The 49,165-nt window shown below is 54.8% G+C and carries 46 protein-coding genes and 1 other RNA gene (1 of these 47 running past the window's edge); 20 read left to right on the plus strand and 27 right to left on the minus strand.

The features are described 5' to 3' along the window. Positions 1–718 carry the 3' portion of a 23S rRNA (guanine(745)-N(1))-methyltransferase gene (gene rlmA / locus LU196_RS15450; RefSeq protein ID WP_232759864.1) on the plus strand. It extends 89 nt beyond the left edge of the window, so only the last 718 of its 807 coding nucleotides appear in the window; its start codon lies beyond the left edge, outside the window; it ends in the stop codon at positions 716–718. On the opposite strand, the gene LU196_RS15455 is transcribed toward rlmA, so the two are convergent. The 4 genes from LU196_RS15455 to manX form a co-directional block, all read right to left on the minus strand. Beyond that, a complete protein-coding gene (locus LU196_RS15455; protein WP_232759865.1) occupies positions 715–1,173 on the minus strand; it encodes a DUF986 family protein in 459 nt (152 codons plus the stop codon). The two genes, rlmA and LU196_RS15455, sit on opposite strands and share 4 nt — an antisense overlap. Before the next feature lie 64 nt (positions 1,174–1,237). After that, positions 1,238–2,083 carry a PTS mannose transporter subunit IID gene (locus tag LU196_RS15460; protein WP_232759866.1) on the minus strand — a complete coding sequence of 282 codons (846 nt, stop codon included), beginning with the start codon at positions 2,081–2,083 and terminating at the stop codon, positions 1,238–1,240. A 14-nt stretch (positions 2,084–2,097) separates the two neighbouring features. Then, complete coding sequence (locus LU196_RS15465) at positions 2,098–2,895, minus strand: PTS mannose/fructose/sorbose transporter subunit IIC (RefSeq protein ID WP_232759867.1); 798 nt, start codon at positions 2,893–2,895, stop codon at positions 2,098–2,100. Positions 2,896–2,950: 55 nt separating this feature from the next. Then, the gene (gene manX / locus LU196_RS15470) at positions 2,951–3,907 is read right to left on the minus strand and encodes a PTS mannose transporter subunit IIAB (RefSeq protein WP_232759868.1); all 957 of its coding nucleotides are present in this window, start codon (positions 3,905–3,907) and stop codon (positions 2,951–2,953) included. 506 nt (positions 3,908–4,413) lie between these two features. Here manX and LU196_RS15475 point away from each other — a divergent pair. After that, positions 4,414–5,979: a TerC family protein gene (locus LU196_RS15475; RefSeq protein ID WP_232759869.1), complete on the plus strand. Its 1,566-nt coding sequence runs from the start codon at positions 4,414–4,416 to the stop codon at positions 5,977–5,979. A gap of 62 nt (positions 5,980–6,041) precedes the next feature. Here LU196_RS15475 and LU196_RS15480 read toward each other — a convergent pair whose 3' ends face one another. From LU196_RS15480 to pabB, 4 genes are all read right to left on the minus strand, one after another. Continuing rightward, complete coding sequence (locus LU196_RS15480) at positions 6,042–7,604, minus strand: EAL domain-containing protein (RefSeq protein ID WP_232759870.1); 1,563 nt, start codon at positions 7,602–7,604, stop codon at positions 6,042–6,044. A 221-nt stretch (positions 7,605–7,825) separates the two neighbouring features. Beyond that, on the minus strand, positions 7,826–9,190 hold the full coding sequence (gene sdaA / locus LU196_RS15485; protein WP_232759871.1) for an L-serine ammonia-lyase: 1,365 nt from the start codon (positions 9,188–9,190) through the stop codon (positions 7,826–7,828). Between the two features lie 136 nt (positions 9,191–9,326). Further along, complete coding sequence (locus LU196_RS15490) at positions 9,327–9,947, minus strand: CoA pyrophosphatase (protein ID WP_232759872.1); 621 nt, start codon at positions 9,945–9,947, stop codon at positions 9,327–9,329. 1 nt (position 9,948) lies between these two features. Beyond that, positions 9,949–11,307, minus strand: a complete 1,359-nt coding sequence (gene pabB / locus LU196_RS15495; protein ID WP_232759873.1) for an aminodeoxychorismate synthase component 1 — start codon at positions 11,305–11,307, stop codon at positions 9,949–9,951. A gap of 110 nt (positions 11,308–11,417) precedes the next feature. On the opposite strand from pabB, the gene LU196_RS15500 reads away from it, so the two are divergent. Further along, a complete protein-coding gene (locus LU196_RS15500) occupies positions 11,418–11,609 on the plus strand; it encodes a YoaH family protein (RefSeq protein WP_232759874.1) in 192 nt (63 codons plus the stop codon). A 12-nt stretch (positions 11,610–11,621) separates the two neighbouring features. Here LU196_RS15500 and LU196_RS15505 read toward each other — a convergent pair whose 3' ends face one another. Beyond that, on the minus strand, positions 11,622–11,966 hold the full coding sequence (locus tag LU196_RS15505; RefSeq protein ID WP_232759875.1) for a RidA family protein: 345 nt from the start codon (positions 11,964–11,966) through the stop codon (positions 11,622–11,624). Positions 11,967–12,088: 122 nt separating this feature from the next. Between LU196_RS15505 and LU196_RS15510 the strand changes: the two genes are divergently transcribed. The 5 genes from LU196_RS15510 to rnd all read left to right on the plus strand — a co-directional run bounded on the left by LU196_RS15510 (position 12,089) and on the right by rnd (position 18,502). Then, a complete protein-coding gene (locus LU196_RS15510; RefSeq protein ID WP_232759876.1) occupies positions 12,089–13,999 on the plus strand; it encodes an ATP-dependent DNA helicase in 1,911 nt (636 codons plus the stop codon). Positions 14,000–14,052: 53 nt separating this feature from the next. Next, positions 14,053–14,751, plus strand: coding sequence for a tRNA (adenosine(37)-N6)-threonylcarbamoyltransferase complex dimerization subunit type 1 TsaB (gene tsaB / locus LU196_RS15515; protein ID WP_232759877.1), 699 nt, complete (start codon positions 14,053–14,055; stop codon positions 14,749–14,751). A gap of 59 nt (positions 14,752–14,810) precedes the next feature. Next, positions 14,811–15,401 (plus strand): Slp family lipoprotein, encoded by a 591-nt coding sequence (locus LU196_RS15520; RefSeq protein ID WP_232759878.1) that lies wholly within the window; start codon positions 14,811–14,813, stop codon positions 15,399–15,401. A 205-nt stretch (positions 15,402–15,606) separates the two neighbouring features. Next, positions 15,607–17,283 (plus strand): long-chain-fatty-acid--CoA ligase FadD, encoded by a 1,677-nt coding sequence (gene fadD / locus LU196_RS15525; protein WP_232760090.1) that lies wholly within the window; start codon positions 15,607–15,609, stop codon positions 17,281–17,283. 97 nt (positions 17,284–17,380) lie between these two features. Next, on the plus strand, positions 17,381–18,502 hold the full coding sequence (gene rnd / locus LU196_RS15530) for a ribonuclease D (RefSeq protein WP_232759879.1): 1,122 nt from the start codon (positions 17,381–17,383) through the stop codon (positions 18,500–18,502). Between the two features lie 53 nt (positions 18,503–18,555). Here rnd and minE read toward each other — a convergent pair whose 3' ends face one another. Genes minE through minC form a run of 3 tightly spaced genes read right to left on the minus strand, consistent with a single transcriptional unit; the run spans position 18,556 to position 20,373 of the window. Continuing rightward, positions 18,556–18,825, minus strand: coding sequence for a cell division topological specificity factor MinE (gene minE / locus LU196_RS15535; RefSeq protein ID WP_145888653.1), 270 nt, complete (start codon positions 18,823–18,825; stop codon positions 18,556–18,558). Positions 18,826–18,828: 3 nt separating this feature from the next. After that, positions 18,829–19,641, minus strand: a complete 813-nt coding sequence (gene minD / locus LU196_RS15540; RefSeq protein ID WP_232759880.1) for a septum site-determining protein MinD — start codon at positions 19,639–19,641, stop codon at positions 18,829–18,831. Between the two features lie 33 nt (positions 19,642–19,674). Beyond that, on the minus strand, positions 19,675–20,373 hold the full coding sequence (minC, locus tag LU196_RS15545; protein ID WP_232759881.1) for a septum site-determining protein MinC: 699 nt from the start codon (positions 20,371–20,373) through the stop codon (positions 19,675–19,677). Between the two features lie 152 nt (positions 20,374–20,525). On the opposite strand from minC, the gene LU196_RS15550 reads away from it, so the two are divergent. The 3 genes from LU196_RS15550 (at position 20,526) to LU196_RS15560 (ending at position 22,233) form a co-directional block, all read left to right on the plus strand. Continuing rightward, positions 20,526–20,801 carry a YcgL domain-containing protein gene (locus tag LU196_RS15550; protein WP_232759882.1) on the plus strand — a complete coding sequence of 92 codons (276 nt, stop codon included), beginning with the start codon at positions 20,526–20,528 and terminating at the stop codon, positions 20,799–20,801. A 263-nt stretch (positions 20,802–21,064) separates the two neighbouring features. Further along, complete coding sequence (locus tag LU196_RS15555) at positions 21,065–21,724, plus strand: fumarylacetoacetate hydrolase family protein (protein WP_232759883.1); 660 nt, start codon at positions 21,065–21,067, stop codon at positions 21,722–21,724. A 65-nt stretch (positions 21,725–21,789) separates the two neighbouring features. Then, on the plus strand, positions 21,790–22,233 hold the full coding sequence (locus LU196_RS15560) for a YcgN family cysteine cluster protein (RefSeq protein ID WP_232759884.1): 444 nt from the start codon (positions 21,790–21,792) through the stop codon (positions 22,231–22,233). Between the two features lie 42 nt (positions 22,234–22,275). Here LU196_RS15560 and dsbB read toward each other — a convergent pair whose 3' ends face one another. Beyond that, entirely contained in the window at positions 22,276–22,806 is a 531-nt protein-coding gene (gene dsbB / locus LU196_RS15565) for a disulfide bond formation protein DsbB (RefSeq protein ID WP_232759885.1), read from the minus strand. Between the two features lie 298 nt (positions 22,807–23,104). Between dsbB and fadR the strand changes: the two genes are divergently transcribed. Continuing rightward, positions 23,105–23,824: a fatty acid metabolism transcriptional regulator FadR gene (fadR, locus tag LU196_RS15570; protein WP_232759886.1), complete on the plus strand. Its 720-nt coding sequence runs from the start codon at positions 23,105–23,107 to the stop codon at positions 23,822–23,824. Positions 23,825–23,862: 38 nt separating this feature from the next. Here fadR and LU196_RS15575 read toward each other — a convergent pair whose 3' ends face one another. Beyond that, a complete protein-coding gene (locus LU196_RS15575; protein WP_232759887.1) occupies positions 23,863–25,398 on the minus strand; it encodes a SpoVR family protein in 1,536 nt (511 codons plus the stop codon). A 493-nt stretch (positions 25,399–25,891) separates the two neighbouring features. Between LU196_RS15575 and LU196_RS15580 the strand changes: the two genes are divergently transcribed. Together LU196_RS15580 and dadX are read left to right on the plus strand one after the other, a co-directional pair. Then, positions 25,892–27,193 (plus strand): D-amino acid dehydrogenase, encoded by a 1,302-nt coding sequence (locus tag LU196_RS15580; RefSeq protein WP_232759888.1) that lies wholly within the window; start codon positions 25,892–25,894, stop codon positions 27,191–27,193. A gap of 21 nt (positions 27,194–27,214) precedes the next feature. After that, complete coding sequence (gene dadX, locus LU196_RS15585; protein ID WP_232759889.1) at positions 27,215–28,285, plus strand: catabolic alanine racemase DadX; 1,071 nt, start codon at positions 27,215–27,217, stop codon at positions 28,283–28,285. Here the strand turns inward: dadX and LU196_RS15590 are convergent. From LU196_RS15590 to yeaG, 6 genes are all read right to left on the minus strand, one after another. Then, positions 28,278–29,471 (minus strand): multidrug effflux MFS transporter, encoded by a 1,194-nt coding sequence (locus LU196_RS15590; RefSeq protein ID WP_232759890.1) that lies wholly within the window; start codon positions 29,469–29,471, stop codon positions 28,278–28,280. The two genes, dadX and LU196_RS15590, sit on opposite strands and share 8 nt — an antisense overlap. 112 nt (positions 29,472–29,583) lie before the next feature. Continuing rightward, complete coding sequence (gene wbaP / locus LU196_RS15595; protein ID WP_232759891.1) at positions 29,584–31,050, minus strand: undecaprenyl-phosphate galactose phosphotransferase WbaP; 1,467 nt, start codon at positions 31,048–31,050, stop codon at positions 29,584–29,586. Between the two features lie 370 nt (positions 31,051–31,420). After that, positions 31,421–31,654: a DUF1480 family protein gene (locus tag LU196_RS15600; RefSeq protein ID WP_232759892.1), complete on the minus strand. Its 234-nt coding sequence runs from the start codon at positions 31,652–31,654 to the stop codon at positions 31,421–31,423. Positions 31,655–31,730: 76 nt separating this feature from the next. After that, positions 31,731–33,458 carry a potassium/proton antiporter gene (locus LU196_RS15605; protein WP_232759893.1) on the minus strand — a complete coding sequence of 576 codons (1,728 nt, stop codon included), beginning with the start codon at positions 33,456–33,458 and terminating at the stop codon, positions 31,731–31,733. 227 nt (positions 33,459–33,685) lie between these two features. Continuing rightward, positions 33,686–34,963 carry a YeaH/YhbH family protein gene (locus LU196_RS15610; protein ID WP_232759894.1) on the minus strand — a complete coding sequence of 426 codons (1,278 nt, stop codon included), beginning with the start codon at positions 34,961–34,963 and terminating at the stop codon, positions 33,686–33,688. 88 nt (positions 34,964–35,051) lie between these two features. Further along, complete coding sequence (gene yeaG, locus LU196_RS15615) at positions 35,052–36,986, minus strand: protein kinase YeaG (protein WP_232759895.1); 1,935 nt, start codon at positions 36,984–36,986, stop codon at positions 35,052–35,054. A gap of 405 nt (positions 36,987–37,391) precedes the next feature. Between yeaG and LU196_RS15620 the strand changes: the two genes are divergently transcribed. Continuing rightward, a complete protein-coding gene (locus LU196_RS15620; protein WP_370641012.1) occupies positions 37,392–38,141 on the plus strand; it encodes a MipA/OmpV family protein in 750 nt (249 codons plus the stop codon). A gap of 126 nt (positions 38,142–38,267) precedes the next feature. Here LU196_RS15620 and LU196_RS15625 read toward each other — a convergent pair whose 3' ends face one another. After that, positions 38,268–39,149 carry a D-hexose-6-phosphate mutarotase gene (locus LU196_RS15625; RefSeq protein ID WP_232759896.1) on the minus strand — a complete coding sequence of 294 codons (882 nt, stop codon included), beginning with the start codon at positions 39,147–39,149 and terminating at the stop codon, positions 38,268–38,270. Between the two features lie 73 nt (positions 39,150–39,222). After that, positions 39,223–40,221, minus strand: a complete 999-nt coding sequence (gene gapA, locus LU196_RS15630; RefSeq protein WP_232759897.1) for a glyceraldehyde-3-phosphate dehydrogenase — start codon at positions 40,219–40,221, stop codon at positions 39,223–39,225. Positions 40,222–40,559: 338 nt separating this feature from the next. Here gapA and msrB point away from each other — a divergent pair, with 338 nt between their 5' ends. Beyond that, positions 40,560–40,970, plus strand: a complete 411-nt coding sequence (gene msrB / locus LU196_RS15635; protein ID WP_232759898.1) for a peptide-methionine (R)-S-oxide reductase MsrB — start codon at positions 40,560–40,562, stop codon at positions 40,968–40,970. Between the two features lie 2 nt (positions 40,971–40,972). Next, the gene (locus tag LU196_RS15640; protein ID WP_232759899.1) at positions 40,973–41,254 is read left to right on the plus strand and encodes a YeaC family protein; all 282 of its coding nucleotides are present in this window, start codon (positions 40,973–40,975) and stop codon (positions 41,252–41,254) included. 41 nt (positions 41,255–41,295) lie between these two features. Here the strand turns inward: LU196_RS15640 and pncA are convergent, their stop codons facing one another. From pncA to sppA, 3 genes are all read right to left on the minus strand, one after another. Then, a complete protein-coding gene (pncA, locus tag LU196_RS15645; RefSeq protein WP_232759900.1) occupies positions 41,296–41,904 on the minus strand; it encodes a bifunctional nicotinamidase/pyrazinamidase in 609 nt (202 codons plus the stop codon). A 15-nt stretch (positions 41,905–41,919) separates the two neighbouring features. Then, positions 41,920–42,933, minus strand: coding sequence for an asparaginase (ansA, locus tag LU196_RS15650; protein ID WP_232759901.1), 1,014 nt, complete (start codon positions 42,931–42,933; stop codon positions 41,920–41,922). 86 nt (positions 42,934–43,019) lie between these two features. Beyond that, positions 43,020–44,876: a signal peptide peptidase SppA gene (gene sppA / locus LU196_RS15655; protein WP_232759902.1), complete on the minus strand. Its 1,857-nt coding sequence runs from the start codon at positions 44,874–44,876 to the stop codon at positions 43,020–43,022. Positions 44,877–45,046: 170 nt separating this feature from the next. Here sppA and LU196_RS15660 point away from each other — a divergent pair, with 170 nt between their 5' ends. From LU196_RS15660 to LU196_RS15670, 3 genes are all read left to right on the plus strand, one after another. Then, entirely contained in the window at positions 45,047–45,598 is a 552-nt protein-coding gene (locus LU196_RS15660) for an NAD(P)H nitroreductase (RefSeq protein WP_232759903.1), read from the plus strand. A gap of 168 nt (positions 45,599–45,766) precedes the next feature. Beyond that, positions 45,767–47,683 carry a DNA topoisomerase III gene (locus LU196_RS15665; RefSeq protein WP_232759904.1) on the plus strand — a complete coding sequence of 639 codons (1,917 nt, stop codon included), beginning with the start codon at positions 45,767–45,769 and terminating at the stop codon, positions 47,681–47,683. After that, complete coding sequence (locus tag LU196_RS15670) at positions 47,683–47,979, plus strand: YnjH family protein (RefSeq protein WP_232759905.1); 297 nt, start codon at positions 47,683–47,685, stop codon at positions 47,977–47,979. The genes LU196_RS15665 and LU196_RS15670 overlap by 1 nt, the downstream gene beginning before the upstream one ends. 34 nt (positions 47,980–48,013) lie before the next feature. On the opposite strand, the gene xthA is transcribed toward LU196_RS15670, so the two are convergent. Both xthA and LU196_RS15680 read right to left on the minus strand, forming a co-directional pair. Then, a complete protein-coding gene (gene xthA / locus LU196_RS15675) occupies positions 48,014–48,826 on the minus strand; it encodes an exodeoxyribonuclease III (RefSeq protein WP_232759906.1) in 813 nt (270 codons plus the stop codon). Between the two features lie 135 nt (positions 48,827–48,961). After that, positions 48,962–49,091: non-coding RNA, RtT sRNA (locus tag LU196_RS15680), on the minus strand. Between the last annotated feature and the right edge of the window lie 74 nt (positions 49,092–49,165).

Below are 49,165 nucleotides of genomic sequence, written 5' to 3' on the forward strand. Positions count from 1 at the left end.
TAAAGAGGGGTATGTCAATTTGCTGCCCGTTCAGCATAAAGGCTCACGCGAGCCTGGCGACAGCCCTGAGATGCTTCAGGCGCGCCGCGCCTTTCTTGACGCCGGTCATTATCAACCGCTGCGGGAAAAGGTGGCTGACACCCTGGCGCAGCATCTGGGCGCACCTTCAGGCACAATCCTGGATATTGGCTGCGGTGAAGGGTATTACACCGGCGCCATGGCGGCACGGCTCTCGCAAGCGAAGGTCTATGGTCTGGATGTGGCAAAGGCGGCCGTGCGGATGGCCGCGAAACGCTATCGCGCGGTGCAGTTTTGCGTGGCGTCGAGCCAGCGCTTGCCGTTTGCTGACGGCGCCATGGACGCCATCGTGCGCATTTATGCGCCCTGTCTTGAACAGGAGTTGGCGCGGGTGATTAAACCCGGCGGCTATTTGTTCACGGTGACGCCAGGCGCGCATCATTTACAGCAATTCAAAGCGCTGATTTACCGTGAGGTGCAATTGCACCTACCGGAAGAGAAACCGTACCGCGATTTTGTGCAGATCGATCGGCAAACCCTGGCGTACCCCCTCTCGCTCAGCGGCGCCGAGGCGGTGCAGCTGTTGCAGATGACGCCTTTTGCATGGCGGGCCCGAGAGGCGGTATGGCAGCAGCTTGCCGCCTCCGAGACGTTTGCCTGCGATGCTGATTTTACGCTGACGTTGTGGCAACGCCGCTAGCGCGCCTCAATAAGCGTATCGTAAATACGCGCCAAATCATCAAGATCCTTTGCGGCAACGTATAAGCGGCGTTGCTCCAGTTGAATCGCTAAAATACCGTCTTGCGACAATTGCATGCCCTGAATACGGCGGTAATCAATCCACGCGCCCGCATAGAACAGACCTTCCGCTTTCATCAGCAGCGCTGGGCTGCGGATCCAACCTAGCCACAGTGCCAAAAAGCACAGCATCATCAGTAGGGTTGTGGTGCGCGGTGGGCCCTGTTGCGCCACGTTCTGCCATAGCAGAATCAGCAGCAATCCAATAAAAATGGCGCTATCGATTTTATGGCGGCGGCACAGTGCCACGCGCAGTAGGGTGGCGCCGTTTCGGCGCGGTACAATCGCGTCCTCATACACGGCAAACAGCACCATAGCGGCGATGAGAACCATCAAGACAACATCGGTCAGTGTCATGAAAAGACGCCCTCCGGCAGTGCGCGTTGTGCGTATGCCGGGCACCGCAGCGCCCGGCAGTTCCTTACAGGCCCAGCAGGCCAATCCAGTAGCCCAAAATGCCGATGGCAAAAAAGCCCACGATAATCCATAGCGCATTCACTTTGCGGCGCAGCAGCCACATACAGCCGAAGGTCAACAGCAGCGGAATCAGGCCGGGCATCAGCTGATCGAGTATGGACTGTACCGTGGTCACGGTGGTTTTGCCGGTTTGATCCGTAATGCGCGACACCACCAGCGGCACGTTCACATGCGTCCATTTGTTCACCAGTGCGCCCATGACAAACAGCCCGAGTATCGATGCGCCTTCGGTGAGCTTTTGTAAAAAGCCGCCGCCCATGTCTCCAACAATATCGATACCTTTGCGGTAACCATAGGCCACGCCATAGTAACGCGTAAGCAGGCGGGCAACATTGAACAACACAAAGAACAGCAGGGGACCGAGCAGGCTGCCGCTCATGGCGATGCCGGCACCCAGAGCGGCAAACACGGGGCGCACGGTGCCCCAAAAGATCGGGTCGCCCACGCCCGCCAGCGGGCCCATCAGCCCCACTTTGATGCCGTTGATCGCGCCGTCGTCAATGGCTGCGCCGTTAGCACGTTGCTCCTCCATCGCCATGGTCACACCGAGCACGGGCGCAGCCACGTAAGGGTGCGTGTTGAAAAATTCGAGGTGGCGCTTGATCGCTTGTTTGCGTGCATCATTGTTTTCCGGATAGAGGCGGCGAATCACCGGCACCATCGAAAAGCAAAAGCCCAGCGCCTGCATGCGTTCAAAGTTCCACGATCCCTGGAATAGATTCGAGCGCAGAAAGACGCCGCGGACGTCACCGGGCGTGAGTTTTTTCGGAGACTGCGTTGTATCAACCATGATGTCACCTGTTCTTAGTCGAGTTCATTATCAAGATCGTTAGGCGTCGCTGCGGCGGTTGCGCCCGCTACCCGGTTATATTTTGGTGCCAGCTGAATGTAGAGCACCGCCATCACCACGCCGATGACGCCCAGCGCAACGAGGTTGAAGTTGGTGAAGGCTGCGGTGACAAAACCGAGGTAAAAGAACGGCATCAGGTAGCCTGCACGCATCATGTTAATGACCATCGCGTAGCCCACCACCACGATCATGCCGCCCGCAATATTCAAGCCGTTGGTGACCACTTCTGGAATAGCGCTGAGCAGCGTATGAACGGCGCTGGTGCCGACCGAAATGGCAACGATCAAGGCGGGAATGGCAATACGCATCGCTTGCAGCAGCAGCGCGGAAACGTGGATCCAGCTGATGGCGGTAAGATTGCCTTTTTCTGCGGCTTTATCGGCCGCATGCTGAAAGGCCACCGTGAGGGTACGCACGATAATGGTCAGGACCTGTCCAGCCGCGGCCAGCGGAATGGCCAGCGCGATACCCGCTCCGACGCTTTGGCCACCTGCAATTACCAGGATGGTGGAGATGATCGAGGCCAGTGCCGCATCTGGCGCCACTGCCGCACCGATATTCATCCAGCCCAGCGCAATCATCTCCAGCGTACCGCCGATGATGATGCCGGTTTTCATGTCGCCCAGAACGGCACCAATTAAGGTACATGCCACCAGCGGCCGGTGAAACTGAAACTCATCCAGAATCGAACCCATCCCAGCGATACATGCCACCACGAAAATCAACACAATTTGTAGCGAGGTTATGTCCATCTCTTTCTCCTCAGCGAGGTCATAGTCAGGCACCCGCGGGCAGACAACAGGCCCGTTAGTGATTCATCTTGGCAATCAAGTCCATCATTTTGAGCCGCGGATCGTTGGAGACTTTACGCACCTCCAGTTCGATACCGCGCGCATGGAGTTGGCGGAACGCCTCAATATCTTTCTCATCCACCGACACGGCATTGTTGACCTGGGTTTTCCCCTGGCGAAACGCCATACCGCCAATGTTCACCGACGTTATCTCAACGCCTTGTTCCACCACGCGCAGCACGTCGGTAGGATTAGTGAACAGCAGCATGACGCGATCGGACCCGTATTTAGGGTTGTTCCACACGCGAATCATTTTGGCGACGTCGACCACGTGTGCGGTGACGCCCGGTGGTGCCACTTGGGTTAACAGGGTTTTACGCACGTGATCGTTAGCCACTTCATCGCTGACCACGATGATGCGTGAGACATTGGTTTCTTTGGTCCATCGGGTGGCGACCTGTCCATGAATCAGGCGATCGTCGATGCGAGCAAGGCCAATTTTCATGTGTTCCCCCGGCGTCAGCGGGGGCTGGGCGACGGGGCGCTGTTGGGCGGGGGCGGGGGTGTCAACACGGGCATCACGCTTGAGGGCTTTTACCCCTTCACGGCCTGCTTCAAGCGCGATCTTTATCAGCTGGTCGACGGTTGGATTATCGTCGCGGCCCATCAGCGTCTCGACTAACATAGGAATGTTGACGCCGGCAATCACCTCGTGATCAGGCTTATCGGCCACCAGACGACTGGCGGCGTTGAAAGGACTTCCTCCCCAGGTATCGACTAAAAACAGGACACCGTCGGTAGTATTAAGTTGAGCCAGTCGAGCCTGATACTTTTCAATCAGCGTCTCTGCGTTTTCTCCCGGGACAAACTCTATCCATCCGACATTTTCCTGCTCTCCCAACAGCATTTCTGCTGTTTTTAGCAGTTGTTCTGCCGCCCAGCCGTGTGTACCAATTACAATTGCAATGGTCACGTGCTACCTCCGTTTACATGAAAGATTCTCGCGTAGCGCCCTGAATCCTGAAACATTATCGTGGGTGCTGGTCCAGCCGTTTGGGTCGTGCTTGTCGCAGAAAAGATGAGAGATGCCCAAACTCTGTGCCAAACAGCGCTAAGGTCGGGATTTATTTTAGTGACCGAAAAAATAATTATTGTGATGTTTGTCAGTAATCGAACTGACAGGCAGGGCAATGTGGCTTTTTGTCACGTTATCTTGGTTGGCATAGAGGTTTGTAAAACTAGATAAATTTTTTGACCTTGTTGAGGTAACTGATACATTAGCCTTCTGTTTATTATCAGGAGTAAGGAGCTCAAGCTCACCCCTATGGATCGTCACCGACGTTGCTTCACCCACGCTTTGCGCTGCCTGGCGCTAATCCCAACGCCCACTCGCGTTATCACTTTTGCTGACCCCCTGACGTCTCGCCTTGCGGTGCAGACGAAAAGGTATCTGTCCCTGTTTTCATTAAGGAGCCATTGATGGAGTTTCTCTTCGACCCCTCAATTTGGGCGGGTTTGCTGACGCTGATCGTGCTGGAAATCGTGCTTGGCATTGATAACCTGGTGTTTATTGCCATTCTTGCGGACAAGCTGCCGCCCAAGCAGCGTGACAAAGCACGCCTGATTGGCCTTTCCCTGGCGCTGGTAATGCGGCTGGGGCTGCTGTCGCTGATATCCTGGATGGTAACGCTCACGCGGCCGCTGTTTAGCATTGCGGACTTCAGTTTTTCCGGTCGTGACTTGATCTTGCTGGTGGGGGGCTTGTTCCTGCTGTTTAAAGCGACCATGGAGCTGCATGAACGGCTGGAAAATCGCGGCATGGAGCAGCAGGGCAATAAAGGCTATGCCAGCTTCTGGGCCGTGGTGACGCAAATTGTGGTGCTGGACGCGGTGTTTTCACTGGATGCGGTCATTACCGCGGTAGGTATGGTCAATAACTTGCCCATCATGATGACCGCCGTGGTGATTGCAATGGGTGTGATGCTGCTGGCGTCCAAACCGCTGACCAATTTCGTCAACGCGCATCCTACCGTGGTGGTGCTCTGCCTGAGCTTCTTGCTGATGATTGGTCTGTCGCTGGTGGCGGAAGGCTTCGGCTTCCACATTCCGAAAGGCTATCTCTACGCCGCGATTGGCTTCTCAATCCTCATTGAGTTGTTTAACCAGATTGCCCGACGCAACTTCCTTCGCCATCAGGCTCGTCGCCCGATGCGTGAGCGCACGGCAGAAGCGATTTTGCGCCTGATGGGCGGACGTCAGCGCAACCAGACTGCCTCCAGTGAAGAGTCAGTGGGGGCTGAGGTACTGCCGCAAGAAGCGTTTCAGGAGGAGGAGCGCTATATGATTAACGGCGTGTTGACGCTCTCGCAGCGCTCGATTCGCAGCATCATGACGCCGCGCGGCAATATCTCGTGGGTTGATGTGACCCGTCCGTTGGATGAGATTCGTATTCAGCTATTGGATACGCCGCACAGTTTGTTCCCGGTTTGTCGCGGCGAACTGGATGAAATTATTGGCGTGGTGCGCGCTAAAGAGCTGCTGGTGGCGCTGGAGCACGGCATGGACGTGGCAGAGTTTGCCGCCAACACGCCGCCAATCGTGGTGCCGGAAACGCTGGATCCCATCAACTTGTTGGGCGTGCTGCGCCGGGCAAAAGGCAGTTTCGTGATTGTGACCAACGAATTTGGTGTGGTGCAGGGCTTGATTACCCCGCTGGACGTGCTGGAAGCGATTGCCGGTGAATTCCCGGATGAGGATGAGACGCCAGATATCGTCGCCGACGGAGAGGGTTGGCTGGTGAAAGGGGGAACCGATCTCCATTCGTTACAACAGCTGCTTGATTACCATGAGCTGGTTGATCGCCAGGAGGATCACGCCTCGCTAGCCGGTTTGTTGATTGCGCAGAAAGGCCAGCTGCCGCTGCCTGGTGAGGTGATTGACATGCCGCCGCTCCATTTCGCTATTGTCGAGGCGACGGATTACCGAATTGATCTGGTTCGTATCACCAAAGATAAGCCGCATGACGATGAAGCGCCAGACGCCTAAACGTGGCGTGGTTGGTTAATAAAAAAGGCCGTCGCGTTGACGGCCTTTTTCATGCGCGTGACTCAACCCGGCAGCACAACCTGATATTGTGACAGCCAGGCAGGGAAATCTTCGATGGGCATGGGACGCGCGTAATAATAGCCCTGCAGATGATCCACCCCGCGCGCGCACAGGTAGCGTGCCTGCTCGGCGGTTTCCACGCCTTCTGCTACCAGCGCGATATTCAGACGCTGGGCCAGTGAAATCACCATATCGGTAACGGTGGCGTTGATGGCATCGGTGCCGATGGCAGCGGTGAAAATCTTGTCAATTTTCAGCACGTCCGGCTTGAGATCTTTCAGGTAGGCCAGTGAGCTGTGTCCGGTGCCAAAGTCATCTATCGCCAGTCGGACGCCGATGTCATGCAGCCGCGCCACCACGGTTTGATCGATAACCGGCAGGGCATCGCGTTCGGTCAGTTCCACCACTAACTTTGGCAGAGGATTGGCGGGCCACCACATCGCCTGTAAGTCATCGACGATTGCCCGATTATGAAAGTGGCTGGCCGCAACGTTAATGGCAATGTGGAAACTGGGACACTGAGGCAAACTGGGTAAGGCTTCCACCACGCGGGCTATCACAAAGCGGGTGAGGGGCGCGATCAGGTTTTGCCGTTCCGCGAGCGGGATAAAGACATCGGGGGCAATCCAACCTTGACGGGGGTTGTGCCAGCGCAGCAGCAGTTCAATGCCGTCACACTCACCGCTTTTGGCGTTAATTAACGGCTGGCAATACACCATGAATTCATTGGCCGTGATACCGTAGCTGATCTGCCAGCTTAGGCTCATGCGATTTGCCGTCGCCAGCCAAACGATGTAGCCCATCAGCAGGCTCAACAGCAGCGCCAGTGGCAGCTGGGAAGGTAACGTATGCAGCGCGAGTCGGGCGGGTGAAGGTCCATAAAGCGTGATGGTAAACGGATAGCGCAAAGAAGCTTGCTCGTAGGCGACTTCATCATCGGCAGGTTCGGTAGGCTCAACCATGGGATTACCGTATTCAAGACTTTTGCCGCCCACGTTGAAAACGGCGCGCTCCACCCACGGCAGCTGCGGCTCTAACAGATAATTGGTCATCTGTTCGATATTGATGACCTGCAGCAGTCCATCGCGGTTATTCAACGATTTCGGCGTCCAGAGCAGTAACACCGGCGAGCCTTTCAACAGGTCGTTGTCCTGCGTCAGCAAAAAATGCTGGTTATTCAGCGCGAATTCCGGATAGGTTTCGCTAAATGACAGGTTGCGCGGCCCATACACGCTGGAGCAGTAAATGCGATCGTCTTCCACCAGCATCATCGTGCGAACGGTCTGTAAGGCGGCAATTTTTTCGATCAGGGGATAACGTACCAGCGCGCACGGCACGCCAACCAAGCCAAGGGTATTGTTTGCCGACACGTCCAGCGGAGAGAAAATGCGATCGAAGCGTTCTATGGCGCGGGTGGCAAAATTTGACGACTGCTGTTCAATGCGTGATTTCTCTTCAATGTAGCGAAATGTGAGCGTAAGAATCAGAACCAGCGTCGCGATCGCTATCGCAATAAGCAGACGCTTACGGCGAAATTGACCCACAAATTGCTGGGGAGCCATCATCAGTAACCACCTTGTAAACCAAGAAAATGAAGCCAAATTAACGTGTGTGTTATCGGCATTATGGCGGCCAGGTTTAGCGCGGTGGGCAAAAAAAGCGGCGCCAAAAAAAACCGCGCGGTCACTGAGGACCGCGCGGTTTTACTGTATCTGGTTTATCTGTGCTGGGGTAGCGGCATCGGCATAAAAAGAGCCTGTGAATGCATAATCACGCACCGCCGCGCTTAATCGCACTGAACCTTAATCGCCAGCCCACCGCGTGACGTTTCGCGGTATTTCGCGTTCATGTCTTTGCCGGTTTCATACATGGTCTCAATCACTTTATCCAGCGAAACGCGAGGTTCACTGGTGCGTCGCAGCGCCATACGGGCGGCGTTAATCGCCTTGACTGAAGCGATAGCATTGCGTTCAATACACGGCACCTGAACCTGGCCGGCAACCGGATCGCAGGTCAATCCGAGATTGTGCTCCATACCAATTTCTGCCGCCACGCACACCTGCTCCGGACTGGCGCCGAGCAGCTCAGCCAGACCTGCCGCCGCCATTGAGCAGGCCACGCCCACTTCCCCCTGGCAGCCCACCTCGGCGCCGGAAATCGAGGCGTTCATCTTATAGAGCACGCCAATTGCACCCGACGCCAGGAAGTAGCGGAGAAACGTATCCGGCGTGACGGTTTCAATAAAATGATCGTAATACGCCAGAACCGCCGGCACGATGCCGCAGGCCCCGTTGGTAGGGGCGGTGACAACGCGCCCACCCGCGGCGTTCTCTTCATTGACCGCGAGCGCAAACATGTTGACCCAGTCAATCACATTCATGGGATCGTTAGAGTGCTTTTCCGACGAAACCAGCAGGCGGCGAAGCGAGGCCGCGCGGCGCGGCACGCGTAATGGACCGGGCAGTACGCCTTCGGTGTTTAGGCCGCGATCGATACACGCCTGCATGGTTTGCCAAACGTGACCGAAATAGGCGTAAATTTCGTCGCGGTCATGCAACGCCAGTTCATTTTTCATCACCAGACCGGAAAGCGACAGGCCGGTTTCGTGACAGTGCGCCAGTAGCGCTTTTGCAGAATGGAAAGGGTAAGGCACGGACACTTCATCCAGCACCGATTCACCAAAGTGGGCTTCATCCACAATGAAGCCACCGCCAATGGAGTAATAGGTTTTGCTCAGAATCAGCAAATCACCCTCAAACGCATAGAGCGTCATACCATTTTCATGCAGTGAGAGGTTTTCGCTGCGAAAGACCATGCCGCCTTCACGGGGAAAATCGACTTCGTGCGCGCCCTGCGCCAGTAATAAGCGCTCGCGCTGTTCAACGTCTTTAATAAAAGCAGGAATACTGTCGATATCGACCGTGGCGGGCTCAAATCCTGCCAGACCCATAATAATGGCGATATCAGTATGGTGCCCCTTGCCGGTGAGGGAGAGCGAGCCGTAAACGTCCACCGCAACGCGCGTAATGGTCTGGAGCTTTCCCTGTTCGGTGAGCAGATCGACAAACTGCTTGCCCGCCTTCATGGGGCCAACAGTATGCGAACTGGATGGGCCAATGCCCACTTTGAACATGTCAAAAACACTAATCACAGGTGACGCTCCTCACAAAACGTATTTATACGGCCAGGGCCGTTTATGCGGCTAATAGTAATCGTCTGCGCGGGGGGACGAACAGCTTTTCGCATGAAATAAACTAATTATAAACCCCAGAAATAGTTATCCGTTTCTATGGGCACAAAACGTGGCGCAAAGCGGCATGGGATGAGGGGGATGCGACGTCCGGAAGCGCGATTTGTTGACCTAACGCGCGAATAATGCCCGCGGTCATGCCCCAGATAAAATAGTCGCCGTACCAGGAGAGCCAGAGTTGATGCTGACGATTGCCCCGCTGCAGCGTAAACCCGCTGTAGCGGCTCAGCCGCAGCGCTTCAACCAGCGGCATTGTAAAGGCGCTCTCAACTTCATCGGGGTTCAGCGTCAGCAGAGCGCCAGGCGACACGATGCCCACCACTGGCGTAACGGCAAAGCCGGTACTGCTGGTGACAGGGGGCAGCGTTCCTACCACGCGCACCTGATCGGGCGCGATGCCCACTTCTTCATGCGCCTCACGTAGCGCGGTGTCAATCAGCGAGGCGTCGCTGGCGTCCTGCATACCGCCGGGAAAGGCGACCTGACCAGCATGTTTGCGCAGCTGTGCAGCGCGTCGCGTCAGCAGCAGTTCGGGTTGGGCTGCATTGATGACCGGCACCAGCACGGCGGCATGGCGATTACCCTGCACGGCAGCAGAAGGCGCCATTGGCAGGTGCAGCACAAATCGACTCAGAAACTGATCAAGCGTCAAACGCATATTATTCCTCATTGCGCAGGCAGGGCAAAATACGATTGACCTTATGGAACGTCTCTTGATACTCCGCCTCCCGCTCACTGTCCGCCACAATGCCGCCACCTGCGGCGCAGTACAGCTGTTGATTTTCTGCAATCAGCGTGCGGATAGTGATACTGGTGTCCATGCGACCGCACAGGCTGAGATAACCGATGCTGCCGCACCAGGCGTTGCGCCGCTGGGGCTCCAGCTCTTCAATAATTTCCATTGCGCGGATTTTGGGGGCGCCGGTGATTGAGCCACCGGGAAAACAGGCCCGCAGCAGATCGCTGGCGGTTAAGTGGTCAGGCAGACGCGCGCGTACCGTACTGACCAAATGGTGTACAGCGGGAAACGCTTCCACTTTAAATAGCTCCGGTACGCTGACGCTACCGGGTTCGGCCACGCGGCCAATATCATTGCGCAACAGATCGACAATCATCAGATTTTCCGCGCGATCTTTCTCCGCGCTGGCCAGTTTTTGCGCCTGCAATCGATCGGCTGTGGGATCGTTCAGGCGAGGCAAGGTGCCCTTGATAGGCCGGGTTTCAATTTCCTGCTGTTTCAGCGCCAGAAAACGTTCTGGCGACAGGCTCAAGACCGCGCTGCGCGCTAAGCGGACAAAGGCGCTAAAGGGCGCGCGGTTGGCCTGATTGAGCCGTAAAAAAGCCTGCCATTCATCACCGCGATAGCTCGCCTGAAAGCGCTGAGCCAAATTCACCTGATAGCAGTCGCCCGCTTGAATGTACTGCTGAATGGCGTCAAAGCGTGCGGCGTACTCCGCCGCGCTGAGCGATGAGTGCCAGTCGCTGGTCAGGAAAAAGGGCTTGGGCGCGGGAATGGCCTGGGCCTGTAGCCACTGCCAGCGCCGATTTGCGTCCTCAAGCGACACCAGCGTGAGAGTGCAAAGATGGTGATCGGCAATCAGTGCCCAATCGTAAATGCCCACCGCCATGTCTGGCGTTTGCAGATCGCGCGCAGCGCGCTGGGGCAGCGTTTCAAAGCGCCGGCCCAGATCATAGCCAAAGAGTCCGAGTGCGCCCCCTTGAAAAGGGAGATCCGGGTGAAAAGCGGGTGCCGCGCCCAGGCGGGCAATCTGTTGCTGAACCAGCGCCAGCGGGTCGGCATTGGAGAGGAGAAGATCGCTGCCGTCGTCAATTTCCGTTAGCTCGCCACGCGTGGTGAGCGTAACGCGCGGGTCGGCAGTGAGAATATCAAAGCGATTGTCCGTGTGATCGGCTCCGCCGGAGGTCAGAAGCATCGCCCAGGGTCGATGGGCAAGGGCAGAAAAACGATGCATCAGCGCATCCGGCGTATACTTCAGGGTGAGTGTGTTCACGGTCATGGTGCGATTCAGTTCAGCAAGCAGGCGCGTAGCCTGGCATATTTTTATCTCACTGGCACCTGTTTGTTCCGCGTGGAATAATGCCCGTTCTTTATTCTCAGGAGTTCGCTATGTTTACAGGTCTTCCCGCGTTATCTCACGAGCAGCAGCAGCAGGCGGTTGAACGTATTCAGGAACTGATGGCGGACGGCATGTCCAGCGGTCAGGCGATTGCGCAGGTCGCGCAAGAGATCCGTCAGACTTATCAAGGTGAAGGTATTCGGGCGCTATTCGACGAGGACGACGAGCACGATGACGAGTAGCACCCGAACGGGTTAGCGGGCGGCGACGATTTTGATTTCAACTTTATATTGAGGATGCATCAGTCCGGCTTGCACGGTGCAGCGAACCGGCGCATGGTCAGGTGATACCCAAGCATCCCAAGCGCGGTTCATGGCCGGAAAGTCGGCTTTGTCTACCAGGAATATGGTGGCATCCAAAATTTTACTTTTGTCCGATCCTACGCGCGTGAGCAGCGCGTCGATTACCGCCAGCGCATTCGCAGTTTGCGCTTCGGCGTCCTCCTCAAGATTTTCCGGCACGCTGGTGTAATAAATGGTGTCGTTATGCACCACGGCTTCGGACATGCGCGGGGCCGGATCGATTCGCGTAATGGTCATGTTGGTCTCCTGTCATTTTGCTGCGTAGCCTGCCATATCAGACCGGGCGCTGTCATCTGTTGTGGTGGGCAAACTCGAATCCTGACATAATTACAGTGGTTTTAAGCAAAGTGTGAGGATGTGTGGCAGACGATTTTGCAGCTGATGGCGCGTTGGCGCAGGCTATTCCGGGGTTTAAGCCGCGCGAGGCGCAGCGAGAAATGGCGCAGGCGGTGACCGACGCGGTGAAGCAGGGCGGTGAGCTGGTGGTCGAAGCCGGCACCGGCACCGGCAAGACTTACGCTTATCTGGCTCCCGCATTGCGCGCGAAAAAAAAGGTTATTGTGTCAACCGGGTCAAAGGCGCTTCAGGATCAGCTCTATAACCGCGATCTGCCGACCATCGCCCGCGCCCTCCAATTCAGCGGTAAAACCGCGCTGCTGAAAGGTCGCTCCAACTACCTCTGTCTTGAACGTCTTGAGCAGCAAAATCAAAGCGGTGGCGATCTTACCGTTCAGGCGCTGGGCGACTTGATCCACGTGCGCAACTGGTCATCCTATACCGTGGACGGCGATATCAGCAGCTGCGTAGATGTCGCCGAGGACAGCCCGATCTGGCCTTCTGTGACCAGCACCAACGACAACTGTCTCGGCAGCGATTGTCCGCTCTATAAAGAGTGCTTTGTGGTCAAGGCGCGTAAAAAGGCCATGGATGCTGACGTGGTGGTCGTGAATCATCATCTTTTCCTCGCCGATCTGGTGGTGAAAGAGGGGGGATTCGGCGAGCTGATCCCGGAAGCGGACGTGATGATTTTTGATGAAGCCCATCAGCTGCCTGATATCGCCAGCCAGTATTTTGGTCAGCAGCTGTCGAGCCGCCAGCTTCAGGATCTCGCCAAAGACATTATCCTTGCCTACCGCACCGAGGTGCGTGATGTCCAGCAGCTGCAGAAGTCGGCCGATCGCCTTGCCCAGTGCGCACAAGATTTTCGACTCACCCTCGGCGAACCGGGTTTTCGCGGTAATCTGCGTGATCTACTCAGCGATAACAACATTATGCGTATGTTCACGCTGCTCGATGATGCGCTTGAGCTTTGCTACGACGTGATCAAGCTTTCGCTGGGGCGATCTGCGCTGCTGGATGCCGCGTTTGAGCGCGCGGCGCTCTATCGCACCCGCCTGAAACGCTTACGGGCTATCGACGAGCCCGGTTTTAGTTACTGGTATGAGTGCACCAGCCGTCACTTCACGCTGGCGCTCACGCCGTTGTCCGTGGCTGAACGTTTTCGCGAAGTCATGGATAACCGTAAGGCCGCATGGGTTTTCACCTCGGCGACGCTGGCAGTGAATGAACAAATGAGCCATTTCGCCAGTCGCTTAGGGGTGGATCGCGCCAAAACGCTCATTCTTGATAGCCCGTTTGACTACGCCCAGCAGGCGTTACTGTGCGTGCCGCGCAATATGCCGGAGCCCAATTATCCCGGCGGCGCCCGTCAGCTGGCGCGCATGATGAAGCCGCTGATTGATGCGAATAAAGGTCGCTGCTTTTTCCTTTGCACGTCGCACAAGATGATGCGTGAGCTGGCGGCAGAGTTTCGCGCCTCAATGACGCTGCCCGTGCTGCTGCAGGGCGAGACCAGCAAAGGCCAGCTGCTGAAACAGTTCCTTGAAGCCGGCAATGCGCTTTTGGTGGCCACCAGCAGCTTCTGGGAAGGGGTAGACGTGCGCGGTGACGCGCTATCGCTGGTGATTATTGATAAATTGCCTTTTACCTCGCCCGAAGATCCGTTGCTGAAGGCGCGCATGGAAGATTGCCGCCTGCGCGGCGGCGATCCGTTTAACGATGTGCAACTGCCGGACGCGGTGATTACCCTGAAGCAGGGCGTAGGACGATTGATTCGCGATACCGCCGACCGCGGCGTGCTGGTGATTTGCGATCAGCGCCTGGTATCGCGGCCCTATGGCGGTCTCTTTCTGAACAGTCTGCCTCCCACGCCGCGCACCCGCGACCTGGACCGCGCGATTGCATTTGTTAAGCAACCGGCGACTCAGTAATGCGCGTTACCTTGTGATAAGATACGCGCCTTTTTTATCTCCTCGAGGTTGTTATGTCCGCCCGAATTTTAGCTCTGGACACGGCGACAGAAGCCTGTTCAGCCGCACTGCTCAATCAGCAGCAGATTGATGCCCGTTTTGAAATTGCGCCACGCGATCATACGCAGCGTATCTTACCGCTGGTGCAAGAACTGTTACACGCGGGGCAGCTGGAGCTTAAAACGCTGGATGCGCTGGCGTTTGGACGTGGGCCCGGCAGTTTTACCGGCGTACGCATTGGCATTGGTATTGCTCAAGGCTTAGCGCTGGGTGCCGATCTGCCGATGATTGGGGTGTCATCACTGGCGACCATGGCGCAGGGTGCATGGCGTCTCAGCGGGGCGACGCGGGTGCTGGCGGCCATTGACGCGCGCATGGGAGAAGTGTACTGGGCGGCCTATCAGCGCGATGAGCAGGGCGAATGGCACGGCGCAGAAACCGAAGCCGTGCTGAAGCCGGAGGATGTGCAGACTCACCTTGCTGCATTAAGCGGTACCTGGACAACCGTGGGAACCGGCTGGGCGGCGTATCCGCAATTGCAAGCCACAGCAGGTCTGGAATTGATTGCGGGCGGCGTTACCTTACCGGCAGCGGAAGATATGCTGCCCTTGGCTGAACGCGCATGGCAGCGCGGCGAGGCGGTGGCCGTTGCCGAGGCTGAGCCCGTATATTTGCGCAATGAAGTGGCATGGAAAAAGTTGCCGGGACGCTGAGCGACGCGCAACTAAACCCGCACCGCTGAGTCTAACCGGGAAATAACAGGAGAAGTGCTATGCCAATACGTCACAAAGTGTGGTCTGGCGCGCTGTTGACCTGCACGCTGTTGCTCAGCGGTTGCGTTTCAGTGCCAGATGCCATTAAGGGGAGCTCCCCTCAGCCACAGCAAGATTTAGTGCGGGTAATGAATGCGCCGCAGCTGTATATCGGCCAGGAGTCGCGCTTCGGCGGCAAAGTCATTAAGGTGGATAACCGCAATGGGCTTACGCGCATTGAGATTGCCACGCAGCCGCTGGATGAGAGCGCGCGTCCCCGCCTCGGGGCCGCGTCGATAGGACGTATCTATGCGGATATCCACGGTTTCGTTGATCCTGTTGATCTCAACAATCAATACATCACCGTATTAGGCACCCTCAAAGGCACCGAAAAAGGCACTATCGGTAGCGCCAGCTATAACTTTGTGGTGGTGGACGTGCGCGGATATCAGCGTTGGCGCCTCACGCAGCAGGTCATGACGTCCCCGCAGCCCATTGATCCCTGGATTTGGTATGGGCCAACGCGGCGTCATCCCGGTTACTGGGGCCCTAATCCTTACTGGGGGATGAACACCGGCCCGGCACAGGTTGAAACGATCCTGACGGAATAGCTCTGCAACGTTTTATCGGCCCGCTTGCGGTGCGCGCGAGCGGGCTTTTTTATTGGCTGCGTTTCTCACGCAGTTAAATTAGTGATGCGCTTCGCAACCTGTAAAAGCGGCAATCAGCAAACTGGTACAATCAGTTAAAATATTGTTAATAACACTGATGGCAGAGGCTGCGATGGCTACGCAACAAGATTATCGGGGTAATTCATTGAATAAAGTTTGGCTCAAACGCTATCCAGCAGATGTTCCTGCTGAGATTAACGCGGATCGCTACCCGTCACTGGTCGATCTTTTCGAGCACGCCGCACAGCGCTATGCCGACCAAACGGCATTTATCAATATGGGTCAGCGCATGAGCTACCGTCAGCTTGAGGAGCAAAGTCGTGCGTTTGCGGCCTGGCTGCAGCAGGGCCTTGGCCTGAAACGGGGCGATCGCGTGGCGCTGATGATGCCGAATTTACTGCAATATCCGGTCGCGCTCTTTGGTGTATTACGTGCGGGTATGGTGGTGGTGAACGTCAATCCGCTCTATACGCCGCGCGAGCTTAAGCACCAGCTCAATGATAGCGGCGCCAGCGCCATTGTTATTGTGTCGAATTTCGCGCATACGCTGGAAAAAGTGGTGGCAGATACGCCGGTCAAACACGTTATGCTGACGCGCATGGGCGATCAGCTGGCGCCGGTTAAAGCCACGCTGGTTAACTTTGTTGTGAAGTACGTTAAAAAGCTGGTGCCCAAATACCATTTGCCTGGCGCCGTGCCATTCCGCACTGCCTTGCAGCAAGGGGCGCAAATGTCTTATCAGCGTCCCGTTCTGAGTAACAGCGATCTGGCTTTCCTGCAGTATACGGGCGGCACCACAGGCGTGGCCAAAGGGGCGATGCTGACGCACGGCAACATGCAAGCCAATCTGGAGCAGACCAAAGCCACATACGGTAAGCTGCTGCGTGCCGGAAAAGAGCAGGTGGTCACCGCCTTGCCGCTTTATCACATCTTTGCGTTAACGGTGAACTGCCTGCTGTTTCTTGACCTCGGCGGCACCAACTTGCTGATCACCAACCCGCGTGATATCCCCGGTTTTGTTAAAGAACTGAGTAAATTTCCGTTCACGGCCATTACGGGTGTCAACACGCTGTTTAATGCGTTGCTTAACGATAGCCACTTCAACAAGCTCGATTTTTCGACGCTGCGCCTCTCTGCTGGAGGCGGTATGGCGGTGCAAAAAGCCGTTGCCGAGCGCTGGGAAAAACTCACCGGCCACTATTTGCTTGAGGGCTATGGCCTGACCGAATGTTCGCCGCTGGTCTCCGTGAATCCTTACGACATTGCCTGCCACACGGGCAGCATTGGATTGCCGGTACCCTCAACCGATGTGCGTATCGTTGACGATAATGACGTCGAGGTCGCGCCTGGCGAGCCTGGCGAGCTGTGCATTCGTGGCCCCCAAGTGATGACGGGCTACTGGCAGCGCCTAGACGCTACCGATGAAGTGCTGAAAAATGGCTGGCTGCACACCGGCGATATTGTTACCGTGGACAGCGAAGGCTTTATCCGCATCGTGGATCGCAAAAAAGACATGATTTTGGTGTCAGGCTTTAACGTGTATCCTAATGAAATTGAAGATGTCTTGATGCAGCATGCAAAAATTCGCGAAGCGGCCGCCATTGGCGTGCCCAGCGACCTGTCCGGCGAAGCGGTGAAGGTTTGTATCGTGAAAAAAGATCCTTCACTCACACGTGAAGAGGTGTTGGATCACTGCCGACGCCAGCTTACCGGCTATAAAGTGCCGAAAATCGTTGAATTTCGGGAAGAGTTGCCAAAAACCAACGTGGGAAAAATCTTGCGCCGTGAATTACGCGACGAGGCGAAGCGGGAAGGGCAGTAGGCAGTTTTTCTCTGAGGTTTACGCCGGCGTAGTCCGGCGTTTTTATTGCTTTTAACATGGAGCGCTGCGCGCGGTCTGTCGCAGCGAAGAATACAACGTGAATTACACCATGATCGACCAAAACAGCCAGTTGGCTGCCGTGTGCGAACAGGCGCGCCTGCACGACGCTGTGGCGCTGGATACCGAATTTGTGCGCACCCGTACTTACTATCCGCAGCTGGGTCTCATCCAGCTGTTCGATGGTGAGCAACTGGTTCTAATCGATCCGCTTAAAATCACTGAATGGGCGCCCTTTGTCGCGTTACTGCAGGACAAAAACGTGATCAAGTTCCTGCATGCAGGCGGCGAAGATCTTGAGGTGTTCCTGCATCGCTTCCAGTGTTTACCCGATCCCATGGTCGACACGCAGATCCTCGCGGCGTTTTCCGGCCAGCCCCTCTCCTGGGGTTTTGCATCGATGGTGAACCATTTTACGCAGGTCGAATTGGATAAGAGCGAGTCCCGCACTGATTGGCTGGCGCGTCCACTCACGCAGCGGCAGTGTGAATACGCGGCGGCCGACGTCGCTTATCTGCTGCCCATTGCGCGTGAATTAGTGAAGCAGACCGAAGCCGCAGGCAACATGGCTGCGGCATTGAGCGAGTGCGAGATGCTGTGCCAGCGCCGTTTGGATACGCTGCAACCTGAAGAAGCGTGGCGCGACATTACCAACGCCTGGCAGCTGCGTCCGCGTCAGCTGGCGGCTCTCCAGCGGCTGGCCGCATGGCGCCTGACGCTCGCGCGCCAGAAAGATATGGCGGTCAACTTTGTGGTGCGCGAGGAAAATCTATGGAAGGTGGCGCGCTTTATGCCCGGCAGCTTGGGTGAGCTTGATCATCTCGGCTTGAATGGTCATGAAATTCGCTTTCATGGCAAAACGTTAGTGGCGCTGGTGGCAGAAGCGCAGGCGCAGGACGAAAGCACGTTACCGCAGCCGCTACCTAACCTCATCGATCACCCGCACTACAAACAGGCGTTCAAAGCGATCAAAGCGCTGGTTCAGCAGGTCAGTGAAGAGACAGGTTACAGTCAAGAGCTGTTGGCGTCACGTCGTCAGATCAATCAGGTGCTCAGCACCGTGTGGGGCCTGAAAAAGGCCGGACGCTTGCCGGAGTTATTCAGTGGCTGGCGCGGGGAACTCTTTAAAGCACGTATCGAAGCCCTGATGGAAACGCTTTAAGCGGACGTTTTCCCCTGCGCTACAACGCAGGGGAAATCAGGAAACCGCTTCTGTCATTTAGGCGCGTCTTCCGTCTCGGGTAACGTCACGTTCAGCTCCAGAATAGAGATATCATCTCCCTTCTGATCGAGCTGTACCGTCACCATATCCGGATCAATCTTCACGTATTTGCAGATCACTTCCAAAATATCCCGCTTAAGCTGCGGCAAATAATGGGGCTCACTGTCGCCCCTTCTGCGCTCGGCTACGATAATCTGTAGCCGTTCCTTTGCGATATTGGCGGTGTTCTTCTTGCGGGATAAAAAGAAATCAAGTAATGCCATGTGTTATCCCCCGAACAGGCGTTTCAGGAAACCCTTCTTCTCTTCTTCGATAAAGCGGAAGGGGCGTTCTTCGCCAAGCAGGCGATCCACGGTATCAGCGTAGGCTTTACCGGCGTCAGAATTAGCGTCAAGAATAACCGGTTCACCTTGGTTAGAGGCGCGCAATACCGATTGGTCTTCTGGGATCACGCCGACCAGTGGAATACGCAGGATTTCCAGAACGTCTTCCATGCTCAGCATATCGCCGCGCGTTACGCGACCGGGGTTGTAACGGGTCAACAAAAGGTGCTCTTTAACCGGATCCTGGCCATTTTCCGCACGGCGCGATTTTGAGGAGATAATGCCCAAAATGCGATCAGAGTCTCGGACGGATGAGACTTCCGGATTGGTGGTGATAATGGCTTCATCAGCAAAATAGAGCGCCATTAGCGCGCCGGTTTCGATACCCGCAGGTGAGTCGCAAACAATGAAGTCGAACTCCATGGCGGCCAAATCGTTTAAGACTTTCTCGACGCCTTCACGGGTCAGTGCGTCTTTATCACGCGTTTGCGAAGCGGGAAGAATATAGAGTTGCTCAGTACGCTTATCACGAATGAGCGCCTGATTCAGCGAGGCATCGCCCTGGATGACGTTGACAAAGTCATAGACCACGCGGCGTTCACAGCCCATGATCAGGTCAAGGTTACGCAAACCGATATCGAAATCGATCACGACGGTTTTTTTGCCTTTCTGCGCTAAACCTGTAGCGATGGCCGCGCTTGACGTGGTCTTGCCAACGCCCCCTTTACCTGATGTAACTACAATAATGCGTGCCATAAATGTTGATTTCCTTAACGAAAGAAAAGGGGCCTAATTAAGTGTCTGAATGGTGAGCGCGCCATCTGTCAGGCACAGGCGCGCCGCTTTACCAAAGAATTCTGTTGGGATCTGATCCATGATCCAATATTCGCCAGCAATCGACACCAACTCTGCGACGAGGTTGGTGCAGAAAATTTGGCAGTCGCGATCGCCACTGGCACCCGCAAGGGCGCGTCCCCGCATCATGCCGTAAATATGAATGTTGCCGTCTGCAACCAGTTCGGCACCCGCGCTGACGCTGCTGGTAACGATAAGATCGGCATTACGGGCATAAATTTGCTGTCCTGAGCGTACGGGCGTATTGATAATGCGCGTCTTGCTGGCCGATTCCGCAACGGGGGCCGGTGCCTCCACTGCGACCGGTTCGGCGTGGTTGCGCTGCTCCTTGCCTTCCGAAAGCACCGGCAACCCAGCCCGGACAATCATTTTTTTCAGGGCATCATCTTTGCAGCCGCTCACGCCGACGATACGCAAACCCGTTGCGCTGACCGCTTGCTGTATCTGTTTCCAGTTGATGTCACCCGACAACGCGGAGACATTCAGCACCACGGGCGCATTTTGTAAAAATGCCGGGGCTTGGTCGATTTTGTCCTGCAGCGCCTGGCGAATCACTTCAGGTTGCGAATGATGCAAATGAACGACTGACAGGGTAAAACTGCTTCCCTTGAATTCGATTGGCGTTTGCGACATCTGTCGTGACTCTGTCCTGTTTTACGACCTTAAGATGGACGCCGATTTAATCGCCATGGCATCAAACGGTCAATATTCGAAGTTCTGCAAGCATGTTATAGTTCCTGCTATATTCAGGCAAGTGACGCTAACCGTTAATTCGAGTAAAAAATATGTTTTGTGTGATCTATAGAAGCCCGCAACGCGATCAGACTTATCTGTACGTTGAAAAAAAAGACGATTTCTCCCGTGTGCCAGAAGCGCTGCTGCGTGGCTTCGGCAAGCCGCAGCTGGCGATGGTACTGTCGCTGGACAAGCGGGAGAAGCTGGCTAACGCGGATATCAATAAAGTGAAGGAAGGGTTACGTGAGCAGGGATATTATTTGCAGATCCCCCCACCGGTTGAAAATCTGCTCAATATTCACCTGGAAGACGGTAAAAAAGATTAATTCGGAATCCTCTGTGAATTATGGCCTGTGGAAATAATCAGTATTATTTCCGGTATTTAATTTTCCGGGTGCAATTGTAATTACGGACATTAACCTTTCCTTTTCTAAAAAGGCCGTGAATGATTAACGGCTGTTGACAATTTGGCTAACCCCAGCCTCAATAAGTCGTTAATATCTTCCGTTTCAGCGTGCCACGTTCAGCCGCTGAAACGGATCGCTTCGCCAGTTTCTGGCAGCAAACACACTCATAGCAGGGGAAGAATATGTATCAACATCGTAACTGGCAGGGCGCGTTACTCGATTACCCAGTCAGCAAAGTGGTCTGCGTAGGCAGCAACTATGCAAAACACATTAAAGAAATGGGCAGCGCCACGCCTTCCGAGCCGGTGGTGTTTATCAAACCTGAAAGCGCCATCTGTGATCTGCGCCAGCCGCTCTCGCTTCCAGCCGACAAAGGTGAAGTGCATCACGAAGTGGAGTTGGCGGTGCTGATTGGCGCCACGCTAAAGCAGGCTTCTGAAGCGCACGTCGCGCAAGCTATTGCTGGATACGGCGTCGCGCTGGATTTAACGCTCCGCGATGTGCAGTCAAAACTGAAGCAAGCCGGTCAGCCGTGGGAGAAATCCAAAGGGTTCGATAATGCCTGCCCGCTGTCAGGATTTATTCCCGCGTCAGAATTCAGCGGTGACCCGCAGAATACCGAGCTAAAGCTGACCGTGAACGGCGAGGTGCGCCAACACGGTACCACGGCGGACATGATCCATAAAATTCTGCCGCTGATTGCCTACATGAGCCACTTCTTCACGCTGCGAGCCGGCGACGTGATACTCACCGGCACGCCAGAAGGCGTAGGTCCGCTGCGTTCAGGCGATCAGCTTGACATCTCGCTGGCCGGACAGGACATCAGCACGCGGGTGTTGTAAGACTTGCATCACCGCACCTTAACCTTTATAAGGTGCGGTCTTTACGCGCAATCCGGAACATATTTATGACTGAACAGCCTTTCTGGCAGACTAAGCGCCTCGATCAGATGAGCGACGCAGAGTGGGAATCGCTGTGCGACGGCTGCGGACAATGCTGCCTTAATAAGTTGCAGGACGCGGACACCGATGAAATTTATTTCACTAACGTCGCCTGCAATCAGCTCAACATCAAGACCTGTCAGTGCCGCAACTACGAACGCCGCTTCGAATATGAGGAAGATTGCATCAAGCTGACGCGCGACAATCTCACCACCTTTGACTGGCTGCCGCGCACCTGTGCCTATCGCCTGATGGGGGAAGGAAAAACGTTACCTGCCTGGCACCCGCTGATCGCCGGCTCGAAGCAGGCCATGCACGCACAGCGCATTTCGGTACGTTATATCGCCGTGCGAGAGAGTGAAGTGCGCGATTGGGAAGATCACATTATCGATCGTCCGGATCGCGGCTAGCGCGCAGCACAGGTAGCGAACGCCACCTGTTCTGCGCCGAGATTAACGCCCGAAGAGGTCGCGACGTTTAGGCTTGAAAGGCTGAGCCACTGCCACCAGCACCGCGACCGCTAAATAAGCGGCAAACACCCCAATCAGCCATTGCGGCATGCTAAAGCTTAGGAAGGTCCAGCTCCGCTCCGCGCAGTCACCCGTCGCCACGAACACCGACGGCAGCCACGTATTGAGCGGCAGCCATGCAGGGAAGCGCGCGGCAAAATCACAGGTGACAAAAGGATTGGGGTGCAATTGAATCATGGTGTGTTCATAAGCCAAACGTAGCCCTTCAACGGCGCTATAAAGCCAGATCATTAGCGCCACCCAGCGTAGCGCCGTTTTTGGCGCAATAGCGCCGACCAGGCCCGCGCCCATAACGCCAAACAGTGCGCAACGTTCGTAAATGCACATGACGCAGGGTTTTTGTCCTAAAACGTGTTGAAAAAACAGGGCCACCGCTTCCAATGCCAGCGCCGTTAGTGCCAACAATAACCACGCTCCACGTCCTCGCGAGCATTGATTCAAATATCGCAACATAGTGCCTATCCCCTAATCGTGAGTGTTGGCAGTGTAAACGAAAAGCCATACGGTGCCAGCCCGGATTGCGGAAAAATCTGCAACGAAAATGACCTTAATCCCGGTATGGCGTAACGCTGCGCCATCAACACGATGCCGCTGAGCTGACGCTCAGGGCGAGCGATTGCTGATAAGAAATAAGACGTGACTGAAAAGTAACCTTATCGCGCTTTTAATCGGGTAGCAGGCTATTTCCCCTATAGGGCGTCTGGTATGATGAGTCCTATCAGATTAAAGAAAGCAACGAGAAATACACGCTATGGTTATTAAGGCGCAGAGTCCCGCAGGATTTGCTGAAGAGTATATTATTGAAAGCATCTGGAATAGCCGTTTTCCGCCGGGATCGATCCTGCCTGCTGAACGTGAGCTTTCTGAACTGATTGGCGTTACGCGTACCACGCTGCGTGAGGTTCTTCAACGCCTGGCCCGTGACGGTTGGCTCACTATCCAACACGGCAAGCCTACGCGCGTCAATGATTTTTGGGAAACCTCAGGCTTAAATATTCTTGAAACGCTGGCCCGTCTCGATCACGATAGCGTTCCCCAATTAATTGATAATTTACTCTCCGTCCGCACCAATATTTCGTCTATTTTTATCAGCCGTGCGCTGCGCCATCATCCTGAGAAAGCGCGTGAGGTCCTGGAAACGGCATTAAGCGAAGAGGATCAGGCGGAAGCGTATACCGAGCTCGATTATCGCGTGTTTCGCGGTCTGGCTTTTGCCTCTGGCAACCCGATTTACGGTTTGATCCTTAACGGCATGAAAGGCTTGTACACGCGCGTGGGACGCCACTATTTTTCCAACCCGGAAGCGCGAGAAGTGGCGAGAAATTTCTACCGTGAACTGGCGGATCTCTGTGGCAAGCAGCCCACGCAGGAGCAAATCGTGGACAGCGTACGTGCTTATGGCCGACGCAGCGGTGAAATCTGGCACAGTATGCAAAAAAGCATGCCGGATGATTTAGGCAGCAAACGATAAAAAACCGGACGGGGCCGTCCGGTTTTTTTATAGCTGATTCAGATTATCGGATTGCGTGGCGGACACCGGTCCAGCAGTTCCACGCTGCCATCTTCATTCTGCTGTTCCAGATGTACGTCAAATCCCCACAGACGGTGCACGTGCTTGAGCACATCGCGACGACTCTTATCTAACGGTGCGCGCTGCTGGGGCACGTAACGTAAGGTCAGAGAGCGGTCGCCGCGTAAATCGACGTTATACACCTGAATATTGGGTTCCAGATTACTCAGGTTATACTGCGCCGAAAGCTGCTGGCGGATGGCGCGGTAGCCTGCTTCATCATGAATGGCGGCAATTTCAAGGAAGTTATTCCGGTCATCGTCCATTACCGTGAACAAGCGAAAATCGCGCATCACTTTGGGCGACAGGAACTGGCTGATAAAACTTTCGTCTTTAAACTCACGCATGGCGAAATGCAGCGTTTTGAGCCAGTCAGAGCCGGCGATGTCCGGGAACCAGTAGCGATCTTCCTCGGTAGGGGATTGGCAGATGCGCTTGATATCCTGGAACATGGCAAAGCCCAGCGCATAGGGGTTGATGCCGTTATACCACTGGCTGTTATAGGGCGGCTGATAAATCACATTGGTGTGACTGTGCAAAAACTCCATCATGAAGCGCTCTGACACTTTGCCTTCATCATAAAGATGATTAAGGATGGTATAGTGCCAGAAGGTCGCCCATCCCTCATTCATCACCTGCGTCTGCTTTTGCGGATAAAAGTACTGACTCACTTTACGCACAATACGCAGCACCTCACGCTGCCATGGCTCCAGCAGCGGCGCGTTTTTCTCCATAAAATAGAGCAAATTTTCCTGCGGTTCAGAGGGGTAACGCAGGGCTTCAATCTGAACAGACTCTTTCTCTTTGCGCGGCAGCGTACGCCATAGCGTATTGACCTGGCTTTGCAGATATTCTTCCCGGCTTTTCTGCCGGGCTTTTTCTTCCTGCAGCGAAATTTTTTGCGGGCGTTTGTAGCGATCGACCCCGTAATTCATTAAGGCGTGGCACGAATCGAGCAGGCGTTCTACTTCTTCTACGCCGTAGCGCTCTTCACAATCAGAGATATAGTTACGCGCGAATAACAGGTAATCCACGATAGAGCTGGCATCGGTCCAGCTGCGGAAGAGATAGTTATTTTTGAAGAAAGAGTTATGCCCATAGCAGGCATGCGCCATCACCAGCGCTTGCATGGTCATGGTGTTCTCTTCCATCAAATAGGCGATACAGGGATTAGAGTTGATGACAATTTCATAGGCCAATCCCTGCTGACCGTGCTTATAACGCTGCTCGGTTTCAATGAATTTTTTGCCGAATGACCAGTGAGCGTAATTGATCGGCATACCGACGCTCGAGTAGGCGTCCATCATTTGCTCGGAAGTAATGACTTCGATTTGGTGCGGGTAGGTATCCAGTCCGTAGCTCTTGGCTACGCGGTCAATTTCCGCAAGATAAGTGTCCAGCAGTTCAAAGGTCCAGTCGGGTCCGTCACTGAGTCGTTTACTGCTCCGGGTTGGCTCGTCAAAGATTGTCGTCATAGCGCACCTCTATTTGCAAGCGGCCGGAAAGCGAGTCACCGACCACGATCGTGAAGGCTTCATCCTGAGAAAGACAGCCCAAGAGAACTGAGCGAACATTTCAATGATAGTCCAATGTCTCTTATCACGGTTGGGAACACAATCGAATTCTTGGCATAAAATCATTCAAAATTCGTGGTTTAAGCGGCGGTAAGCGTTAAGTATTGCAAGCGTGCCTTTATGTGGTTAAAAGTTCTATTTTAATGGTGTTGAGTGCAGGGCGGCGCTTTCTCCTGTGAAAGTGCGTTAAGTCCGCGAAACGCATAATAAATGGCTGGCAAACGGAGTAAAGGCATAAAAAGTTCTGATTTTAGCGCTGCAGCATGATTTCAGTGTGCAGAAAGGTAAAAAGCATGTGAAATATGTGGATGGGTTGTAAGGTCTGTAGGGCGTCGGGATATGCTAGCTCAGGCGTCGTTTATAGTTAATTATGCTTTTCAGCGGTGAGGGTCTTATGCGCGTAGTGATTCTTGGCAGCGGTGTCGTGGGGGTGGCGAGTGCCTGGTATTTGTCGCAGGCGGGACACGAGGTCACGGTGATTGACCGCCAACCAGCCGCGGCGATGGAAACCAGCGCGGGCAATGCCGGGCAGATCTCTCCCGGCTATGCCGCGCCCTGGGCTGCGCCTGGCGTCCCGCTAAAAGCCATCAAGTGGATGTTTCAGCGTCATGCACCGCTGGCGGTGCGCCTTGACGGCAGTAAATTCCAGCTAGAGTGGATGTGGAATATGCTGCGTAATTGCGACATGCATCATTATCAGCAGAACAAGGCCCGCATGGTCCGCATTGCGGAATACAGCCGCGATTGCCTGCGGGCGCTGCGCGCCAGCACCGGCATAACCTATGAAGAGCGGCAGGGTGGCACGCTGCAGCTGTTCCGCACCCAGCAGCAGTTTGAGAGCGCCAGCAAAGATATTGCCGTACTGAAAGAGGCGGGCGTACCTTACGAACTGCTGGAGGCTGCACAGTTACATAGCGTGGAGCCAGCCCTGGCGGCCACGGCGCATAAACTCACCGGCGGCTTACGGCTGCCGAACGACGAAACCGGCGATTGTCAGCTGTTTACTCAGCGTTTGGCGGCAATGGCGGCTGAGGCTGGCGTAGTGTTTCGCTATGACACACCGATTGATCAACTGTTGCGCGAAGGCAATCGCATTTACGGGGTAAAGTGCGGCGACGAAGTGATCAAAGCGGATGCGTATGTGGTGGCATTGGGTTCGTGGTCAACCGCCTTGTTGAAAGAGTGTGTGTCGATACCGGTCTATCCCCTGAAAGGTTATTCCCTGACTGTGCCTATCAAGAATCCGCAGGGGGCGCCTGTCTCCACCATCCTCGATGAGACTTATAAAGTGGCGGTGACGCGCTTCGACAACCGCATTCGCGTTGGCGGCATGGCGGAAATTGTTGGTTTTAACACCAAACTGTTGCCTGCGCGGCGTGAAACGCTGGAGATGGTGGTCAGCGATCTTTATCCTGAGGGCGGTTATGTCGAGCAGGCCAGTTTCTGGACGGGGTTACGTCCGATGACGCCGGACGGCACGCCGATTGTTGGGCGCACGCCGCTCTCCAATCTTTATCTCAACACCGGCCACGGCACGCTGGGCTGGACCATGGCGTGTGGTTCCGGGCAGCTATTGGCCGACCTGATTTCAGGCCAGAAACCGGCGATTGCCGCGGATGATTTGTCGGTGCTGCGCTATCTGCCCGGTTTTGAATCCCCATCGTCGCCGCTGCGTAATGCTAACGCAGCTCGTTAAGTATTCAGGGAGAGCAAAAGCATGTCACGTCCTACGGGCGCTACTCTTACGCTATCGGCGCTTCGCCACAACTTAGGCGTTGTTCGCCGGGCGGCCCCGCACGCGCACGTTTGGTCGGTTGTGAAGGCCAACGCGTACGGCCATGGAATTGCACGCGTCTGGCAGAGTCTGGCGGAAACCGACGGTTTTGCGCTGCTCAATATGGAAGAGGCGCTTCTGCTGCGTGAACAAGGGTGGAAGAAGCCCATCTTGCTGCTGGAGGGGTTCTTCCACGCCGACGAACTGGCGCTGATTGACCGCTATCGCTTGACCACCAGCGTGCACAGCAACTGGCAAATCAAGGCGCTTGCCTCGGCCACGTTATCCGCGCCGGTGGATATCTATCTCAAAATCAACAGCGGGATGAATCGGTTGGGCTTTCGTCCTGAACAAGCGCATGCGGCATGGGAAAAATTGCGTGCGCTGCCCAACGTGGGTGAAATCACGCTGATGGCGCACTTTGCCGATGCGGATAATGCCGACGGCGTCACTGAGCCGATGCAACGCATTGCGCAAGCGGCTGAAGGCCTGTCATGTCCGCGCTCGCTGGCAAACTCGGCGGCCACGCTATGGCATCCGCAGACGCACGGCGACTGGGTGCGTCCGGGCATTATTTTATATGGCGCATCACCCAGCGGAAATTGGCAGGACATCGCCAGTACCGGACTGCAGCCAGTTATGACGCTGAGCAGTGAAATCATCGGCGTGCAGCAGTTGAGCCCCGGTGATGGCGTGGGTTATGGCTATCGCTATCGCGCGGCGTCCGCCCAGCGCATTGGCATTGTTGCCTGTGGCTACGCTGACGGCTATCCACGTCATGCGCCGACGGGCACGCCGGTTTGCGTGGAGGGCGTACGCACCCGCACGCTCGGGGCGATTTCCATGGACATGATGATGATTGACCTTGAGCCCTGCCCGCAGGCAGGCATTGGCTCGCGCGTGGAGTTGTGGGGCGATCAGATCAAGATTGACGAAGTGGCGCAGGCGGCTGGAACGGTGGGGTACGAGCTAATGTGTGCGCTCGCCCCACGCGTTCCGGTCACGGTTATTTAAGCGCGGTCACGGTACCGCGTATTTTCCTGCTGCAGCGCCAGGCGATCAGTGCCAGCGCTGCACCCAATACCATCATTAGCGCCAGCGCAGATTTTTCTGCTATCGGCAGCGCCACAAGAATCAGGCTTGCACCTGCACCGCCCGCCATCTGAATAAATCCTTGTAACGCTGCGGCGACGCCGGCCTGTTGCTGATAGGGCTCTAACGCATAGCTGGTGGCAGGGCCGACGGTAAAAGCTAACCCGGCCACGGAGATCGCCACCGGGATCATGTACATGGCCCAATGGGTCTGCCAGGCGGCAGGCAGAAGCATCACGCCCGCCACCAGCAGCGTGGCGCCGGCCAGCATGGTGACAAACCCCATTGCCAGGCAGAAAGGGCGGCCCGCTTTGCGAATGGTTTTATTCACAAACGCACTCACCAGCATGATCCAAAAGCCATTGGCGCCAAACGCAAACGAGAATTGTAGCGGAGACAGCCCGCCTTCGGTCATCAACACGCTCGGGGCCAGAGAAACATACGTCAGCACCATCCCGAGCGCACCGGCGTTGGCAAAAGCAAAGGCTAAAAAGCGGGTTTCACGGGCAATGGCGGCGTACTGCGCCAGCGGTAAGCCTTTTACGCGAAGCGTGTCAGCCGGTCGGGTTTCTGGCAGGAAGAAACACACCACCACGGCAAGGATCGCGGCATAGCCACACAGGAACCAGAATGGCGCACGCCATCCCCAATGATCGGCAAGAAGACCGCCCAGCAGCGGCGCCAGCGCGGGAACAATATTAAGCGCACCGTTAAGGAAGCCATAGGCGCGGGCGGCGGCATCGCCGCTCAAGCGATCGCGTACGCCGCTAAACGCCACGACAGCGCTGCAGCACACGGCACAGCCTTGGATCAGCCGCGCGAGAAAGAACACCGGCCACACCGTGGCGGTTGCGGCGACGACGCTGCCGAGGAGGTAGAGCGCCAGTCCAATAAGCGCGATCGGCTTACGTCCGAAGTTATCCACCAGCGGCCCGGTGACCAACTGCCCTACACCCATCACGAGCAGGAATAAGGGAATGGTGAGTTGAATCAGGCTGACCGGGCTATTTAGCCCTTCGGCGATTTGTGGCAGTGTGGGCAGGTAGAGATCGATACCAAGCGGCGCGAGGAGCACCAGGCTTAACAGCAGTAGGGTAAATTTTTGCATTGCGGACCGGGACAACCAGTTAAACAAGCGGGAAGGGTAATGACTTGCGCGTGAAAAGGAAAGCACTAAAAAGGCGATGCCCGCCGTGCATGCACAGGCATCGCGTGAGGGTTTAGTAGGCACCGTCGCGGCGCAACACCACGCCTGCGGTTTTGAACAAAATGGCGATATCCGTCCACAGCGCCCAGTTTTTAACATACCAGGAGTCAAAGTAGACGCGCGTATCGTAATCAATGTCATTGCGACCGCTTACCTGCCACAAACCCGTCATACCCGGTTTCGCCATCAGGTAGTAATCGACGTCGCCCGCATAACGCTCCAGTTCGGCTTCAATCACCGGGCGCGGACCAACCAGACTCATCTCGCCGCGAATCACATTCCACAACTGCGGCAGCTCATCAAGACTGGTTTTACGCAGGAAACCGCCGATACGGGTAATGCGCGGATCGTTTTTCAGCTTAAAATCACGGTCCCACTCAGCGCGTGCCTCTTCGCTGGTGGCCAGTAAGTTCTGCAACACTTCCTGGGAATTGGTGACCATTGAGCGGAACTTCAGGCATTTGAACTTCACACCATCCTGACCCACGCGTTCATGGCCATAAATGGCGTTACCCCCGTCACGTTTTACCATCGCGCAGAGCAGGCCAAACACCGGCGCCAGGAACAGCAGCAGCAGCGAAGCGACCACAATATCAAACGTACGTTTCAAGAAACGCGAAGAGCGCTTAGCCAGATTGTTGCTCACCCGCAAGATCATCACTTCATGACTAAAGATGAAGGACATATCCGTGCCGTAAAGCGGCACGCCGCGTAGCGTTGGGATGACAGAGATGGAGCGGCACTTCATTTTTGACAGAAACTTGAGCCACTTATCGCGAACGGATTGCTGCTCGTACTCCGTGGCCACGATAAACTGCGTGTTTTCACGGTCTATGGTTTGCCAGTTAATATCTTTGAACGTGATCACCGGCACGCCGTTAACGGAATCAGCAGGAGGGGTATCGTCAAGGGCGATGAACGCCTGAACGTTATAGCCGAGAATCTCTTCACTTTGCAGCGCCGCGTAAGCTTCCATGGCGTTTTTGCCGGAGCCGATAATGATGGTCTCTTTTTGCCACTGTCCGGCCCGATTGATGGCCCGCTTGACCCCGGCGCGCATGAGCGGCAGCAACAGCAGCGCGTAAGTCCAGCTGAACACCCAAACCATGCGGGAAAAGTCCCATTTTGAAAAGGCAATCAGCGCCAGATCGAGCAACGAGAACACAAACAGAGTTTTGACAATTTCTTTTAATTCAAACCAAAACGGTTTGCGATAGGTGTAATGACGCATCCGCACCCAAAACCAGGCGGTACACAGTACCGACAGGCCGAGCTGTGCAATAAAACGATATTCAATTTGCTGTGGCGGAATAAAAGCGTCCAGCTCTCCCCAAATACCCTGGACCGTCGCCGCAGATAAAAATAATGCCAAATTCAATGCGATTAAATCAGAGAAACTCAATGCGATTTTAGCAATGAGATTTTTACGCAATCCGCTCCACGAACGGGTAGCGTCATTCATTATTAATGTACTTGCCATAAAACCTGCTCTCTTTTGATGTGTAAAAGATGGCCTGACCAGAATCAAGTACGCGCTCAGGTGTGGTCCGCTGAAATAAACAGAAGTTTTTCAGCATGATAACAACCAGTGGTGCCGTAGACGCTGCACGGAAAACCCGTTTCGACGTGAAAAACGTCATGCTATTTTGCAGCTACCTGAATGAGTATGCAGCAGTTGCCAGAGAGAGTTAATATGGAAATAGTCTGAAAAGACCGATCATCAATATTTAACAATAATCCTAGCTTGTTGAAATAAAGCATTTAATCTTGAAAGGATGATATTTAGCGTAGCGGGAGTGAGGAATTTTTCAGAATAACCGCCATACAATATATTGATGGCGGTAGAAGTATCAGGCGCTTTTTTTCAACACCCAGCGATCTTGCTGTTTGTCATAGTGGGCGATAAGCAGATTCACCGGTTCGCCATCAATCCATGCTGGCACGCTGGTGTCGTGATCCCAACCATCTAATTGGTAACTCAAACCTGGATTGGTTTGGCAGGGAATGCTGACCGTGTCCAGATTCTCCACATTCATTTCTGCATCCACTATCTCGTAACGTCCAATCTTGACCACGTGTCCCATGATGTCTCCCGTTTCTTCTGGGTGGAATAACGATCATAGTCGGTTACGCGCACTTTACGAGTCACAATAGCCAGGATTACTCCTTGTCTTCCATGACGCGCACGCCGATTTTGACAATTTGATTGTCCTCTTTTTCGGCTACGGTCCATGTGAGCTGATTCCACTCCACCTGATCGCCCACCACCGGTGTGCTACCGAGCAATCCCATCACCAGCTGCCCCAACGACTGCTGATCGTTCGTGGCCTCATCCAGCTCGAGGCCGTAGATCTGAGCCACGTCACGCAGGCGTGCGTCAGCGTCCAGGATGAAATCACCGAAGAAGCGCTGGTCGAGCGCCACGGGTGGCGTTTGACTGAACATTTTGCCTAAGGCGGGTAGATCACGCTCCCGGCCAATGACGCAGAGCACATCGCCCTCTTTAAGACGGGTACTGCTATTGGGATGCATCAATTCATTATTGCGAAACAGGGCGGCAATACGCGTTTCACGCGGCATTTTTAAATCGCGCAGCGCGGCGCCCACGCACCATTTATCGGCGCTCAGCTGGTAAACGAATTGCTCCCACGGATTCTCGGGGTGAATATCAAGACCCACGCGGCTAATCGGCGAGGCGGTGGGCGGGACCACTACGCGTGCGCGCTTCGCGGCATAGCCAAGTGAAGTGCCTTGCAGCATCAGCGACACCAGCACCACAAAGAAAGCGATATTAAAGTAGAGTCTGGCGTTTTCCAGTCCGGCCATCATCGGGAACACCGCCAGGATAATCGGCACTGCGCCGCGCAGTCCTACCCAGCTAATGAAGATGCGTTCACGCCCGGTAAAACCTTTAAACGGCAGCAGGCCTACCAACACCGAGAGCGGGCGCGCCACTAAAATCAGCCACAGGGAGAGAATCATGGCGGGCAGCGCGATGTGCCACAAATCAGACGGCGTTACCAGTAGGCCCAGCACGATGAACATGCCGATCTGGCTGAGCCACGCCATACCATCGAAGGTTTGCAGGATGCCGTGACGGTTGCGAATGGGGCTATTACCCAGCAGAAAACCGCAGAGATAGACTGCTAAAATTCCGCTGCCCTCCATCACGGTCGTCAGCGCAAACACGATAATTCCGCCGCTTAGCGCCAGCAGAGGATAGAGTCCCTGCGCGAGGCTAATCCGGTTGATCAGTTGCTGAAGCGCCCAGCCTCCGCCGAGGCCCAGCACAATACCCAAACCGAACTGCTGCACAAGGTGAACCACGAACATCCAGCTGAGTCCGGTTTGTCCCTGCTGAATCATCTCAATCAGCGTGATGGTCAGAAACACCGCCATGGGATCGTTGCTACCGGACTCAATTTCCAGCGTAGCGCTGACGCGTTCGTTAAGGCCTTTGTCTCCCAGCAGGGAAAAGACCGCTGCGGCATCGGTGGAACCGATAATGGCACCGATTAAAAAGCCCTGCATGATATCCAATTTAAACAGCCACGCTGCCGCTAAACCCGTCAATCCCGCAGTGATCATCACCCCAACGGTGGCGAGTGAAAGCGCTGGCCCGAGCGCCACCTTGAAGGAGCTGGCTTTGGTGCGCATGCCGCCGTCGAGCAAGATAATGGCCAGCGCAAGGTTAGAGACCAGATACGCCATCGGATAGTTGTCAAACGCAATGCCGCCGATGCCGTCCACGCCGGTGAGCATGCCGAGCGCAAGAAAGATCACCAGAATTGGAATGCCAAGCCGTGATGAGAAAGAGCTGAGTAGGATACTTGCTGCAACCAGCACGGAACCAATAATGAACAAACTGTAAATCACGCTGGTATTCAACGGTGCTCTCCTGCTGCAACGGGCGACATGAACAAACTGCGGGGGATCCACACAGACCAGGTGAAAAGATAATGTTTTATCAAAGGCTTGTCAGCGGTTAATTGCGGTTTTTTTCGTTATTTACACGTTATGCGCACCAGAAAGCAAATTTTCATGTATTAATGAGAGCATTCTCCGCCATTCTTAAGGAGATAAAAAAAAAGCCGGCGCGTGGCCGGCTTACAGAGTCAGGCTTCCGCAACCTGTTTATGAAAAAGCTCGCGAAATACGGGGTAAATGTCTTCAGGTTCGCGGATGTGCTGAATTGCAAAGTTATCGAACATCGCCTGCAAATGTTCATACTCACGCCACAGCGTTTGATGAGCGCGGCGAGTGATCTCGATATAGCTGTAATAACGCACAACCGGCAGAATATGCTTCGCCAGGATCTCGTGACACAGCGGGGAGTCATCTGCCCAGTTGTCGCCATCAGAAGCCTGGGCGGCATAAATGTTCCACTGCGCGGGATCGTAACGCTCTTTAACCACTTCATCCATCAGCTTGAGCGCACTGGAGACAATGGTGCCGCCCGTCTCCTGCGAGTAGAAGAACTCTTGCTCATCCACTTCCTTCGCTTGAGTATGATGCCGGATATAGACCACCTCCACGTTTTTATAGGTTCGGCTCAGGAACAGATAAAGCAGAATATAAAAGCGCTTCGCCATATCTTTAGTGGCTTGATCCATTGATCCTGATACGTCCATCAGGCAAAACATCACGGCTTGGCTCGACGGCTCAGGGCGTTTTTCAAAGTTTTTGTAGCGCAAATCGAAGGTGTCAATAAAGGGCACGCGATCGATACGCGCGCGCAGTTCAGCAATCTCCTGACGCAGGCGCTCCTCTTCCAACAGCTGGACCGGCTCACTGTTGCTTACCTCCGCGAGCGCATCTTCCAACGCATGCAGTTGGCGACGTTTACCCGCAGTCATTGCCGTACGACGCGCCAGCGAGTTTTGCAGTGAACGCACTACGCTGATGTTAGCGGGCACGCCGTTAGAGGTAAAACCGGCGCGATGGGTTTTGTACTCATTCAACTGGCGCTGCTGATTTTTGCGCAGATTAGGCAGGGCAAGGTCTTCAAACAGCAGATCGAGATACTCATCTTTGGATATCTGAAAGACAAATTCGTCCTGGCCTTCGCCATCCTGGCTGGCGTTACCTTGACCGCTGCCATTGCCGCCACCGCCCCCTTGCGGGCGCTCAATGCGATCGTTTTGCACAAAGTCATCGTTGCCGGGATGCACGCGATGACGGCTGCCGCCGCGGCCCTGGTGAAATACCGGTTCGTTGATATCGTCGATAGGAATCGAGACCGACTCGCCACTCTCCACGTCGGTGACGGAGCGTTTGTTAATGGCCTCGGAGATCGACTGCTTGATTTGTGACTTATAACGGCGCAAAAAGCGCTGGCGGTTCACCGCGCTTTTGTTCTTACCGTTCAGACGCCGATCGATAAAATAGGCCATAATTCCCCCAAACTGCGATGTAAGCGAGGCCAGCGACTCCTGGCCTCCGGTGACGGCGCCGCAGCGCCGCTTCGCTTACAGGTAACAACTATGACGACTTACGCACGCGCAAATACCATTCACACAGCAGGCGCACCTGTTTGCGCGTATAGCCTTTTTCCATCATGCGGTCGACAAAATCATCATGTTTTTTCTGCTCATCCGTTGACGTCTTGGTGTTAAACGAAATCACAGGCAACAGTTCTTCGGTGTTTGAGAACATTTTCTTCTCAATGACCGTACGTAATTTCTCGTAACTGGTCCAGTTAGGGTTGCGACCACTGTTTTGCGCGCGTGCACGCAGCACAAAGTTGACGATCTCATTGCGGAAATCTTTGGGATTACTAATCCCTGCCGGTTTTTCTATTTTCTCCAGCTCAGCATTCAGTGATTCGCGGTCAAACAGCTGTCCGGTATCCGGATCGCGATACTCCTGATCCTGAATCCAGAAATCGGCGTAGGTGACATAGCGGTCAAAGATATTCTGTCCGTATTCTGAATACGACTCTAAATAAGCTGTCTGAATCTCTTTGCCAATGAATTCCGCATATTTAGGAATCAAATATCCTTTAAGATGCTCAAGATACTTTTCAGCCTGATCTTGCGGGAACTGCTCTCGTTCAATTTGCTGCTCAAGCACATAGAACAGATGAACCGGGTTGGCCGCCACTTCAGCGTGGTCAAAGTTGAACACGCGCGACAAAATTTTAAAGGCAAAGCGGGTGGATAATCCGTTCATGCCCTCATCCACGCCGGCGTAATCGTGGTATTCCTGCCAGGATTTGGATTTGGGATCGGTATCTTTCAAACTTTCGCCGTCATAGACGCGCATTTTTGAATAAATGCTGGAGTTTTCCGGCTCTTTCAAGCGGGAAAGAATGGTAAAGCGCGCCAGCGTTTCCAGTGTGCCAGGCGCACAAGGCGCAGTGGCCAGTTCACTGTGGTTAAGCAGTTTCTCGTAGATTTTAATCTCTTCAGACACGCGCAGGCAGTAGGGCACCTTGACGATGTAAACGCGGTCGAGGAAGGCTTCGTTGTTTTTGTTATTGCGGAATGTTACCCACTCAGATTCGTTTGAGTGCGCAAGGATAATACCGTTAAAGGGAAGCGCCGAGATGCCTTCGGTGCCGTTGTAGTTACCTTCTTGCGTGGCCGTCAGCAGTGGATGGAGCACTTTAATCGGCGCCTTAAACATCTCCACGAACTCCATTATGCCTTGGTTGGCGCGGCACAGCGCGCCTGAGTAGCCGTAGGCATCTGGATCGTTCTGCGCGTGGTTTTCCAATTTACGGATATCCACTTTACCCACCAGTGCAGAGATGTCCTGATTGTTCTCATCACCCGGTTCGGTTTTCGCAATCGCGACTTGCTCCAGAATAGAGGGCCGGACTTTCACCACTTTGAAGCGGGTAATATCGCCGCCGAACTCGTGCAGACGCTTGGCTGCCCACGGCGACATGATGGTGCCGAGGTAGCGGCGTGGAACACCATACTCTTTTTCCAGAATATTGGCGTCCTCTTGCGGGTTAAACAGGCACAGCGGATGGTCATTGACCGGGCTGCGCTCCCCGTCGGCGCTCAACACGTAAATGGGGACGCGTTGCATCAGGGCTTTGAGCCGCTCGGCCAGCGAGGATTTACCGCCGCCCACCGGGCCCAATAAATAGAGAATTTGTTTCTTCTCTTCCAGGCCCTGCGCCGCATGTTTTAAGTAGGAAACGATCTGTTCAATCGCTTCTTCCATGCCGTAGAACTCTTCAAAAGCAGGGTAGCGCCCCATGACGCGGTTGGAAAAGATACGGGAAAGGCGAGGCTCTTGGGCAGTATCAACCATCACTGGCTCACCAATGGCCATCAATAGCCGTTCTGCTGCGTTGGCGTATGCACTGCGATCCTGTTTACAGATGGTGAGGAATTCCTGCAGTGTGAACTCTTCGTCCTTGGCAGCTTCATAACGCTGACGATAGTGATCGAATATATTCATAACGATGCCCGTCCTTTCATTTTTAGCACAGGTAAAGGAGCGAAATGTAAAGCCTTTGCAGCTCCCGGAAGATATTCCTAATTGAGTACAGCAACCCTTATGCCAACCTGACGTTTTTTATCGGGAAACACACTTTTTTTGGTTACTCTGCTCGACTGAAAATTCTCATCTTGCTTTTACTGTAGAAGGCATTCAGAAAACATGCAGCCACTTTTTCTCTATATTTAGCGATATATCAATAACAAAGTCTCATAAGCGCCCCTGCCTTTTGTCCCCTGCACCGCCGCGTGCAGGGCTTGGCAACGGGGACAACATGGCGAGTAAAACAGCGTATTTAGCGTTAACCCGCCATGAATTTGGGGTAAACTCATTGGCTGATTGTTATATTTATGGATTGAATAAATTGTGAACCATTTCAAACTTAATGCGGTTGCTCTGCTTATTCCTGGTTATTTTATGGTATTCGGCGCCCACGCTGAGCCTTTATCTCTGGGGGCTTCGCTTATTTATGCGCAATCACCTTATCGCGGTGGGCAAGACCGTTATATCCCCTTACCGGTGATTAATTATGAAGGCGAAAACTTCTGGTTCCGCAGCCTGCAGGGCGGTTACTACTTGTGGAAAGATCCTCAGGACCAGCTGTCGCTGACGCTGCTGGGCTCCCCACAGCAGTATGATCCCAAAGATAACGACTTGGGCGACATGAAAGCGTTGAATAAACGTCGAATGACCCTGATGGGCGGGGCCACCTATCGCCACGTAGCGGAGTGGGGCATCGTGCGTACGGCGTTACTGGGAGACGTGCTCAATAACAGCAACGGCATCATCTGGGATCTTACCTATCTGTATCGCTTCGATTTTGGCGCATTCAGCCTGACGCCGGGTATTGGCGCAACCTGGAACAGTGCTAACCAAAACCGTTATTACTACGGAGTCTCGTCACGTGAGAGCGCCCGTAGCGGTATTGCGCAATATCGCCCGGATGACAGTTGGTCACCGTATGTGGAAATGAACGCCAGTTACCAACTTAGCGACAGCTGGAATGCCAGTTTGTCTGGGCGTTACACGCGGTTCGATAGTGAAATCAAAGATAGCCCAATGGTGGATAAGAGCGGCCAATTTACGGTGTGGACAGGGATCAGTTATAGTTTCTAATGAAAAAACAAAACGCCTCACTATGAGGCGTTTTTTTTACATTGCACCATCGCAGGGTGCGCTGGTGGTGCGCGACGTATTGGACGCTCAATGATGGTTGAGCAGGATGCAACAGGGTAACTCTGCTTACTGCTGTTTGTTTTTCACATACAGGGTCGTACCCAGACGGGAAGGGTTTTCACCCGCGCTTTTCATCGGCTTGAGGATACGCGCCGTCTCTACGCAAACCATGGTTTTATACCCCTCATTTGGCATATCTGTCATGCTGCAAGAGAGAGCAGGACCGGGGTTCCATGTGACAACGTCACTTTGATAGTGGTGGTGGACTTCTATCTGGCGTTTACCCACTTTGTCATGGATCACGCTGCAGTCATCCGGTGCAGTGAAGATACGGTCGACGCGATCGGGATAGGATTGCTTACCCTCCGGCGTGCTGCCGTGCGCATTGTCATTCACCTTATCAATAAAACTGTTTCCCAGGCCACTGACTTCCACCTGCTGAATATCCTCAACCACGAAATAGGTGTGCAGGGCTGCTGTCGCCTCAAAATCACCCCACGCCTCAAGCTCAATTTCACAGTGCTCGCCCAGACGGAAGCGGGCCAGCAGGGTAAAATCGTGCGGCCATAGCTTTTTGGTGTGCGCATTGTTTTCCAGCGTGAAGGTTAGCATCACCGCGTCATCGTGCTCATCATGCGCCGTTAACGTCCAGGGAAGGTTGCGGGCAAAGCCGTGCGCAGGTTCACCCGCTGGCCCAAACCAAGGCCAGCAGATAGGCATGCCGCCACGAATCGCTTTTCCCGCAACAAAAGGTGTTTTGCTGCTTAGCCAGATCACTGGCTGATGACCACCAGGCTGCCATGACAGTAAATGCGCGCCCTGAAGCGCAACCGCGGCGCGAAATTTCGGATGGCTTATTACCAAAATTGGCAGTTCACCCATCTGCCGCTGCGACAAATAAGGGGTGATCTGTTTGACCACCGGTAGCGTGTAAAGGGAGTCGTGCATCGTCAGGCCTTTAATCATTCAGTGGAAAAAAAAGGGGCGACCGAAGTCACCCCTTGTTTGTCACAGACGTTGCTTATTTCGCAGCAACCAGCGCAATCAGATCCAGCACTTTGTTTGAATAGCCCGTTTCGTTGTCATACCAAGAAACCAGTTTCACAAAGTTATCGTTCAGCGCGATGCCCGCTTTAGCGTCAAAGACGGAAGTCAGGATTTCGCCATTGAAGTCAGTGGAAACCACGTCATCTTCAATGTAGCCCAGCACGTCTTTCATTTCGCCTTCAGAAGCGGCTTTGATCGCGTTGCAGATATCAGCGTAGGAAGCAGGCTTCTCCAGACGTACGGTCAGGTCGACCACAGATACGTTAGGGGTCGGTACGCGGAACGCCATACCCGTCAGTTTGCCGTTCAGTTCTGGCAGAACTTTACCCACAGCTTTCGCTGCGCCGGTAGAAGATGGGATGATGTTCTGCGCTGCACCGCGGCCGCCGCGCCAGTCTTTGTGAGACGGGCCGTCAACGGTTTTCTGGGTAGCAGTGGTTGCATGGACGGTGGTCATCAGGCCTTCAACGATGCCGAATTTGTCGTTGATGACTTTCGCCAGTGGCGCCAGGCAGTTGGTGGTGCAAGAGGCGTTTGACACGATATCCTGACCGGCATATTTGTCAAAGTTAGCGCCGCGCACGAACATTGGGGTGTCATCTTTTGATGGGCCCGTCAGAACCACTTTCTTCGCACCTGCGGTGATGTGTTTGCGTGCGGTTTCGTCGGTCAGGAAGATACCGGTTGCTTCTGCAACAACGTCAACGCCTACTTCGTCCCACTTCAGGTTAGCCGGGTCTTTCTCAGCGGTAACGCGGATTTTTTTACCGTTAACAATCAGTGCGCCGTCTTTCACTTCTACGGTACCGTCGAAGCGGCCATGAGTAGAATCGTACTTGAGCATGTAAGCCATGTAATCGGCGTCGAGCAGGTCGTTGATCGCGACGATTTCGATGTCAGAACGCTGCTGAGCAGCACGGAAAACGATGCGACCAATGCGGCCAAAACCGTTGATACCTACTTTGATAGTCATATATTCCACCAGCTATTTGTTAGTGAATAAAAGGTTGGCTGTAAAATTACAAAAACCTTACCAGGCGTCAAGCGGAATCGTGTCAATTGTTGCGACAGGTCAATTCCAACACCAGGAATAATTCAGTGCGCAATCGCTTACGCAGCACCCTTATTGCGCGCCTATGTTACGCCGATTACCGCGGGAAAAGGGATGACTTTTGCAAAGGGTGATCGGCGTCACAATTTTGTACTGTGTACGTGCAGGAGAACAGGTTCGCACGAAAAAGAACCATGAAGTTGTTGTTGGTTTGTTAGAATACTAGCCGATTTTTACAGAATGACACTCTGGAACCCAAAATGGCTAAAGACAACGCACCTGCGGAAAAACTTGCTCAGCTCTCCGAAATGCAGCGTTACGTAACGCAGCAGCGCGGCACCGAGCCGCCGTTTACCGGCGCACTGCTGCATAACAAGCAGGAGGGAATTTATCACTGCCTGGTGTGCAACGCGCCGCTGTTCCTTTCAGAAACCAAATACGACTCCGGCTGTGGCTGGCCGAGTTTCTACCAGCCTGTTAAAGACGATGCGATTCGCTATTTGGAAGATGATTCGCATGGTATGCACCGCGTAGAGATTCGCTGCGGCAGCTGTGATTCGCACTTGGGGCACGTGTTCCCGGACGGCCCGCAGCCAACCGGAGAACGCTACTGCGTCAACTCAGCCTCGTTGAGCTTTACCGACGATCAGGGCAAACAGCAGGAGGGGTGAGGATGAAACAGGAATTGGAAGCCATGCTTGCGGCGATGACGCCTGATGTCTACGAGCGGCTTGCCAGCGCGGTGGAAACCGGTAAATGGCCCGATGGCGTGGCGCTTACCCCGGCGCAAAAAGAACACTGTTTACAACTGGTGATGCTCTGGCAGGCGCGTCATAACGATGATCCGCAGCACATGACCATCAGCAAAGCGGGCGAAATGGTGACGAAATCGAAAAAGCAGCTCAAAGAAGAGTTTGGCATCGAGACAGACGTCACGCGCATCCATCTTCACTGATGATCTGCAGGGCAGGCAGGAAGCGCCTGCCCTGCAGCGTGTTACACAATGACCGCGCCTTGCGCCTTCATCTGCGCGATGGCGATGTCGCTGTCATCCGGATTCAGATTGACCCCACGGCACCCCTCTTTGACCACTTGCACGCGATAGCCCAGTTCAAGCGCGTCCAATACGCTGTACTTCACGCAGTAGTCGGTAGCAATGCCCAGCATGACTAAATCGGTTATGCCGCGCTCACGCAACCAACGGTCAAGTTCGGTTTTGCGGCGGTGGCCGTTGTCAAAAAACGCGCTATAGCTATCCACATCGACGTCACCGCCTTTGTGAAACACCGCATCAATCAAACTGCGATCGAGTTCAGGATGAAAATCGGCACCGTGCGAGTGCTGCACGCCGTGGTCAGGCCACCAGATTTGCGGCAAACCGTTTAACTCACCTAACGTATAAACCGGTTCACCCGACACGGAAGCGAAGCTGCCATGGTTAGCGGGATGCCAATCCTGCAGCGCCACGACACACTCGCCGCGCGCGCGGAATTCACGCGCATAGCGATTCGCCACCGCGACCGTCTGGTCGCCTTCCTGCACCGCCATGGGGCCGCCGGGGCAAAAATCGTTTTGAATATCGATGATTACTAATGCCCGCTTCATTTGTTGTGCTCCGTATCAGTCTTCGGTCAGTTCGCCACGTAAATTCTGCTGCATTTTGGCACGAATTTCTTCAACAGAGAGGTTCTGACTTAATAAAAAGTGCAGTTTTGTTAATGCGGCTTCCACAGTGAGATCGAAGCCGCTGACCACGCCCGCATGTTCCAGCGCATTACCCGTGGCATAGCCGCCCATGTTCACTTTTCCAGACATGCACTGCGTCAGGTTAACGACCACGATGCCGCGCTCGTGCGCCTGCTGTAATTCCGCCAGAAACTCGGCATTTTGGGGCGCATTGCCCACACCGTAGGAGCGCAGGATCAGGGCTTTGACCGGCTGGCGCAGGAAGTTACGCACCACGTCGGCTGAAATGCCGGGATAAATCGTCACCACACCAATTGGCTGCGGCGTAATAGGGTGCACCACCAGCGCGCCGTGGGAGGAGGGCGCAGGCGGCGTGTTCAGACGGCGTATATGAATGCCTGCTTCAAGCAGCGGTGACAAATTCGGTGACGCAAACGCGTTAAACCCATCGGCATGGGCTTTCGTGGTGCGATTACCGCGAAAGAGCGTGTTATTGAAAAACAGCGTCACTTCATTGATAGGATAGTTCGCCGCCACATAAAGCGAATTAAGCAGATTTTGCTGTCCGTCTGAGCGCAACTCAGCAAGAGGAATCTGCGACCCGGTGACGATCACCGGCTTCGCCAAATTTTCCAGCATAAAAGAGAGCGCCGACGCCGTGAACGCCATGGTGTCCGTCCCGTGAAGAATCACAAAACCATCGTAGCTGTCGTAGTTGAGTCGGATATCGTCAGCAATCGATTGCCAATCCAACGGGGTCATATCTGACGAATCCATCAGCGGATGATATTCATGGATGGTGAAATCGGGCATTTCAGGACGGTGGAATTCTGGCATGTTCGCCAGCTGTTGTTGCAGGTGGCCAGACACCGGAATATAGCCCTGCGCGGAGCGCTGCATACCGATAGTCCCGCCTGTGTAGGCTACATAGATATTTTTCTTTTGCATGGGTGTACTCAGACTTGCCGTAAAACGACGCAGTATAAGGGGAATAAGGGGGAAAAGCAGCCCGACCAGCGGCCGGGCCGTAAAGATTAACGCACGGTGCCGCAGGTCAGGCAGAATGCGTAGCGATTTTGCGGATCGTTCAGATTATTCATCAAGCCCGGCTGGGCTTTCAGGTCACTCATGACGTCCACAACCGGTGCGGGCAGCCACACTTTGAGCGCGGCGGGCAACACGGCTTGGGCAGAGGCGTTCATCTGGTTCAGCAGCAGGTCGAGCATGCCGGGTTCTTCTTGATACCAGCTCAGTTCCGGCTGCGAAATCTTCGCCAGCGCGGCGGCTTTCGCCACGGCATCATCGAAATCGCCGAGCGCATCAACCAGACCGTTAGCCTTGGCGTCACTGCCTGTCCAGACGTGTCCCTGCGCAATGGCATCAATTTGCTCGGGCGTTTTATGGCGTGAGGCCGCCACTAAGCCGACAAAATTGCGATACCCGTTCTCAATGGTTAACTGCATCAATTGCTGTACCTCGGTCGGCAGCGCTTTGGTCGTGGCGACGTCTGCCAGTGGCGAGGTCGCCACGCCATCGGTGTGAACGCCCACCGCGTCCAGGCTATTTTCCACCGTGTTAATCACGCCAAAGATACCAATCGATCCCGTTAGCGTGCTGGGGGCGGCCACAATGTAATCCGCAGGCGTGGAAATCCAGTAGCCACCGGAGGCGGCCATACCGCCCATGGAAACCACCACCGGTTTACCCGCATCATGTGCGGCTGCCAGCTCCTCACGAATCGCTTCAGAGGCGGTCACGCTGCCGCCCGGGCTATTGACGCGCAGCACAATGGCTTTGATATTGCGATCGAGGCGTGCCTCGCGTATTTGCGCCGCCGTGGTGTCGCCGCCGACATTGCCCGCCGACTCTTCACCGTCCACGATCGCACCGCTGGCAAGGATCACCGCGATGTTGCCGTGCTGCGCGCTGGGCTGTTTGACCGTGTAATCATAAATACTGACGCTGCGATAGTCGCTGTTGGCTTTATCCCAGCCAAATACTTTGACCAACTGCTGATCGGCTGCGGCGCGCGTATGCAAGGCATCAACCAGCTTATTCTCCAGCGCATATTTGGCGGTATCACCGCCGACAGCCTGCAAGCCCTCGATGATGGCCGCGGCGCCCGGGAACAGCTGCTCAGGCGTAATCTGCCGGTTGGCTGAAACGGTGTTGAGGTAGTTTTGCCACAGCTGGCCTACCCAGCGACCGTCGGCGTCGCGTGCGGCAGGTGACATATCATCGCGCAGGAAAGGCTCCACAGCCGATTTGTAGGTGCCTACGCGAAACACGTGTGAACTGACCTTCAGCTTATCCAGCAGGCTTTTGTAGTAAAGGCCGTTAGTGGCAAAACCGTGCAGGTCAACGGTGCCCTGCGGGGAGAGGTAAATCTTATTGGCAAAGCTCGCCAGGTAATACTGCGATTGGCTGTAGCTGTCGCCCATGGCGAAGATCGGTTTACCTGCGTCGCGGAATTCCCGCAGGGCTTTGCCAACGTATTGCAGCGAGGGCTGATCGCCCCCCGCGAAGTCACGCAAATCGAGGACAATACCGGTGATGTTTTTATCACCCTTGGCCTGACGAATCGCATCCACCACATCAAACAGCGCGTTCTCTTGCAGGCGATCGCTGTTGGTACCCAACAGTTGGCGACTGAGACGGCTCCAGCGGTTGCTGACTGAAGGCTTATCAACCAGCATACCGCTTAAATCAATTTTTAAGGCACCCTGCTGGACCGGTTCATTGCTGTTGCTGGCTGAAAGCTGCAGCCAGATCCCTACGCCCGCCAGGATTAAAACAATGAGAAAAGCATTCAGGATAAATTCCCGAATGAAATTCAGCACCCGCCAGCTCCAGCGGAACAGGCCGGCAATAATTCGCCACAATGTGCGCATAAACTCTCCATTTTCGTATAGCAAGACCGTCGCCGTGCGGCATGTCCTGATGTCGGCTTCATCCTAATGAGCGGCGTGCGAAATGTCAGCAGGAAATCGCGCCAGACTGTTACAAAAGATCGCCCTGTGCCAGGATTAGCCCACACATTGCTCATCAAGGGAGAATTACAATGGACGCCCTGGATTTATTGGTTAATCGTCGCTCGGCTTCACGTTTGGCTGAACCTGCCCCGGCGGGGGAAGCGCTAGAAAATATCTTGCGCGCCGGCATGCGCGCGCCCGACCACGGTACATTGCAGCCGTGGCGATTTATTATCGTTGAAAAGGAAGGACGCGAGCGCTTTTCGCGCCTGTTGGAAGAGGCGGCGCGGGAGAGTCAGCTGGACAGCAAAGCCATTGAGAAAGCGGCGGCAGCGCCATTCCGTGCGCCAATGATCATTACCGTGGTGGCGCATTGTGAAGAGCACCACAAGGTACCGCGCTGGGAGCAGCTGCTTTCAGCAGGCTGTGCGGTGATGGCCATGCAGATGGCGGCGGCTGCGCAGGGCTTCAATGGCATCTGGCGCAGCGGCCCCTGGACTGACAACACGCGGGTGCGTAACGCCTTCGGCTGCCGCGAGCAGGATGCCATTGTAGGCTTTCTATACCTTGGCACGCCGCAGCTAAAAGCCAGCACCACCGTGGTAGCGCCGGACACCGCACCGTTTGTTCGTTATTTCTGAACGCCATCTTTCACAGCGCTGTTGCGACAATTGCACAGCGCTTGTGCGAACGATTCCGCCTGAAGGTGGTAACGCTTACCTCCAGCCTGATGCCAGGCTACCATAGCACCCGGGAGCGTTTGCTCCACGCTTATCCTTGTGACTTGACGTTGAGGAACGCCCGCCAACATGCGTTTGTTTATTGCCGAAAAGCCCAGCCTGGCGCGCGCCATCGCTGATGTCCTGCCCAAACCGCACCGCCGAGGCGAAGGCTATATTGCCTGTGGCAATGAGGACATCGTGACCTGGTGTGTAGGGCACCTTCTTGAGCAGGCGCAGCCGGACAGCTACGACAGTCGCTATGCGCGCTGGAATCTTGCCGACCTGCCGATTATTCCTGAAAAGTGGCGCTTACAGCCGCGTCCCTCCGTGGCAAAACAGCTGAAAGTCATTGACGGCCTCCTCAAACAGGCCAACACGGTGGTGCATGCGGGAGATCCCGATCGCGAAGGGCAGCTGTTAGTGGATGAAGTGCTGGATTACCTTCAGCTTGCCCCTGAAAAGCGCCAGCGTGCGCAGCGCTGTTTGATCAATGACCTAAATCCTTCGGCCGTAGAGCGCGCGGTTAGCCGTCTGCGTGACAATCGAGAATTTATTCCGCTGTGCGTGTCCGCCCTGGCGCGCGCGCGCGCCGATTGGCTTTACGGCATCAACATGACGCGCGCCTGGACGCTGCTGGGACGCAACGCAGGCTACGACGGCGTGCTCTCCGTAGGACGCGTGCAGACGCCGGTGCTGGGGCTGGTGGTGCGCCGTGACGAAGAGATCGAAAACTTTATCCCGAAAGATTACTTCGAGGTAAAGGCCCATATTGTCACGCCAGCGGGTGAGCGATTTGTTGCCAGCTGGGTACCCAGCGACGCCTGCGAGCCTTGGCAAGATGACGAGGGGCGATTACTGCATCGCCACTTGGCCGAGCATGTCTTGACGCGCATTGAGGGCAAACCGGCGCACGTTACGGGTTACAACGACAAGCGTGAATCCGATACCGCGCCGCTGCCGTTTTCACTGTCCAGCCTGCAAATCGAGGCAGCTAAACGCTTTGGCTTGAGCGCGCAAACGGTGCTGGATTGCTGTCAGCGGCTGTACGAAACCCACAAGTTGATTACCTATCCCCGTTCGGATAGCCGTTACCTGCCGGATGAACATTTTGGCGGCAGGCACGCGGTACTCAAGGCCATTCAGGCACATCAACCTGAGATGACGCCGCCTGCGGATTTCGATCCCAACCGGAAAAATCGCTGCTGGGACGACAAAAAAGTCGATGCTCACCACGCGATCATTCCCACGGCGCGGGCAAGCAAGGTGTCACTCACGGAAAACGAGGCCAATATCTACGGCCTGATCGCCCGTCAATATTTGATGCAGTTCTGCCCGGATGCGGTCTTTCGCAAATGCGTCATCGATCTTGAAATCGCTGGCGGCACATTTGTCGCCAAAGCGCGTTTCCTGGCGGAGGCAGGCTGGCGGGCGCTGTTAGGCAGCAAAGAGCGCAATGAAGAAAACGACGGTATGCCGCTGCCGGTTGTTAGCAAAGGGGACACGCTGCTGTGCGAGCGGGGCGAAGTGCTGGCCAAGCAGACGCAGCCGCCGCGTCCATTCACCGATGCCACGCTACTTTCTGCCATGACGGGCATTGCGCGCTTTGTGCAGGATAAAGAATTAAAGAAAGTACTGCGTGCGACCGATGGTTTAGGCACGGAGGCTACGCGTGCGGGCATTATCGAACTGCTGTTCCGCCGCACGTTCCTGGTAAAGAAAGGCCGCTATATCCATGCGACAGACGCGGGCAGGGCGCTGATTCATGCCCTGCCGGAAATGGCAGCACGGCCGGATATGACGGCGCACTGGGAGTCAACGCTAACCCGAATCAGCGAAAAAGCCTGTCGTTATGAGGAATTTATGCAGCCGCTGGTGCATACCTTAAGCAGTCTGATCGGCGAAGCCCGTCAGCAAACGTCACTGCAGTCATTCCGGGGATTAGCATCGCCCCGACCGAAGCGTAAAGGCAAACCGCAGCGCCGCAAAAGCAAGGAGACAGAATAATGCGTTTTTCGATTTTACTGCTAAGTGGAGCGCTGCTGGTAAGCGCTTCCGCACTGGCCAACCGCCCTGCTGAAAACAGCCGAATGGGCAATACCGATGTGGTGGTCGATATGCCACCAGAAGTCTGGACGCAGGGCCAAAATACGCAGCAGAATAACTGTCTGCAATGCTGTACCTACGAAAACCGCAGTTACTCAGAAGGAGCGGTGGTTAAAGCAGAGGGCGTGTTGCTACAGTGCGCGCGCGACGATCGCGTACTGGGCACTAATCCGCTAATCTGGAAAATCATTAAGTAACTACGCGTGGCGCGTTGCAGCGCCACGCACGCTTTTAAGCCTCTAACTGGAAGCTGGACCACACTGGCGCATGGTCAGACGGCTTTTCCATTCCGCGAATAGCATAGTCGATACCGCTGGCGATGCAGCGTGACGCTAAAGGCTGACTGGCCAGCAGCAAATCGATACGCAGTCCACGATTGTCATCAAAGCCTTTGGAACGGTAATCAAACCAAGAGAACTGGTCCGCCGTCTCGGGATGCTTTTGCCGCCAGGTATCCACCAGCCCCCAGCGCAGTAAACGGTCCATCCATTCCCGCTCCTCGGGAAGGAACGAACATTTTCCGGTGCGTAGCCAGCGCTTACGATTATCTTCGCCGATACCGATGTCGAGATCGCTGCTACTGATGTTCATATCGCCCATGATCAACACCGGCTTATCCGCGCTCAGCGTCTGTTCAAGGAAGTCTTGCAGATCGCGGTAAAATTTCTCTTTAGCAGGAAACTTGATCGGATGATCGCGGCTTTCACCCTGTGGAAAATAGCCATTGATAACGGTGATATCGCCGATAGGGCTCGGGACCTCTGCAATGATCAAGCGACGCTGGGCATCTTCACTGTCACCCGGAAAGCCGCGGCGCACCGCAACGGGCGTTGCTTTGGTCAGTAGCGCTACGCCGTAATGGCCTTTCTGGCCGTGATAAAACACGTTGTAGCCGAGTTTGCTCACATCCTCGAGCGGGAACATGTCATCGTGAACTTTGGTTTCCTGCAAACCGATAACGTCGGGCTGATGTTGTTCAATTAACGCTTCGAGCTGATGAGGCCGCGCACGCAAGCCGTTGATGTTAAATGAGACAAATTTCATTTCATTGCCGTTCAGTGCGTAAAAGATGGCGCGATGGTAACGGCTTTTTCGCGAAATGTCATGGCTTGGGCTATCGAGATTCTCACGCAGAAGCATGTGGCAGTGTGCGTCGGAATAAGCCTGGAGAAAAGGCGATGGTGGCGGGAGAAGGATAATTCGACGCGGCGCGTCTCACCCTGCGGGCCGCGCTGACGCGCGTTGTCTCACTGCGTTTGACTCGAACCTTCGGATCGACGCTTCTCATCCTTCTCACGGAGAAGCATGTGGCAGTGTGCGTCTGAATAAGCCTGGGAAAATATGATGGTGGCGGGAGAAGGATGATTCGACGCGGCGCGTCTC

The organism is Pantoea sp. Mb-10 (assembly GCF_021272205.1).
Lineage (GTDB): Bacteria > Pseudomonadota > Gammaproteobacteria > Enterobacterales > Enterobacteriaceae > Pantoea.

Excerpts from the sequence above, each read along its gene's own strand:
- LU196_RS15455 (WP_232759865.1), bottom strand. The coding sequence starts at position 1,173 with ATGACACTGACCGATGTTGTCTTGATGGTTCTCATCGCCGCTATGGTG.
- LU196_RS15460 (WP_232759866.1), bottom strand. The coding sequence starts at position 2,083 with ATGGTTGATACAACGCAGTCTCCGAAAAAACTCACGCCCGGTGACGTC.
- LU196_RS15465 (WP_232759867.1), bottom strand. The coding sequence starts at position 2,895 with ATGGACATAACCTCGCTACAAATTGTGTTGATTTTCGTGGTGGCATGT.
- LU196_RS15475 (WP_232759869.1), top strand. The coding sequence starts at position 4,414 with ATGGAGTTTCTCTTCGACCCCTCAATTTGGGCGGGTTTGCTGACGCTG.
- LU196_RS15480 (WP_232759870.1), bottom strand. The coding sequence starts at position 7,604 with ATGATGGCTCCCCAGCAATTTGTGGGTCAATTTCGCCGTAAGCGTCTG.
- LU196_RS15490 (WP_232759872.1), bottom strand. The coding sequence starts at position 9,947 with ATGCGTTTGACGCTTGATCAGTTTCTGAGTCGATTTGTGCTGCACCTG.
- pabB (WP_232759873.1), bottom strand. The coding sequence starts at position 11,307 with ATGACCGTGAACACACTCACCCTGAAGTATACGCCGGATGCGCTGATG.
- LU196_RS15500 (WP_232759874.1), top strand. The coding sequence starts at position 11,418 with ATGTTTACAGGTCTTCCCGCGTTATCTCACGAGCAGCAGCAGCAGGCG.
- LU196_RS15505 (WP_232759875.1), bottom strand. The coding sequence starts at position 11,966 with ATGACCATTACGCGAATCGATCCGGCCCCGCGCATGTCCGAAGCCGTG.
- tsaB (WP_232759877.1), top strand. The coding sequence starts at position 14,053 with ATGTCCGCCCGAATTTTAGCTCTGGACACGGCGACAGAAGCCTGTTCA.
- LU196_RS15520 (WP_232759878.1), top strand. The coding sequence starts at position 14,811 with ATGCCAATACGTCACAAAGTGTGGTCTGGCGCGCTGTTGACCTGCACG.
- minE (WP_145888653.1), bottom strand. The coding sequence starts at position 18,825 with ATGGCATTACTTGATTTCTTTTTATCCCGCAAGAAGAACACCGCCAAT.
- minD (WP_232759880.1), bottom strand. The coding sequence starts at position 19,641 with ATGGCACGCATTATTGTAGTTACATCAGGTAAAGGGGGCGTTGGCAAG.
- minC (WP_232759881.1), bottom strand. The coding sequence starts at position 20,373 with ATGTCGCAAACGCCAATCGAATTCAAGGGAAGCAGTTTTACCCTGTCA.
- LU196_RS15550 (WP_232759882.1), top strand. The coding sequence starts at position 20,526 with ATGTTTTGTGTGATCTATAGAAGCCCGCAACGCGATCAGACTTATCTG.
- LU196_RS15555 (WP_232759883.1), top strand. The coding sequence starts at position 21,065 with ATGTATCAACATCGTAACTGGCAGGGCGCGTTACTCGATTACCCAGTC.
- LU196_RS15560 (WP_232759884.1), top strand. The coding sequence starts at position 21,790 with ATGACTGAACAGCCTTTCTGGCAGACTAAGCGCCTCGATCAGATGAGC.
- dsbB (WP_232759885.1), bottom strand. The coding sequence starts at position 22,806 with ATGTTGCGATATTTGAATCAATGCTCGCGAGGACGTGGAGCGTGGTTA.
- fadR (WP_232759886.1), top strand. The coding sequence starts at position 23,105 with ATGGTTATTAAGGCGCAGAGTCCCGCAGGATTTGCTGAAGAGTATATT.
- LU196_RS15575 (WP_232759887.1), bottom strand. The coding sequence starts at position 25,398 with ATGACGACAATCTTTGACGAGCCAACCCGGAGCAGTAAACGACTCAGT.
- LU196_RS15580 (WP_232759888.1), top strand. The coding sequence starts at position 25,892 with ATGCGCGTAGTGATTCTTGGCAGCGGTGTCGTGGGGGTGGCGAGTGCC.
- dadX (WP_232759889.1), top strand. The coding sequence starts at position 27,215 with ATGTCACGTCCTACGGGCGCTACTCTTACGCTATCGGCGCTTCGCCAC.
- LU196_RS15590 (WP_232759890.1), bottom strand. The coding sequence starts at position 29,471 with ATGCAAAAATTTACCCTACTGCTGTTAAGCCTGGTGCTCCTCGCGCCG.
- wbaP (WP_232759891.1), bottom strand. The coding sequence starts at position 31,050 with ATGGCAAGTACATTAATAATGAATGACGCTACCCGTTCGTGGAGCGGA.
- LU196_RS15600 (WP_232759892.1), bottom strand. The coding sequence starts at position 31,654 with ATGGGACACGTGGTCAAGATTGGACGTTACGAGATAGTGGATGCAGAA.
- LU196_RS15610 (WP_232759894.1), bottom strand. The coding sequence starts at position 34,963 with ATGGCCTATTTTATCGATCGGCGTCTGAACGGTAAGAACAAAAGCGCG.
- yeaG (WP_232759895.1), bottom strand. The coding sequence starts at position 36,986 with ATGAATATATTCGATCACTATCGTCAGCGTTATGAAGCTGCCAAGGAC.
- LU196_RS15625 (WP_232759896.1), bottom strand. The coding sequence starts at position 39,149 with ATGCACGACTCCCTTTACACGCTACCGGTGGTCAAACAGATCACCCCT.
- gapA (WP_232759897.1), bottom strand. The coding sequence starts at position 40,221 with ATGACTATCAAAGTAGGTATCAACGGTTTTGGCCGCATTGGTCGCATC.
- msrB (WP_232759898.1), top strand. The coding sequence starts at position 40,560 with ATGGCTAAAGACAACGCACCTGCGGAAAAACTTGCTCAGCTCTCCGAA.
- LU196_RS15640 (WP_232759899.1), top strand. The coding sequence starts at position 40,973 with ATGAAACAGGAATTGGAAGCCATGCTTGCGGCGATGACGCCTGATGTC.
- pncA (WP_232759900.1), bottom strand. The coding sequence starts at position 41,904 with ATGAAGCGGGCATTAGTAATCATCGATATTCAAAACGATTTTTGCCCC.
- ansA (WP_232759901.1), bottom strand. The coding sequence starts at position 42,933 with ATGCAAAAGAAAAATATCTATGTAGCCTACACAGGCGGGACTATCGGT.
- sppA (WP_232759902.1), bottom strand. The coding sequence starts at position 44,876 with ATGCGCACATTGTGGCGAATTATTGCCGGCCTGTTCCGCTGGAGCTGG.
- LU196_RS15660 (WP_232759903.1), top strand. The coding sequence starts at position 45,047 with ATGGACGCCCTGGATTTATTGGTTAATCGTCGCTCGGCTTCACGTTTG.
- LU196_RS15665 (WP_232759904.1), top strand. The coding sequence starts at position 45,767 with ATGCGTTTGTTTATTGCCGAAAAGCCCAGCCTGGCGCGCGCCATCGCT.
- LU196_RS15670 (WP_232759905.1), top strand. The coding sequence starts at position 47,683 with ATGCGTTTTTCGATTTTACTGCTAAGTGGAGCGCTGCTGGTAAGCGCT.
- xthA (WP_232759906.1), bottom strand. The coding sequence starts at position 48,826 with ATGAAATTTGTCTCATTTAACATCAACGGCTTGCGTGCGCGGCCTCAT.